Origin of the sequence: Candidatus Chlorohelix sp. (assembly GCF_037138995.1) — a bacterium.
Taxonomy (GTDB): domain Bacteria; phylum Chloroflexota; class Chloroflexia; order Chloroheliales; family Chloroheliaceae; genus Chlorohelix.
The window spans coordinates 1-57,671 of sequence record NZ_JBAXHI010000015.1 but is presented as its reverse complement, the minus strand read 5'-3'; the positions used below and the strand labels follow the sequence as shown (position 1 = coordinate 57,671).

The 57,671-nt window shown below is 46.0% G+C and carries 55 protein-coding genes (1 of these 55 running past the window's edge); 31 read left to right on the top strand and 24 right to left on the bottom strand.

Going from position 1 to position 57,671, the window contains the following annotated elements; genetic code table 11:
- The 3 genes from WCK19_RS08935 to corA form a co-directional block, all read left to right on the top strand.
- A protein-coding gene (locus WCK19_RS08935) for a CBS domain-containing protein (protein WP_342397036.1) crosses the window boundary here: on the top strand, positions 1-251 show its final stretch. Its footprint begins 1,066 nt before the window's first position; 251 of the gene's 1,317 nt are visible here — the last part of the coding sequence; its start codon lies beyond the left edge, outside the window; it ends in the stop codon at positions 249-251.
- Between the two features lie 12 nt (positions 252-263).
- Positions 264-1,628: an Nramp family divalent metal transporter gene (locus WCK19_RS08930; RefSeq protein ID WP_342397035.1), complete on the top strand. Its 1,365-nt coding sequence runs from the start codon at positions 264-266 to the stop codon at positions 1,626-1,628.
- A 67-nt stretch (positions 1,629-1,695) separates the two neighbouring features.
- Positions 1,696-2,673, top strand: a complete 978-nt coding sequence (gene corA, locus WCK19_RS08925; RefSeq protein WP_342397034.1) for a magnesium/cobalt transporter CorA — start codon at positions 1,696-1,698, stop codon at positions 2,671-2,673.
- 112 nt (positions 2,674-2,785) lie between these two features.
- Here the strand turns inward: corA and WCK19_RS08920 are convergent, their stop codons facing one another.
- The 3 genes from WCK19_RS08920 to WCK19_RS08910 all read right to left on the bottom strand — a co-directional run bounded on the left by WCK19_RS08920 (position 2,786) and on the right by WCK19_RS08910 (position 5,648).
- Positions 2,786-4,351, bottom strand: coding sequence for an MFS transporter (locus WCK19_RS08920; RefSeq protein ID WP_342397033.1), 1,566 nt, complete (start codon positions 4,349-4,351; stop codon positions 2,786-2,788).
- A gap of 156 nt (positions 4,352-4,507) precedes the next feature.
- The gene (bchF, locus tag WCK19_RS08915) at positions 4,508-5,002 is read right to left on the bottom strand and encodes a 2-vinyl bacteriochlorophyllide hydratase (RefSeq protein WP_342397032.1); all 495 of its coding nucleotides are present in this window, start codon (positions 5,000-5,002) and stop codon (positions 4,508-4,510) included.
- A 136-nt stretch (positions 5,003-5,138) separates the two neighbouring features.
- A complete protein-coding gene (locus WCK19_RS08910) occupies positions 5,139-5,648 on the bottom strand; it encodes a hypothetical protein (protein WP_342397031.1) in 510 nt (169 codons plus the stop codon).
- A gap of 363 nt (positions 5,649-6,011) precedes the next feature.
- Here WCK19_RS08910 and WCK19_RS08905 point away from each other — a divergent pair, with 363 nt between their 5' ends.
- Together WCK19_RS08905 and WCK19_RS08900 are read left to right on the top strand one after the other, a co-directional pair.
- Complete coding sequence (locus tag WCK19_RS08905) at positions 6,012-7,163, top strand: ArsA family ATPase (protein ID WP_342397030.1); 1,152 nt, start codon at positions 6,012-6,014, stop codon at positions 7,161-7,163.
- Positions 7,164-7,187: 24 nt separating this feature from the next.
- The gene (locus WCK19_RS08900) at positions 7,188-8,435 is read left to right on the top strand and encodes an ArsA family ATPase (protein WP_342397029.1); all 1,248 of its coding nucleotides are present in this window, start codon (positions 7,188-7,190) and stop codon (positions 8,433-8,435) included.
- A gap of 194 nt (positions 8,436-8,629) precedes the next feature.
- Here WCK19_RS08900 and WCK19_RS08895 read toward each other — a convergent pair whose 3' ends face one another.
- Both WCK19_RS08895 and WCK19_RS08890 read right to left on the bottom strand, forming a co-directional pair.
- Positions 8,630-9,271, bottom strand: a complete 642-nt coding sequence (locus WCK19_RS08895; protein WP_342397028.1) for a helix-turn-helix domain-containing protein — start codon at positions 9,269-9,271, stop codon at positions 8,630-8,632.
- Between the two features lie 4 nt (positions 9,272-9,275).
- Positions 9,276-9,962 (bottom strand): helix-turn-helix transcriptional regulator, encoded by a 687-nt coding sequence (locus tag WCK19_RS08890; protein ID WP_342397027.1) that lies wholly within the window; start codon positions 9,960-9,962, stop codon positions 9,276-9,278.
- Between the two features lie 472 nt (positions 9,963-10,434).
- On the opposite strand from WCK19_RS08890, the gene cobS reads away from it, so the two are divergent.
- The 4 genes from cobS to WCK19_RS08870 are packed head-to-tail and all read left to right on the top strand — an operon-like array spanning position 10,435 to position 13,670.
- Positions 10,435-11,199 (top strand): adenosylcobinamide-GDP ribazoletransferase, encoded by a 765-nt coding sequence (gene cobS, locus WCK19_RS08885; RefSeq protein WP_342397026.1) that lies wholly within the window; start codon positions 10,435-10,437, stop codon positions 11,197-11,199.
- A gap of 45 nt (positions 11,200-11,244) precedes the next feature.
- Complete coding sequence (locus WCK19_RS08880; RefSeq protein ID WP_342397025.1) at positions 11,245-11,886, top strand: histidine phosphatase family protein; 642 nt, start codon at positions 11,245-11,247, stop codon at positions 11,884-11,886.
- 42 nt (positions 11,887-11,928) lie between these two features.
- The gene (cobU, locus tag WCK19_RS08875; RefSeq protein WP_342397024.1) at positions 11,929-12,618 is read left to right on the top strand and encodes a bifunctional adenosylcobinamide kinase/adenosylcobinamide-phosphate guanylyltransferase; all 690 of its coding nucleotides are present in this window, start codon (positions 11,929-11,931) and stop codon (positions 12,616-12,618) included.
- A gap of 5 nt (positions 12,619-12,623) precedes the next feature.
- Positions 12,624-13,670 (top strand): YihY/virulence factor BrkB family protein, encoded by a 1,047-nt coding sequence (locus tag WCK19_RS08870; RefSeq protein WP_342397023.1) that lies wholly within the window; start codon positions 12,624-12,626, stop codon positions 13,668-13,670.
- A gap of 49 nt (positions 13,671-13,719) precedes the next feature.
- On the opposite strand, the gene WCK19_RS08865 is transcribed toward WCK19_RS08870, so the two are convergent.
- A complete protein-coding gene (locus WCK19_RS08865) occupies positions 13,720-14,730 on the bottom strand; it encodes a MerR family transcriptional regulator (protein WP_342397022.1) in 1,011 nt (336 codons plus the stop codon).
- A 274-nt stretch (positions 14,731-15,004) separates the two neighbouring features.
- Here WCK19_RS08865 and WCK19_RS08860 point away from each other — a divergent pair, with 274 nt between their 5' ends.
- The 8 genes from WCK19_RS08860 to WCK19_RS08825 all read left to right on the top strand — a co-directional run bounded on the left by WCK19_RS08860 (position 15,005) and on the right by WCK19_RS08825 (position 24,441).
- On the top strand, positions 15,005-15,694 hold the full coding sequence (locus WCK19_RS08860) for an SOS response-associated peptidase (protein WP_342397021.1): 690 nt from the start codon (positions 15,005-15,007) through the stop codon (positions 15,692-15,694).
- Positions 15,695-15,865: 171 nt separating this feature from the next.
- A complete protein-coding gene (locus WCK19_RS08855) occupies positions 15,866-16,930 on the top strand; it encodes a glucose-1-phosphate thymidylyltransferase (RefSeq protein WP_342397020.1) in 1,065 nt (354 codons plus the stop codon).
- 28 nt (positions 16,931-16,958) lie between these two features.
- The gene (rfbB, locus tag WCK19_RS08850; protein WP_342397019.1) at positions 16,959-17,966 is read left to right on the top strand and encodes a dTDP-glucose 4,6-dehydratase; all 1,008 of its coding nucleotides are present in this window, start codon (positions 16,959-16,961) and stop codon (positions 17,964-17,966) included.
- A gap of 125 nt (positions 17,967-18,091) precedes the next feature.
- Positions 18,092-18,856 carry a hypothetical protein gene (locus WCK19_RS08845; RefSeq protein ID WP_342397018.1) on the top strand — a complete coding sequence of 255 codons (765 nt, stop codon included), beginning with the start codon at positions 18,092-18,094 and terminating at the stop codon, positions 18,854-18,856.
- Between the two features lie 167 nt (positions 18,857-19,023).
- Positions 19,024-20,025, top strand: a complete 1,002-nt coding sequence (gene chlG, locus WCK19_RS08840) for a chlorophyll synthase ChlG (protein WP_342397017.1) — start codon at positions 19,024-19,026, stop codon at positions 20,023-20,025.
- Positions 20,026-20,302: 277 nt separating this feature from the next.
- On the top strand, positions 20,303-21,100 hold the full coding sequence (locus tag WCK19_RS08835; RefSeq protein WP_342397016.1) for a hypothetical protein: 798 nt from the start codon (positions 20,303-20,305) through the stop codon (positions 21,098-21,100).
- 10 nt (positions 21,101-21,110) lie between these two features.
- Entirely contained in the window at positions 21,111-22,025 is a 915-nt protein-coding gene (locus WCK19_RS08830) for a glucosaminidase domain-containing protein (protein ID WP_342397015.1), read from the top strand.
- Between the two features lie 37 nt (positions 22,026-22,062).
- Positions 22,063-24,441: a hypothetical protein gene (locus WCK19_RS08825; RefSeq protein WP_342397014.1), complete on the top strand. Its 2,379-nt coding sequence runs from the start codon at positions 22,063-22,065 to the stop codon at positions 24,439-24,441.
- Here the strand turns inward: WCK19_RS08825 and prmA are convergent.
- From prmA to WCK19_RS08785, 8 genes are all read right to left on the bottom strand, one after another.
- The gene (gene prmA, locus WCK19_RS08820) at positions 24,438-25,460 is read right to left on the bottom strand and encodes a 50S ribosomal protein L11 methyltransferase (RefSeq protein ID WP_342397013.1); all 1,023 of its coding nucleotides are present in this window, start codon (positions 25,458-25,460) and stop codon (positions 24,438-24,440) included. The genes WCK19_RS08825 and prmA overlap by 4 nt on opposite strands.
- On the bottom strand, positions 25,457-26,224 hold the full coding sequence (locus WCK19_RS08815; protein WP_342397012.1) for an alpha/beta fold hydrolase: 768 nt from the start codon (positions 26,222-26,224) through the stop codon (positions 25,457-25,459). The genes prmA and WCK19_RS08815 overlap by 4 nt, the downstream gene beginning before the upstream one ends.
- A gap of 12 nt (positions 26,225-26,236) precedes the next feature.
- Complete coding sequence (locus WCK19_RS08810) at positions 26,237-27,796, bottom strand: undecaprenyl-phosphate glucose phosphotransferase (protein ID WP_342397011.1); 1,560 nt, start codon at positions 27,794-27,796, stop codon at positions 26,237-26,239.
- 17 nt (positions 27,797-27,813) lie between these two features.
- Positions 27,814-28,839: a glycosyltransferase family 2 protein gene (locus WCK19_RS08805; protein ID WP_342397010.1), complete on the bottom strand. Its 1,026-nt coding sequence runs from the start codon at positions 28,837-28,839 to the stop codon at positions 27,814-27,816.
- A 163-nt stretch (positions 28,840-29,002) separates the two neighbouring features.
- Positions 29,003-30,172 carry an aminotransferase class I/II-fold pyridoxal phosphate-dependent enzyme gene (locus WCK19_RS08800; protein ID WP_342397009.1) on the bottom strand — a complete coding sequence of 390 codons (1,170 nt, stop codon included), beginning with the start codon at positions 30,170-30,172 and terminating at the stop codon, positions 29,003-29,005.
- Between the two features lie 99 nt (positions 30,173-30,271).
- Positions 30,272-31,492: an ABC transporter substrate-binding protein gene (locus WCK19_RS08795; RefSeq protein ID WP_342397008.1), complete on the bottom strand. Its 1,221-nt coding sequence runs from the start codon at positions 31,490-31,492 to the stop codon at positions 30,272-30,274.
- Positions 31,493-31,562: 70 nt separating this feature from the next.
- Positions 31,563-32,372 (bottom strand): ATP-binding cassette domain-containing protein, encoded by an 810-nt coding sequence (locus WCK19_RS08790; protein WP_342397007.1) that lies wholly within the window; start codon positions 32,370-32,372, stop codon positions 31,563-31,565.
- A gap of 18 nt (positions 32,373-32,390) precedes the next feature.
- Entirely contained in the window at positions 32,391-33,731 is a 1,341-nt protein-coding gene (locus WCK19_RS08785) for a hypothetical protein (protein WP_342397006.1), read from the bottom strand.
- A gap of 221 nt (positions 33,732-33,952) precedes the next feature.
- On the opposite strand from WCK19_RS08785, the gene WCK19_RS08780 reads away from it, so the two are divergent.
- Positions 33,953-34,504, top strand: a complete 552-nt coding sequence (locus tag WCK19_RS08780) for a macro domain-containing protein (protein WP_342397005.1) — start codon at positions 33,953-33,955, stop codon at positions 34,502-34,504.
- Positions 34,505-34,526: 22 nt separating this feature from the next.
- Here the strand turns inward: WCK19_RS08780 and WCK19_RS08775 are convergent, their stop codons facing one another.
- From WCK19_RS08775 to WCK19_RS08760, 4 genes are all read right to left on the bottom strand, one after another.
- Positions 34,527-35,186 carry an NUDIX domain-containing protein gene (locus WCK19_RS08775; RefSeq protein ID WP_342397004.1) on the bottom strand — a complete coding sequence of 220 codons (660 nt, stop codon included), beginning with the start codon at positions 35,184-35,186 and terminating at the stop codon, positions 34,527-34,529.
- Between the two features lie 12 nt (positions 35,187-35,198).
- Positions 35,199-35,615, bottom strand: a complete 417-nt coding sequence (locus WCK19_RS08770; protein WP_342397003.1) for a thioesterase family protein — start codon at positions 35,613-35,615, stop codon at positions 35,199-35,201.
- 88 nt (positions 35,616-35,703) lie between these two features.
- On the bottom strand, positions 35,704-36,858 hold the full coding sequence (locus WCK19_RS08765) for a pyridoxal phosphate-dependent aminotransferase (RefSeq protein ID WP_342397002.1): 1,155 nt from the start codon (positions 36,856-36,858) through the stop codon (positions 35,704-35,706).
- A 66-nt stretch (positions 36,859-36,924) separates the two neighbouring features.
- A complete protein-coding gene (locus WCK19_RS08760) occupies positions 36,925-38,313 on the bottom strand; it encodes an MFS transporter (RefSeq protein ID WP_342397001.1) in 1,389 nt (462 codons plus the stop codon).
- 287 nt (positions 38,314-38,600) lie between these two features.
- On the opposite strand from WCK19_RS08760, the gene WCK19_RS08755 reads away from it, so the two are divergent.
- Positions 38,601-39,371 carry a glycosyltransferase family 2 protein gene (locus WCK19_RS08755; protein WP_342397000.1) on the top strand — a complete coding sequence of 257 codons (771 nt, stop codon included), beginning with the start codon at positions 38,601-38,603 and terminating at the stop codon, positions 39,369-39,371.
- A 56-nt stretch (positions 39,372-39,427) separates the two neighbouring features.
- Positions 39,428-40,306 (top strand): hypothetical protein, encoded by an 879-nt coding sequence (locus WCK19_RS08750; protein ID WP_342396999.1) that lies wholly within the window; start codon positions 39,428-39,430, stop codon positions 40,304-40,306.
- 57 nt (positions 40,307-40,363) lie between these two features.
- Here the strand turns inward: WCK19_RS08750 and WCK19_RS08745 are convergent, their stop codons facing one another.
- The 6 genes from WCK19_RS08745 to WCK19_RS08720 form a co-directional block, all read right to left on the bottom strand.
- Positions 40,364-41,281 (bottom strand): DMT family transporter, encoded by a 918-nt coding sequence (locus WCK19_RS08745; protein ID WP_342396998.1) that lies wholly within the window; start codon positions 41,279-41,281, stop codon positions 40,364-40,366.
- A gap of 157 nt (positions 41,282-41,438) precedes the next feature.
- Positions 41,439-42,281: a 16S rRNA (cytidine(1402)-2'-O)-methyltransferase gene (gene rsmI, locus WCK19_RS08740; RefSeq protein ID WP_342396997.1), complete on the bottom strand. Its 843-nt coding sequence runs from the start codon at positions 42,279-42,281 to the stop codon at positions 41,439-41,441.
- On the bottom strand, positions 42,281-44,074 hold the full coding sequence (locus WCK19_RS08735; RefSeq protein WP_342396996.1) for an ATP-binding protein: 1,794 nt from the start codon (positions 44,072-44,074) through the stop codon (positions 42,281-42,283). The genes rsmI and WCK19_RS08735 overlap by 1 nt, the downstream gene beginning before the upstream one ends.
- A gap of 240 nt (positions 44,075-44,314) precedes the next feature.
- On the bottom strand, positions 44,315-45,322 hold the full coding sequence (locus tag WCK19_RS08730; protein WP_342396995.1) for an isocitrate/isopropylmalate dehydrogenase family protein: 1,008 nt from the start codon (positions 45,320-45,322) through the stop codon (positions 44,315-44,317).
- Between the two features lie 124 nt (positions 45,323-45,446).
- Positions 45,447-46,559, bottom strand: coding sequence for a 3-phosphoserine/phosphohydroxythreonine transaminase (gene serC, locus WCK19_RS08725; protein ID WP_342396994.1), 1,113 nt, complete (start codon positions 46,557-46,559; stop codon positions 45,447-45,449).
- 342 nt (positions 46,560-46,901) lie between these two features.
- Positions 46,902-47,735, bottom strand: a complete 834-nt coding sequence (locus WCK19_RS08720; protein WP_342396993.1) for an SDR family oxidoreductase — start codon at positions 47,733-47,735, stop codon at positions 46,902-46,904.
- A 107-nt stretch (positions 47,736-47,842) separates the two neighbouring features.
- Here WCK19_RS08720 and crtI point away from each other — a divergent pair, with 107 nt between their 5' ends.
- The 11 genes from crtI to tsaD form a co-directional block, all read left to right on the top strand.
- Complete coding sequence (gene crtI / locus WCK19_RS08715; protein WP_342396992.1) at positions 47,843-49,315, top strand: phytoene desaturase family protein; 1,473 nt, start codon at positions 47,843-47,845, stop codon at positions 49,313-49,315.
- A 76-nt stretch (positions 49,316-49,391) separates the two neighbouring features.
- A complete protein-coding gene (locus tag WCK19_RS08710; protein WP_342396991.1) occupies positions 49,392-49,760 on the top strand; it encodes a hypothetical protein in 369 nt (122 codons plus the stop codon).
- Between the two features lie 297 nt (positions 49,761-50,057).
- On the top strand, positions 50,058-50,972 hold the full coding sequence (pdxS, locus tag WCK19_RS08705; protein WP_341468488.1) for a pyridoxal 5'-phosphate synthase lyase subunit PdxS: 915 nt from the start codon (positions 50,058-50,060) through the stop codon (positions 50,970-50,972).
- Between the two features lie 70 nt (positions 50,973-51,042).
- A complete protein-coding gene (gene pdxT / locus WCK19_RS08700) occupies positions 51,043-51,660 on the top strand; it encodes a pyridoxal 5'-phosphate synthase glutaminase subunit PdxT (protein ID WP_342396990.1) in 618 nt (205 codons plus the stop codon).
- A gap of 38 nt (positions 51,661-51,698) precedes the next feature.
- Complete coding sequence (locus tag WCK19_RS08695; RefSeq protein WP_342396989.1) at positions 51,699-52,874, top strand: hypothetical protein; 1,176 nt, start codon at positions 51,699-51,701, stop codon at positions 52,872-52,874.
- Between the two features lie 16 nt (positions 52,875-52,890).
- Positions 52,891-54,660: a R3H domain-containing nucleic acid-binding protein gene (locus WCK19_RS08690; RefSeq protein WP_342396988.1), complete on the top strand. Its 1,770-nt coding sequence runs from the start codon at positions 52,891-52,893 to the stop codon at positions 54,658-54,660.
- Positions 54,661-54,673: 13 nt separating this feature from the next.
- A complete protein-coding gene (locus WCK19_RS08685) occupies positions 54,674-55,006 on the top strand; it encodes a cyclic-di-AMP receptor (RefSeq protein WP_342396987.1) in 333 nt (110 codons plus the stop codon).
- 18 nt (positions 55,007-55,024) lie between these two features.
- Complete coding sequence (locus WCK19_RS08680) at positions 55,025-55,783, top strand: zinc ribbon domain-containing protein (RefSeq protein ID WP_342396986.1); 759 nt, start codon at positions 55,025-55,027, stop codon at positions 55,781-55,783.
- Positions 55,784-55,786: 3 nt separating this feature from the next.
- Positions 55,787-56,089, top strand: a complete 303-nt coding sequence (locus WCK19_RS08675; RefSeq protein WP_342396985.1) for a DUF167 domain-containing protein — start codon at positions 55,787-55,789, stop codon at positions 56,087-56,089.
- A gap of 110 nt (positions 56,090-56,199) precedes the next feature.
- Entirely contained in the window at positions 56,200-56,952 is a 753-nt protein-coding gene (locus tag WCK19_RS08670; protein WP_342396984.1) for a dolichyl-phosphate beta-glucosyltransferase, read from the top strand.
- Positions 56,953-56,955: 3 nt separating this feature from the next.
- Positions 56,956-57,671 (top strand): tRNA (adenosine(37)-N6)-threonylcarbamoyltransferase complex transferase subunit TsaD (gene tsaD / locus WCK19_RS08665; RefSeq protein WP_342396983.1); only part of this gene is annotated, 716 nt, incomplete at its 3' end.

Here is a 57,671-nt window from a genome sequence, read left to right as displayed (position 1 = left end):
CCACCCTGCTTTCTGAATTAATTGTACGTGATTATATAAGCATGAAAACCGATTCAAAAGCGGAAGATGCCGCGGCGGTATTAGCAGATTACGGCTTTCGTGCCTTGCCAGTGCTTAATGAGGAGGGCGAAATCAAAGGTATAATTACGTTTGATGACGCGCTTGACCTAATTTTACCTGAAGATTTACGGCGACGCCTGCCGAATATTTTTAAGAACCATCGCGGTATGGTAAGTTTTGTCAAAAAATAAAAGAAGGGTGTCGTGGCAAAAGAAAATCAGGACAAGGTAGGAAATGTAATTACAACTCCCAATGAAACACCCGAAAAGAATGAGCCGCGTCCGGTAAGAAAAGGGCGGTTTTTCTTTTTTCTTGGTATGCTGGGTCCCGGATTAATCGCGGCAAACGCAGGGAATGATGCCGGAGGAATTGCTACCTATAGCCAAATGGGGGCGCAATACGGTTATAACCTCCTATGGGTGATGATTGTCATTACCTTTTCGCTGGGAGTAGTACAGGAAATGTGCGCCCGGTTGGGAGCTGCAACTGGTAAAGGCTTAAGTGCGTTGGTTCGTGAAAATTTCAGTATCCGTTGGACTACCTTCTTGATGTTGGCACTCCTGATTGCCAATGCCGGAACAACAATTTCGGACTTTATCGGTATCGCCGCCGCGATGGGTATCTTTGGTGTTCCCGCTTGGATTAGCGCTCCCGTTGCCGGGCTAACGCTCTGGTTTTTTATTGCACGCGGTTCTTACGGTAGAGCGGAAAAAATCTTCCTGTTTATGACCTTTGCCTTTTTTGCTTATGTATTCGCCGCAATTGTAGGGCATCCTAATTGGGGAGAAGTTATTACCCATTCCTTGACCCCGACCATAAAAAGTGATAGCGCATACATTCAGACCATTATGGCTGCAATAGGCACAACCATTACCCCATATATGCAATTGTTTTTGCAAAGCGCGGTAGTGGAAAAAGGGGTGACGATGCGAGATTATGGCTACCAAAGATTGGAAGTTTATCTGGGGTCTATCTTCTCAAATACAATCTCCGCCTTTATTATAATTGCTTGCGGCGCTACAATTTTTATGAGCAGCCCAATCGTGAATGGGGAGCATCAGGGCGTGGAAATTAATACCGCCAGTGATGCAGCCAAAGCACTTGAGCCGCTTTTGGGTAGCTACGCTACACAGGTGTTCGCGTTAGGATTATTAGGCGCATCGTTGCTTGCCAGTGGGGTGTTGCCGCTAGCTACTTCCTATTCCATTTGTGAAGCATTCGGTTTTGAAAACGGTATTTCATTCAAATGGAAAGAAGCCCCCGTTTTTTGGAGTATTTTTACCTTCTTGATAGTTGCCGGAGTCGGTGTCACTATTATTCCCGGAGTTTTAGATTATACAGTAACGATTTTGTTGGTAATCCAGATTGTCAACGGTATGATTTTGCCTTTAATACTGGTAGCTATTTTATTGCTCATCAACAAAAAATCCTTGATGGGCAAATATATCAACGGTAAAATTTACAACATAATAGCATGGACAACCGCGGTTGGGGTTGGGATTCTTTCAGTTATACTCCTGACCGTAACTATTCTCGGACTTTTCAATATAAACATATTGCCTTCATAACACAGTATAATTTGCCTTTTTTAGCGGTTAGCGATGGCTTTACCCTCAATCTAATGGATTAAAGCGTGTGATAAAAGCCCTTCACTGTAATTCTCAAACTCATATCTTTCACAATTTGCAAGATTTGGATGAGATTAGCGACCTGTTGAGCGATAGCAACAATTTCTTCTGGCTGGATCTCGCTTCCCCCACCGAAGAAGAATTAGGTATGGTGGCAAAGGAGTTCAACTTCCACCAATTAGCCATCGAAGATGTGACCCACCGTCTCCAGCGTCCCAAGATTGAAGAATACGAAAACTATTTTCTGGGAATCTTTTACTCTATCAGTTTGCAGGAAGAATTTAAGGAACTGGCTTTCCGGGAACTAGCTTTATTTATCGGCGCAAATTATTTTGTAACTGTTCATTATGAGCCAATCCCTGAATTGGCAGAAGCTGAGGCACGCTGGAAACGCAACAATTTGCAAGCAAGCAAAATGATAGGTCCAGTTGTCTATGCCTTATTGGATACGCTGGTAGATAACTATTTTCCGATTATGGATAAAATGGTTGATTATGCCGAAGAGTTAGAGGATGATATTTTTCAGGGCAATGGCATGCACACTAAAGTAACCGGCAAGTTGCTAGAGCTTAAAAAATTGTTTTTGCAAATGCGCCGAATAATAGCACCCGAACGCGATATTCTCAATGTGCTGACCAATCGCGATAACCGGATTTTTGGGGACGATGCCCTGTTTTACTTTCGGGATGTTTATGACCACCTCACCCGTGTCACCGATACCCTTGACCTGTACCGCGACCAAATCGGTAGCACGATGGAAGCAAATCTATCGGTTGCCTCAAACGATCTCAATAGCGTGATGCGTACTCTTACTGCTTTTTCCATTATCCTCATGACCAATGCGATGATAGCCGGTATCTACGGGATGAATTTCGAGAATATGCCAGAACTCAAGTTGAGTTTCGGCTACTATGGCGCGTTAGCTTTAATGTTGGGGATTACCACAGGACTTGTATTTTATTTCAAAAGGAAGAAATGGCTTTGAACATTTCCGCTATTTTTCAAGCGAGATGTAGAGAAGCACTTCTAAAAAACGCACCTTATTCATAATAAATAAACCCGCCCCATAAGTGGAGCGGGTATGAGCCAGAATTATTTCAAGCAAGACCACCTGCGCTAGTTCCCGAAGATACAGAGACAGCCTCTTCGCGATGGAGCGCCTCAGTAATTTCAGCTATTTCTTCCTGGAACTTGGGAACACTTATTCTAGTAAACAGAGCAAGCGCCAGAGCCGTACCAATTGCCTGAGTGAGAAATACGAAGCCATAGCCCACGCTCAGGTTGTTGGGGAAAGCATTGAAGGCGAAATCGCGCAAGGCACCTGCGCCCAGATTAGCCAAGCCAGTTCCGAATGCCTGAGCAATACCCCAAACTCCGATGTATAAAGCCGCGTTCGCTTTATCGGTAATGTCCATCATTGTACCGATTAGACCGGGTACGCTAGTTCCCAAACCAATACCCATAATTATCAGACCAATGGTAAATATAGATTTATCGCCGGCAATCGTGGCATCCCAAGTTTTACGCGCCGCCGCGTAAGCCTCTTCGCTGATAAGACCGGAGGCATGAGCATTGTTGGCAGCATCATAAGCCTGAATTGCCGCCTGATCTACTTTGAAGATGAAACCGGAAATAGCTTGAAGAAGCATTCCGATAACTGCCAGACCTAAACCGCCATAAATTGAGTAGCGTTTATTTACCCAGAGGGTAACTACCCCTGCGACAATCATCGCCACCAGAATCGGTCCATTGAGGGTTGCCTGAATTGCGCTACGTTCTGCTACGGTCATGCGATATACATTACCAGCATATGCGGGCGCAAGGAGGTCACGCATAAAGGTAAAAGCGCAATAAACAAATAGGAAGCTCAGAAAAACCCGCGCTTGCCGGATACTGATAACTACCTTGAAAGCCTCCCTGAAATTTACGTAAGTGCGTTTGTGGTCAATTGCGCCTTCACGGCGTGGCTCTATCAAGGAGGTGCCGAAAGCCGAAAGGAACGCTAGAATCAGCAATATTGCGGGGAAGAGAAAAAGAAAAATAGGGTATAGGGCATTGTAATCGAAGCTACGCCCTTCTTTCTCCGGCAAAATAACTCGCCCAACAATTGAACTGATGATAATACCGGCGATTAGCATAGTCCAGCCGATAGAAGCGATAAAACCGCGCACTCGCTCGGAGGTGGTATCCACCAAAACAGCCAGCGCCGCAGTACCCATTATGGAAATACCGGTTCCGTTTATCAGGAACACCAGAATAGCTACAATAACCCAGAAAAAATTACTTTGATAGTTTCCGGTATTGGCTACTTCTCCGGTAACGCGATGGAAATTCGGGTCGCGCAATTGCTGCACCACCAGCAAGATGAGCGGGTATGAGCCAGCTAGAATCATGCCGCCAATTGCTATAAAAGGCGCTCGGTGCATTTTGAAAATGGAATAGCGATCTGACAAAGAGCCGATATAACTTCTAATAGGTTCAATGAAGTAGTGACTGCCCAGCAAAACGCCAACGAGAATAGCAGGTACGCCCAGTTCGTTTATCATTACCGGGTCGAGGATACTACTTATAATTCCGGCGGAGAAACCGGAAGCCACCTGAAACATCAGAACTAGGAAAAAAACCAGCCCAACCAGAAACTTGTTTTTTCTCGCTATTACCATATTGCTCATCTCCCGAGACTTATCGCTAAAGGCACAAAACACACTTCCCAAACATTGGTTATTCTTAAATAAGGGGCAACCCCTTCTACCTTCTTAAGTAGAAAGGGTTGGAATGCAAGGAAATTCAATTTAACCGGATTACTCGATTTTTTGAGGCTAGATAGCCGATTTATCAAGCGTTTCCAAAGCAGCCATAGCGCCACTTTTCTTATGATGGCGACGATTCACAAGCCATTTCAAAACGTATTGAGCGGCATTAAGCAAGTAGCTTACATAGGCTATTATTACCAACAACAACAGGGTTTTATGATCACTGACACCTAATAGCAAAGCTACCAAATAGATTGAGTGTGCAACCATAACAATGGTAGTAATAAAATCTTCCCAGAAAAATTGGGGGGCAAAATACCAGTGGTCGAAAACATCTTTCTCCCAAAACATTCCGGTAATGCACATGAAATAGAGAAAAAGAATTTTGAAAATAATTGTAGCATTGGTAATATCGAAGAGGCTATCAGAGAAGAAAGTGCCGATTACAAATCCGAGGCTTATTAGGAAAACCAGAAATTGAAAGGGTGCGCCCCAGATTTGTACTTTTGTCCAAACGCTGTTAGCTCTACGCGCGTACTGCTCAGGTGTGTAGGTACTCATCTTTTACCTTTTTGGATTTGATGTGAAAAATTCAGGCTTCTATAAAAATCTTACTAATGAAAAGAGGTGTAGTATGTAGTGGCAACTACAAAAGCTACACCTCAACGCCTAACCTGAAATTTAGAATAATATTCTTTTACTTATTCGGGGTGTTAAGTTTGGAACCAAGCTTTCCAAGTATCGTGCCACGATCAACCGGCAAGTCAAACTGAGATATTTCATGTTCTTCTTGGTCTTCTTCGAAAAAGGAAAAAGGCGCGCCGGGGCTGGAAGGACTAAGCGAATGTGCTTGAAAATAATTAGCATGCCAGACTGCGTGTATTTCAGCGCCTTGTTGAATTTCTTCCTCAGTAGGAGCCGTCGCTATCTCGGCAAGCCCGGTATAAAGCTTAATGCGTTCTTCTTCGGTGAAAAGTTCCTGCGGTACTTCATGACGCAAGTATTCTTCCATACGTGTGTAGAAGAGCGCACGCTCAATTACCGGGAAAGAACCATTTATCAGGCGAAGATTACCCAAATAAGCAATAGTACGCTGGCGAGGCTCCCCCGCGGTATTTTTATAGCTTTGAACGAGATAAGCATCGTAAAAGGTAATTTTAGCTAGGTCTTCGTTCTTGTGCCGTCTGATTACCCACTTTACATACATATAATTCTATGTCCCCTAGACCGTTTGTTTATCCGGCTCGTGAGTTGCAAATTTTACTTCAACTTCATCCGAAGAGGTGTTCGGTTGCAGATAAAACCAGTATAGCAATGAGAATCGGGGGTTTTATGTAGTTGGGACTACCAAACTAGGGTTTAAAGCATGCCATCCGCAGATTTAATTAAAGCGTTGGAAGGTTAGCACCTCCCTAGAATCGTAGTTCAAGCTACAGACTGACTTTCTGTTTACCTATAAGCTATTGGTAATCAACTCGTATCGGCTGTTTGCCAGTTTTTACTGTTTTTTTGCTATCCTTATTTTTACCCATAAAGGGTACTGTGTTTTAGTATCCGGGGAGATGCCATTATGCGAGTCATTCTATATGTAGGTAAAGGTGGGGTAGGAAAAACCACTATATCAGCGGCTACGGCTGTACGCGCCGCCCAAATGGGTTATCGTACATTGGTAGTTAGCACGGATACGGCACACAGTTTAGCGGATGCCTTTGATTTAAACCTCAAATCAGTTCCCGATAAAATAGCAGATAACCTTTGGGCGCAAGAGATAAACGTGTTGGATGAAGTGCGCTCGAATTGGGGCAAATTGGAAAGCTATTTTGCTAACATTCTCAAGAAAAAAGGTGCTGATGACGTTATCGCTGAGGAATTGGCGCTGCTTCCGGGTATGGATGAATTAATCAGTTTGCTTCAAATCCTTCGGCATAGCCGAAGTGGTGAATTTGATGTTATTTTTATTGATGCTGCCCCTACCGGCGAAACTGTCCGGCTTTTGAGTATGCCTGATATGTTCACTTGGTATTCGGATAGGGTTGCAAGCTGGCATAATAGCACTATGAAACTGGCAGGGGCTTTAATCAAACCGTTAATGCCTCGCAACAATGTTTTCGATGCAATACCCGATATAACCCAGCAGGTTGAGTTGCTGCGTACCACGCTTACCAGCCCTAAACAAGCCTCTTATCGGATAGTAGTTAATCCTGAAAAGATGGTGGTTAAGGAAGGGCAACGAGCCGCTACCTATTTAAGCCTTTTTAATTATCCGGTAGATGCAATTGTCTCGAACCGCATTTTACCTGAAAATAGCTCTGATGCGTTTTTCTCAGGAATATGCGAAAGGCAAAGGGAATATCGGGATTTGATTTATAGCAGTTTTGCGCCACTCCCCATTCTGGAAGTACCTATGAAGGGACATGAGGTTACCGGGATTAAAGCACTTGGTGAACTAGGAATGGAGATATACGGGGAGCAAGACCCTACGGAGTCGTTGTATAGTGGCAAAACGCAAGAAATCGTCAAAATTGACGGGGAATATATTTTACAGCTTGCGCTTCCTAACCTTGAAGTGGACAAAGTGAATATGGTTAAGAAGGGTGACGAACTGTTCGTTGAAATTGGTAATTTCAAACGGGATTTATTGTTACCACATGCGTTAGCAGCGCGAAACGCCAAATCAGCGCGTTTCAAAGATGGAATACTGCACGTACACTTTTCTAATTAACTGGATAGAGAGGTTTTGCAAAAGATGGGTACCAGAGTCATAATTTATAGCGGTAAGGGTGGGACAGGCAAAACTACCATTAGCGCCGCAAGCGCCAGCCTAATTGCCAGCCGTGGGAAAAAAGTGCTGATTATGTCCAGCGACCCCGCACACTCTCTGTCCGATGTTATTGGGAAAGCGATAAGCCGAGATGAATTGACCGAACTTGCGCCCAACCTATACGGTCTGGAAGTAGATACAGTTTACGAGATGCGGAAAAGCATGGGCGGGTTTCAGAAATTTATGGCAAACGCCTATGAAGGACGCGGCGTGGATAGTAGTGTTGCTGCCGAACTCAGCAACCAGCCAGGTATGGACGAAATTCTTGCGCTAAATCGTTTGCTGATAGAATACAAGAGCAACAAGTGGGATTGTATAATTGTTGATACTGCCCCCACCGGCAATACTTTGCGTTTATTGGCTTATCCCGAAATGATTATTGGAGGGACTAGCGGCAAAAACTTCTTCAAAGTTTACCGTGGTTTCAGTAGTTTTGTGCGCCCTTTCCGACAACAAACTCCTAATGATGAGTTTTTCAAGGAAGTAAACAAACTAATGGAGATGATGAATGACCTAAGCGCCTTCATCGTAGCCGACGATGTCTCAGTTCGTTTGGTGTTAAATCCTGAAAAACTGCCGGTAATGGAAACAAAACGTGCTTACACCTTTTTAAGCCTCTATGGCATTAAGATGGACTCGGTTATAATCAACAAGATTTTACCCAAAGAAAAACAGCTTGGAGCCTACTTTGATTATTGGGTGGAGTTACAAGCAAAGTATATCAAAGAAATCGAAGATAGTTTTAACCCCATGCCCATCTTTGGCTCTATACTGGAAGATGAAGAACCGATAGGAGTTAAAAAACTAACGCCAGTTGCAGAAAAACTTTTTGGAGCATCTGACCCAATGCAAAAGTTGTACGACCATCCGCTTATTTGGCTAGAAGAAATGCCCACAAATCCGCGTGCGCCTAAAGAAACGCATCGAAGGCTTTGTGTGCGTTTGCCTTTCATTGATGAGCAGGACGAATTATACATCGAACATAACGGTACTGATGTAAATGTAACCGCAGGACGAATACAAAGAGCGGTTTCCCTACCAAGGGTTTTAGTACACAGCGATTTGGTTAGCTTTTATTACGAGGATGGTATTCTCAAAATGGAGTTTTCTGAAAAGCCTCCCGAAGAAATTGCGTGGACAGATGACCCTTTTTTCGTAGGAAGTAACAATTAAGTATGAAACAAAGAGCCAAGTTCTAGACCTGGCTCTTTTAGTTTATCCCTTATTTTTTTCCGGCTTCGCGTTCGACCTTACGACGATCACGTAATTTCTTGCCTTTGGCACGATGCTTTTGAATAGCTACCTTCTTGCGTTTATTCATTTTATCCTCCTGACTATATTTTGAAGTTTCTATTAATGTTCAGTTACTATTCATTCTCCGGTCTTGGTCGAAAAGGCGGTCTGGAACGATAATTGCCATCATTCCCACTATCGCCATTTCCATCACCGGACGGTCTCGGACGGTAGCCACCTTCATTACCGCTATCGGGTCTGGGACCTAATCCACCGTTAAAACCGGATGGTCTGCCCCCACCAGGTCTAGGAGGTCTGCTTCCCCCGCCGCCATTAAACGGTCGTCTTCCACCGCCACCGGGTCTTCGAGGCGCGGAGGGTTTAAGCGACCACCATTTCTTGATAGCATGCCGTTGCAGTATAGTTTTAATACCGCTATTCAATTCGACAATTTTTATTATGCTATTATCTGCGCCATCAACTGTACCTAATAGAGTTTCACCATTCATGAGCAAGAAACCCATTTGTGGGCGGCGTTCGTGCTTTAGTGTCTCTTGTAAGCGGGAACTGGTGCTACGTGCATAATCGCTAAATTCATCAACCGGAATGCCAAAATATTCAGCTAAGGAATTGCGAGAATTTGTATCTCCAGCATGTTTCTCCAATTCAATAGCGTGGATATAATGCTCAGGCAGACCTAATTCAATAGCTACCTCTCGCGGGGTAATTCCATCCTTCAGAGCGCGAAGATAAATTATATACGAACCGAGGCTCATAATTTTATTCGCCTCCCTTACCTTCGTTAGCCTCAGCAAAAGCATCTGCCTTACGGTAGAAAGCCATTGCCAATTTGCGTAGAATAACTTCCTGCTTGGTTGTCTGATCAATGATATGGACGGTAAAAGGAGTAAAATCTACCACCACGCCGGTAAACTCTTTGCCGTTCAAAAATGTAAAGGTTAGAGGCACTTTTAAATCGCGTTGCTTACGCAAATAAGCAGACTCAATGTCTCCCAACTGCTCGGCGGTATATTTCATTACCGGTTTAGATTGCTCACCGCTTTCCTTAGCATCTCCGTTGCTTTTCACTTCCGCCTTGCTAGTAGGGCGAGGAGCAGAAGGAGCAGGACGAGGCGCTGGAGTATTAGAAATCGCCGGACGTGGTGTAAAATTGCCGGGAGCAGCTTGGGTGGGTCGAGGAGCCGGATTATTATTCAGCCGTGGCGTAAGCTGACTAGGAGCCGACTGCGACGAATTTTGTGGAAAGAACTCATCAATGGGAAGGTTATAGTAGGCGGCAAATTTTTGGCGTTCAACATCGGTAGGTTCGCGTTCGCCTTCTTCTAATTGAATAATGCGATCACGACTGATTTTCAAGTCCGCGGTTAGATCTACGTAACCCTTTTTGTGTTGTTTTTTTAGTTCTTTGATCTTGCGACCAAAATTGAATGCCTCAGATGAAGACATCTGGCAGCGCCTCCATATAGAAGTCCTTCCTTGGAAAAGCTATTTCGCCTGCGCCATTTGCAAGATAGGAATAATAAAACCTACTAGCGGAGGATTCGGCGCAAAATTAAAAAAGAAAGACCCCTCTAAATTATTTAACCTGATCAACTGGTTTGTGAAAAAAGCCAATGGAATCACTGGCTTTCTCGCGACCGGATTAGCCACATGATAGCCTACCCTCAAATGCTTGTCAACCTAAGAGAATTTTATTGCTAAGAAGTATGCGTTTAGCTCAAACTTCTCGCAAAGAGATACAGCAAGTGTGCCAATTTAAAGTATTTCTAGATTCACCGTAGGGTCCTTAGAAAGGGCATCTATTTGAAACAAATTTTCCCTGCTGCTGGATTTTCCACAATTTGATATTTTAGACAATGCGCGTATAATGAGGCGATTATATCCGGCTTAATACGAATGACGGTTAGAAGTGCAAATAGTGCTTAGTTTTTTGGTGGCAGTTCAATTCCTCACGACTCTGCCCATACCCTTACGACGGCAGGCAAGTTCAGAAGATGTAGGCAGGGCAGTTCGCTATTTCCCGATTGTAGGGTTGTGGCTAGGAGTAATGTTAGCTAGTTTGAACTGGCTACTTACCTTTTTTTTGCCTGCAAATATCGTTGCTACCTTACTTGTAGCAACATTACTTGCCCTTACCGGGGCGCTTCACTTTGACGGTTTTCTAGATTCATGCGATGGTATGTTTGGCTACCGCACCCCAGAGAGGCGGCTCGAAATTATGCGAGACAGCCATGTTGGAAGTTTCGCGGTTGCCGGTGGTTGGGTTTTATTAACGCTTAAATATGTCGCGCTCCTCAATATTCCCTTCGACCTGATGACACCTGCCCTATTATTGGCTCCGGTATTGGGGCGGTGGGCGCTGGTCACAGCGGTGGTTATATTTCCATACGGGCGGGATAGCGGGTTGGGTGTTCTGTTCAAGCAGCACACCGGAAAGCTGGAAATGGCGCTGGCAGGGCTAGGAGTGCTGCTATTTTCCGTATTAACACTGCGACTATTTGGAGTGGCGCTGGTATTAGCCACTTTCGTTTTTGCTTATCTTTTTGGTAAGTATGTAATGAGCAAACTGCCTGCCGGTTTAACGGGCGATAGCTATGGGGCTGTAACCGAATCCAGCGAGACTCTCGTTTGGCTTATTATCGGGACTGCGGCAGGTGTGATAAAATCCATATGGTTTCTGTGACCAAATACTTCTCAAAACCGTCTATCTTTTATAGGTGATAAGAAAATGCCGAAGCTGATTCTGGTAAGGCACGGTCAAACCGATTATAACGCGCAACGCCGTTATCAAGGACAAACCGACATACCGCTTAATGAAATGGGTTTACGTCAATCTAGAGCTTTACAGAAACGTCTCTCTCATTTAAAACTCACTGCTGCCTATTGTAGCGATTTGAGCAGAGCGCGTATCACTGCCCAAATCGGGTTGGAATGGCATTCTCCCAAACTAGAAGCGGAAATATTGCCCGGTCTGCGTGAAGCGTCCGGCGGCAGAGCAGAAGGGCTAAATTATAATCAAATGCTGGAGCAATTCCCCGAAGAAACCAAGCTCTGGCAAAGCGACCGTTATAATTATAGTCCGCCCGGTGGTGAAAATCTTAAGACTGTGCTTGCACGGGTTAGCAAATCAATTGATTATATTACCGACAAACATCCCGGCGAGGATGAGGTGGTTCTGGTGGTAGCACATGGGGGAGTAATCGGCACACTGCTTTGCCATTATATGGGGATGGATCTAAACCGTATCTGGCAATGGCGGGTAGATAGTTGTTCGTTGTCCATCCTGCACCTTTACGATAATGCTTCAATCCTATCGCTGTTTAACGATACATCGCATATAGACACAATGGATTTAAATGAAGGTAAATAGGAATTTCTTGTCTTGTGGAAAGGTTTTTGAACAGTAGCAACAATGTCAAAACCATCGAAAGAGCGCCTAGTAAGCCTTGTTTTGGGTGGCGCACGTAGCGGCAAAAGTACCTTTGCCGAGAAACTGGCAAGTTCCCGCGCGGGCAACTTTGCGGTGTTATATGTAGCAACGCTCGAACCATATGACGCAGAAATGAAAGAGCGAGTAATCCGACACCGCGCCAGTCGCCCGGATACATGGCACACAGTCGAAGCTCCCTTGAGTCTAGCTCAAAAAGTACAGCAAGAATACAAGGGCGAGAAATTGGTGTTGTTGGATTGTCTCACGCTTTGGACTACCAACCGCTTGATGAGCATAACACCATTGGATAACGATGCTCAGGGATATGTTGCCCAAATACCGCCTGAAGATGACCTTGCGCTCGAATCTACCGCGCCAACTACTCCTGTTCAAGTCACATCCCCAGATTATTTTGCGGAAGAACGCGCTATGGCGCAGGAACTCGAATCAGTGGTGGCTTGGTTACGTGAGAAAAATTGCGGTCTAGTAATGGTCTCGAACGAAGTGGGAATGGGTTTAGTACCGCCATATCCATTGGGACGCGCTTATCGAGATGCGTTAGGACGCTTGAATCAGGTTGCCGCCAACCTCTCGGATGAGGTTTTTTTCTGCATTGCCGGTATTCCCGTTGATTTGAAAAAATTGCAATATGCTTTTGACGAGGATATATAAGGCACATGAAGGAGTTTTTCTCAATCCTGAAACGAGGGTTGAATAAATTTCGGGAAGATCAAGGCACAAGTTGGGCAGCGGCAATAGCTTATTATGCGTTGGTTTCTGTTTTTCCGCTTATTATCGGAGCAGTTGTAATCGCTACTTTAATTATTCAGGACGATAGTACCCGAAAGGATATAACTAAAAGCCTGATTGAAGCTTTCCCAAAAGCCGACCAAGCCGGAGTAAACATCAATGAAATCATTAGTAATTTCATTGACACCTTGAGTAAAGCTGCTCCCGTTCTGGCAATAGTATCGGTGATTGGCACACTATGGTCTGGTAGCGGCGTTTTCGATGGAATTATGACTGCAATAAATGTGGCATGGGATGTAAAAAAAGACCAGCGGAGCTTTATTAAGAAAACTAGCTTGCGTTTTGCGATGTTAATAGGGCTTGGTATCCTGTTTATTTTCTCTACAGGCATCGGATTTGCCATTCAGATAATTCGCGGGCTTGATATAGGAATCCTCGGTATTACCCTTAACAGTTTCAGTTTGCTCTGGGATACAATCATTTTCGTTGTACCCTACTTACTTAACGTGGCAATTTTTATGACCATTTACCGACTCGCCCCCGATCGTACTTTAGAAAAACGCATTCGCTGGAAACCAATACTATTGGGCGCGGTGGTGGCAGCATTTCTTTTTGAAGTCAGCAAATTATTTTTGAGCTTTTTCCTAACCGGATTTGGCGGAACGCAAAGCTATCAGCGCACCTACGGAGCTATAGCCGGAGTTATAATCTTTTTATTCTACGTATATGTCAGCGCTTGTATTTTGCTTATAGGGGCTGAAATAGCAGCAGTAGCTACGCGCAAGGCTGAAGTGGAAACAGGAGAATTGCGAGAACAAGACATAGAAAAAACTAAATCGAATATTTTTGCTCCTGTAGCTATCGAAAATACCAAGCCCAAAGATAACAAATCTGGCTTGTTACCTACTTTTTTCAGTCTAGCAATAGTAGGCTTGTTTGTAGTAGCAGGGCGCAAACGCAATAACCGTAAATAAAAAAGGCACAAGTTTTACCTACGCCCCGCGTTTTTGCTTTCAGAATTAGCTAATCTTTTGACAAGAGTTTTTGTACTAATGCCACGCTCTGTCGTCCTTCATCACCAAAATAAACCGCACTTTTGAAAAGTGCATGCAGATTCGAGTCTTCGGTGAAAGCACGACCGGCATAGGCAAAAATAAGACCGGGCAGCCAGTATTGCTTTACTCTTTCTATCACCGGTAATATTTCTTGATGCAGCGCAATAGCGGTTTCAGAACGACTTGCTGAAAATACTACCATAGAAGGCTTCAGACGGCGCAAATCTTTTTCTAGGTCAAGGGCAGGTACATTTTGCCCTAGATAAAGCACCCGCCAGCCATTTCTACGAAGAAAGAAGCTAGTCATCACTACCCCTACTTCATGAAATTCGTGAGGAGCGCAACCTGTCAGAATTAGAGGACCTGTTTCCTGAACCGGTAGCGAATTAATCATCGCGTTTAGACGAGTGCGGCAGATATTGCTGGCAAAATGTTCGGTAGCAACTGTTACTTCATTACGCATCCAGCGATCACCGATTTCATATAGTACCGCTTGCATTAAATCTACACAAACTTCTTCAGGTGAATAAAATCCGGCTGCTTCAGAAATAAGGTTATCAGCAGTCAGTTCATCAAACTGAAGGAAAGCATTCATCAATTCATTGCCAAGTACGCTCAAAGAACGTATTTCACTCAAACGAGCAATCTTCGGGTGGCTTCCTTTTCCGCTGGTTTTCGTAGAAGTGGCACGAGATTGGCGATTTTCATACTGCAACATATCCTGAACAGTTTCTTCCGGCTGTGCTTGTAAAAGAGCGCTGGCTTGGCTAATTGACATTCCTTCTTCAAGGCGATTACTCAGCCACATAACCCGATAAATATCTCGCTTGGTATAACGCCTATGCCCACTCTCAGTCCGCTGTGGAGTGAGAATTTTGTAGCGTTTCTCCCAAGCGCGTAGAGTAGGTTCGGTAATACCTGCCATATGTGCCACCGCTTTAATACTATAAATAGGCAGATCGAGGGTGTTTTCTAACATTTTGAAATGTTCCTTTGAAGGAAAGCTACCTGTTGCAGCTTCTCAGTTTATTTTGCCAGCCTTTTGCAATTATCGCTTTGAGAGTATTATGGAAGTAATTATAATTCTTTATACTAAAATAATATCACGCAGCATTACTCTGTCAAGATATTGTATAACATTTTTATCGGTACTGCTGTAGTTATTGATACTTTGTAGTCTTTGCTGTCCAATCTGTAGATTAATTATATGAGAGTTTTGCTTAAATACCTTATAGGCGAATGGAGAAAATTATATGTGTGGTCGATTTGCCCTGAAAGCCAGCATAGATTACATTGAAGAGCGGTTTACTGCTCAGGCTATGTTTAGTAATATTGATTTTGCGCCAAGTTTCAATATAGCGCCTAGCCAAACTTGCCCTGTTATAGTTGCGAGTGAAAAAGGCAGACAAATAAAGTTAATGAAATGGGGCTTGATACCAAGTTGGTCAAAAGAACCCAAAGCCAATTATTCAACAATTAACGCTAGGGTTGAAGGAATCGAAACCAAACCCGCTTTCCGTAAACCTTTTAGAACACAACATTGCCTTATACCAGCAAATGGCTTCTTTGAATGGAAAAAGCCAGAATTAGTTAAAGCCCCAAAAATCCCTTATTTTATCTACCTGCAAGGAAATGAGGCACCCCTCTTTGCAATGGCGGGTTTGTACGATATATGGAGAGATGAGCATGGGCAAGAACTATATAGTTTTACCATAATTACAACGGAAGCAAACGAGCTTATCAAGCCCTTGCATAATCGAATGGCAGTAATTCTACCGGAAGAATTTGAAAGTATCTGGCTAGATACCACCAACACCAACCCTGCAAAGGTTCTTTCTATACTCAAACCCTTCCCACCAAAACTAATGGTAGCGCATCTAGTCTCAAATCAGGTAAATTCTCCCTATAATAATACCCCCGAACTAATCGAACCTTTGCATTAAGCAAGGTGTAGTTGTTGTAATATAGCTGAATATATAAACTCACAGGATTTTAGTATGCCTTGCGTAAAATTGATTCGGTTAAGGGATAATTGCGTAGTATAATTATCCCTTAACCAGTATGCACAAATTTACGTTAATCTAATTGTCATCTTGAAAGGAGGACTCTCCAGCGTGAAGGGATTAATCCTCAGCGGCGGAAAAGGTACGCGGCTGCGCCCCCTAACCTATACCAGCGCCAAACAACTTGTGCCTGTAGCTAACAAGCCTGTATTGTTCTATACCATAGAAAACCTTGTGGAAGCTGGTATTTCCGAAATTGGGATTGTAGTTGGCGATACTGCTGCCGAGGTAAAAACTGCTGTTGGTAGCGGCGAAAAGTGGAACGCAAAAATAACCTATATTCAACAAGATGCGCCGTTAGGATTGGCGCACGCCGTAAAAATCTCACACGAATTTCTTGGAGATGATCAGTTTGTAATGTATTTGGGCGACAATATGCTTGAACAAAGTATTCGCCCCTTGGTTGAGGATTTTAAAACAGGCAAGTGCAACTGCCAGATTTTATTAAAGGAAGTTACTAACCCTCAAAGTTATGGTGTTGCAGTTTTAGCGGGGGATAGGGTGGTAAGCCTAATTGAAAAGCCAGCAGACCCACCGAGCAACCTAGCGTTGGTGGGCGTTTATATGTTCGACCACAATATATTCACAGCAGTTAACGAAATAAAACCAAGTTGGCGCGGCGAACTGGAAATCACCGATGCTATTCAATACCTAGTGACTAACGGTTATGATGTAAAGCCTTTTGTTTTGGATGGCTGGTGGGTGGATACAGGGAAACAAGCCGATATGCTAGAGGTAAATCGTCTCATTTTAGACCGGCTAGAACGCAACGTTTCCTGCTATGTAGATAAAGATAGCCGTGTTGAAGGCAAGGTGGTTATCGAACAATCAGCCGAAATCATTAATAGTGTGGTGCGTGGTCCGACAATTATCGGTAGGGGTTGCCGAATTATTAACAGTTACGTAGGACCATATACTTCGATTAATCATAACTGCACCATTAGCGATAGCGAAGTAGAGCATAGCATTATTCTTGAAAACAGCCAAATTCACGATATACCCAGCCGGATTGAGGATAGTCTTATAGGGCGAAACGTGGTAGTGGAAAAATCGCCCATCAAACCCAAAGCCTTAAAACTATTACTGGGCGATAACAGCCGGGTAGGAATTCTTTAATCTTTTACAGGAGAGTTAGATAAGCTTTATGAAGAAAGTTTTAATTACTGGCGGTGCGGGCTTTATAGGCTCGAATTATGTCCGCTATATGCTTGAAAAATACCCTGACTATCATGTGGTAGTGTTAGATAAATTGACATACGCTGGTAATTTGGCAAATCTGGCAGATATTGAACAAAATTATGGAGAGCGGTATACCTTTGTAAAAGGCGATATTGCCGACCCGGTGGCAGTTGATAAGGCAATGCAAGATTGCCAATATGTTTTGAATTTTGCCGCCGAAAGCCATGTTGACCGCTCAATTGAACAACCTGGTCAATTCATTATGACCGATGTGTACGGCACTTTCGTACTTCTGGAAGCCGCCAAAAAATATGCGGTAGAACGTTTTGTGCAAATTTCCACCGATGAGGTTTACGGACATATTCCGCAAGGTTCTTCTAAAGAAGGCGACCGCCTCGAAACACGCAGCCCCTATTCTGCCAGTAAAGCAGGCGGAGAGCTTATGGCACACGCTTACTATGTCACGTATGGCGTTCCTGTGCTGATTACACGCGGTAGCAACAATTATGGACCTTATCAGTATCCTGAAAAGCTTATCCCGCTTTTTATTACCAATGTAATTGATAATATTCAGGTTCCGGTTTACGGTGATGGGCAGCAGATTCGCGACTGGATTTACGTGTTGGATCATTGCAGTGGGATAGACCTAGTGCTACACAAGGGGCAACTCGGTGAGGCTTATAATGTGGGGGGTGGCAACGAACGCACCAACCTTGAAATAACTCATAAGGTTCTTGAATTAACCGGAAAACCGCTTGACCTTATCAAATACGTTAAAGACCGCCCCGGTCATGATCGCCGTTATTCGTTGGATACCACCAAAATTCGCCAATTGGGTTGGGAGCCACAATTCACTTTTGAAACGGCAATGCGTCAGACTGTCGAGTGGTTCTTGAAAAACGAGGAGTGGTGGCGACCGCTTAAATCAGGTGAGTTCCAAGAATACTACCAACGCCAGTATGTCAATCGCTAGGCATAATTAGAGATAGATTAATTTCAAGAGCAGTCGGTTGGCTGCTCTTTTGTTTTTCTTGAAATCTGAGCCACAAGAAGCTAAACTAAGCACTACAAATATGATACTTAAATATGGGGGTCAAATTGAAGAAAATCTATATTCTAATACTCTTGAGTTGTTGTATATTGCTTGTTGCTTGCAGTGAGGATAACCCAACAGCAGTAAAATCGCCTTCTCCTGCCCCTAATCGGACGGTAACAACCATAGCTACTGTTCAGGTAACATCAGGGGTTGCCCCTGTAACTACTATTGCTATTGCCAACACCGCAAGTAGCGCAGTTCCCTCAAATATCATAACTATTCCGGCATCCGGCAACTACAGCGGTAGTTTGGAAGTATTTAAGAAAGTGTTTGAAGCAACCGGAAAAGCTAATTCATATCGCTTCTCGGTGGTATCCACAGGAGTTAGTTTGAGCGGAGTATTTGTTAAGCCAGATCGCATTTCGGGAAATCTTGAAACCGGGGGTCAAAAAGCTCAGGTTGTGCTGATAGGCAAGGATTTTTACTTTAGTGTGGACGGCAAGACTTGGCAGAAAAACTCAGGCGACTCCTCCTTATCCGATATAACTGCACGCCTGAATGAAGTAATACCGTCTAATCTCGCCGGTAGCCTCTTTTACTCCCAAAACGATGAGAAGCTCGATGGCAAAGATGTGGGCGTTTTCGCCATAGAAACCGATAGCGCCTCCGCATTAAGCACAACGATTAATAAGACCCGCCTGACCTATAAGTATGATAAACAAACTTTTCAAGTAGCTCTGGTTCAGGTTAAAAGTGGAAGCAACGATGCCGAGATACGTTATAGCGACTACGATAACCCGACACATAAGGTGGAAGCTCCGGCCTAATCGCTGCGCCTGTATTACCTTAAATAAGGCTTAAAAAACAAGGTTCGCAGCCATCAAACTTATACGCCGTAGGTGTAGCCTCTACTACGGGAGTCTGATATTGCCTATGCTAACATGGCAATATCCTGAGTAAACTTGTCTTTTTGCCTTTAGAAAGCCATTATCCCATGAACAACGAGCGAAAAAAACACCCGCATCTGCAAATTATAAATCCTTCCGACACACCACCTGATAGTGATTACGAAGTCAATCAAAGCGCACAGGTGGTTGTGCGAAAAACGCAAGAAGTTAAACCTGCTGAAATAGCCAAACTGCGCTGGAGTATTTACATCAGCATAATGAAACCCATTACTTGGGTTCCGGTGGTTTGGTCGTTCCTGTGCGGTGCAGTAGGAACAGGCGGTTTGCGACTCGATTTGGAAATTCTTTTAAAGCTATTAGTTGGTTTAATTTTATCCGGACCGCTGTTGTGTGGAATGGGTCAGGCAATAAATGACTATTTCGACCGCGAAGTGGATGCGGTTAACGAGCCATCAAGAGCAATTCCAAGCCTACGTATCACCCTCATGGAAACCTACCGCATTATCGGATGCTTGGGCTTTTTAGGCTTATTATCGGCATACTATCTTGGCACAGTAGTGTTTTTTCTTTCACTGGCAGGAATAGGGTTAGCACACGCTTATAGCGCACCACCGCTACGGCTCAAGCGTTTTACGTGGCTCGGTCCACTCACCAGCGCAGTCTCTTATATTGCGTTCCCGTGGTTAGCCGCCGCCAGCATTTTTGGAGAAATCAGCCCACGAGTATTGATTATAATATCTATCTATTCGCTCGGCGCTACCGGCATAATGATTTCTAATGATTTTAAAAGCATCGTGGGAGATTACGCGCTCAAATTGCCAAGCGTCCCGGTGGTTTACGGCACGCGCATTGCTGCCAGAATAACATGCGCCCTAATAGATAGCGCACAATTGGCAGTAATTGCATATCTCATCTTAGCCGACCACCATTTTCTCGCGGCAGCCGTTGTTTTGCTGCTGATGTTGCCGCAATTATTTTACCAGAAGTCCTTTCTTGAAAAGCCCTTGGCAAAAGCCATCTGGTACAACTCTCACAGCCAGATATTCTTCGTAACAGGTATGCTGGTGGTGAGCGTACTGACATTTTAGCCTCATTATCACTCTAATCCGGTCTTCTTTCTTTGCCTCTAATTATAGAGGCATTTTCTATTAGCTTTTAAACCCCATAAGGAATTTAGAACGAATTTACGGAAAACCTCTTGACAAATCCGCATAATTGTTCTATATACATGGTAATTAGAACATTTGTATTTTAGGCTTTATGTTCTGTAAAATTAGGATAAAAACTAAAATTCGTCCTATACCTATGCTCACCTGCTATTGCTCACAAACCACAAGCAGGTCCTAACCTAAAAAGGAGTTAACGATGATGGCTAATCCGGCTCGCAATTACTCGCATTATGATGATTTTGAAGAAGATGAGAATCAACCCTTACCCCGACATGCCAATGTACCGGGAACGCCAAGAATGGCTATGCCTACTTACAGAGTTAATGTAATCGGGCAGGGTGAAAGTACAGCCGCTCGTGTGAATATGCCACGCCCACTGCCAAACGTAGCGCCACCAATGCATGCTCGTGCGAATGTACCGCCACGGGCTATGATGCCGCCCCAAGGTAGGGCTTTACCCGCGCCCCGTTATAATCGCCCTCAGCCTAAAACGATAAATAATCGTTTTGCTATTCTTGATAAACTTAGCTTATCTAATATTGCGCCTTATAAAATGTTGTTGTCGGTAATAGGGGGCTTGGTCGCAATAACTACAATGATTTTATTGATAACCACCGTAATCGGTTGGTGGAATACGTGGCAGGATGATATGACTTACGGCAGACCGCGCACTATGCAGCTTAGCGGCTGGGTAGGGCATAACGAGCAAACCGGACAAGCCACTAACTTTATTGCCCAAAACATCAATGGGGAAGTTAACATCTACGAAATCCCCGGTGGAGATACGGCAAAAATGACTGTTATCAAAGGACCTCGTCTTTTTGGGAAAAACGCTGACCTAACTCCGGTCAAAATCCGACTTGAAGATGTAAATGCTGACGGGCATGTTGACCTGATAGCAACTGTGGATGGTTCAGAATTGGTTTATATGAACGATAGCGGCAAATTCCGCCCGGCATCTGGCGATGAAGTTCGCCGGATTATGAAAAAGTAGGAGGCGCTCAGTGGGGCGAGAAGCTACAGCCAGAACATGGGATTACTGGGATGAGGAAGAGCAAGATTACAAACCTCGGCGCGTTGAGAGAAAAAGACCTCCCACAGCCCGTCCGGCAAGTATCAAAGTCATTTATCAACCGGAACCATTCAAAGTAGCTCCAAAAGGGAGCTACACTTATGAGGATACAATACATCAAGCACAACCCTATAACCGCCAATGGGCAAACTATGAAGTAAATGAGATGTTACATTCAACAGTTTTCCCCCAAAACAGCTTTTACGAGCTAAAGGCTCTTATGGTTAACCTGTACCAAAATTCGCCCTACCGAAAAGCGATAGGCTGGGTTTTTACAATAGGGCTGGGCTTATTTTTGGCAGTAATTTTCTTTGGTTGGATTCAGAACGCTACAGCGCAAGCGCCACGTTACACTACTTTTGGTCAAAGTAATGTTGGGCAGATTTCTAACCAAAACTTAACAGGCACCATTTTAGGCGCACCCAGCATCAGCCCTGAAAAGATTGACTCGGTTCTCAGCAGCTATAAATCTCCTGCAACCGGAATGGGACGAACTATGTATGATTTGGGTATCAAGTACGGTATCAATCCGGCATACGCGCTTGCTTTCTTCATCCACGAAAGTTCAGCCGGCACACAAGGAATAGCTACCGTAACCAAATCCATTGGCAATATTCGCGTCACACCCGGTTATGAGAATTATCAAGGCTTCCGTAAATATCCCGGTTGGGATGCAGGTATCGAGGACTGGTACAAACTTATCAAAAATCTATATGTGGACGGTTGGAAATTGAATACTGTTGAGAAAATTGTTCCCGTTTATGCGCCTGCTGCCGATAATAATAACCCAACCGCCTATATCAAACATGTTAATAATCTGGTGGCACAATGGCGTTCAGGGAATTAGCCGAAATAACCCGGCAACTTTATCAGAGTAACCAGTTATGATTTTTGCAAAGCCTCAACCAAAACGTGATTTGCCCATACATAGACCCGGATTTCTCAAGGTTCGCCCGGTTCTGAATCCGGTAGGCGTAGAGAGATTCGGGGTAATTGAGCTTGCTCAGGATTGTACCCCATTCGTTTTCTTTTCTGATAAGAAGAAGTCGAAAGGGGTAAAGATTCTTACCGGGGGATTGCGCTTGTCAGGTTCGCGCCTGAACTTAGGGCTGACTGATGAAAGAGAGGAGGCTGATTTTTGGCACAGGTTGACTGCCTCCTTACCTGAGGGTGTAGCGGCTCAGTATATTTTGCGCCGTAAGCCGGGCAGCCTCAAAAACTATTATGAGCATTTGCAAGAACAGGTATTACAACGCCTGAATGATGAAGAATCGGCTTATTTGTTTTTGGAAGATTATCTGGAAAATCTGATATATCCTGTTGAGGAAGCCGGCTTAACCGAACAGGAATTTTACCTACTTATCGGGGCGCACAGTGAAGAAGAAATGGCAGAGCAACTTGCTTTGCTCTTTACCAATTTGCCGTGTGACGCAACTCCACTTTGTGCTGTTGAGCTACAAAAACTTCTGGACGAATACGGCGTTAATCTTGAACCTGCCTGTGGTGAGGATTACGTGCAAACAACCGATACCCGCGCTTACTGGTCGCTAGTTGCCCCGCCACCTTCAGTGGAGGGAGGATGGACGCGCCCGATTCTGGAAAATGAGATGCTGGCAAATGCTCGCTTCGATATTGTGGGGCATATTACACCGGGCAAACCCGACCCTGCCTTGAGAACGGTACTGGAAAAAAGAAGCGCCACTTTATTGGAAATGCTGGAAAGCGCACAGAATGTTGGTACTAAAAATGCAAGCCGTGATTTGAGCGAACAACTAAACGAAGTGAATAAACGGCTTGCCACATTAGAGGAGCAAGGACAACGCTTTTACGAAGTCAGCCTATGCTTTTCCTTATATTCTGACCCAGAGCATTTCACCGAACAGGTCGAAACCTTTGAAATGGCTTTGCTGGAGGCACACCTAACCCCACGCCGAGTATGCGGGGAGAATGGATTGGAATTGGCGTGGCGAGATTGTGCGCCGATAAATCTATCACAATTGGCTCGCCCATTTGTAGTAGGCGAACATCCTGTTGCTTCACAGGTGCGTCAGAATGTAACTACCGCCGGTAAGTTGCTACAACTCGCCACTTCCGGTTCTAGCGTTGAATGTGCCACGCTGGCAGGTTACAGCCGAACAGGTGAAGCATTTTACCTGAAACCTGATTCTAGGTTAAGCATCTTTCTAATGGGTGAAAAAGATACCCGTTATTACGAGGCTGCCCGCAATATGACGCAATATTTAATGGCGATGCGTTTTCTACAAGGGCAGAAATTTTGCGTTTTTGACCCTTCTGGAAAATGGCTGGTTACTGCTCGACAATTGGGCGGCTTAAAGACGTGGCAACGCCCGCACCAATTTATAGATTTGCTATCCGCCAGCCCTTCAAACCTACAAACCCTCTCTCAAATCGAAAAATGGATTGAATATACCGGGCGTTTTTTGAGCGATTTGCTTGGACTAAAAGATGACGTTGGTCTGGAATCGCTATTACTCGGAGCGGTGGTAGCCCAACAATATGAGAATATTGCTCTAACTCCTGTATCGCTATGGGAACGCGCCATTGACGATAATAATGAGATTCTAGCAGAGGCGCTATCACGGCTGGTACTGGATGGGGATTTAGCATGGCTTTTTACAGTTCCCACCGATCAAATCCAGCCTAATGAACCATTGCTGGTGTTCGGCTTTGAACCGGATGAGATAAAGGTTCTCCCCGAAACTACGCGCCGCTCAATAATGACACGGGTTTTTACAGAAATGGCAGGACGGTTGCGCGACCATAATATTGTAGTGAGTGAAGCCGACTGGCTATTACAAGACAAAACCTTTGCCGGAAGTCTCTTTAAAACGATAAAATATGGACAAAAGATTTGGGCGATTACCGATAATTGTGAGGAACTGCTGGTAGGAGCAAACGGAGCAGGGCGTTGGTTACTCGAACAGGCGCAAATGCACGTATTTTTCAAGCAAGAAGGGTCAGGGCTTAACGGTATCGCCCGCCGCCTCAAACTGTCCGCTCGAAGCGTAAAAGCCATTCGTGAGTTGGCGGCGGGTGCCGCGATTGTGCGACATATTGAGAATGAACATGTTAACTTGAGCGCGTTTGAACCGCTACCCGGAGATTATATCGGGAGGCTTTCCGGCAAAAAGGCGATTCGCACTCCCGAAAAATTACCAGAGTTTATTCGCACCGAGCTTGAAAAGCTCTTTACCCCTAAAAAAGTTGCCCCGTTATTGCTTAAAGCCAGACTTGGAGCTTAAACGGGTTTTTCTGCCAGCAGCGCCACCCAATCGTTTTCGCTGCGTCGTTCCAGTATTTTCAGCCCTACCTGTTCAAATGCCTGAACTACTTCCGTTTCTTTCTCGGAAATAATGCCGCTTACAATCAGCTTTCCACCGGGCTTTAAAACCAACGCAAAAGCATTAGCCAGGGCCCCAAGCACCCGCGCAATAATATTTGCCAGCACAACATCGTAAGGCGCATGGGTTATCAAGGCTTCCGGTACACGCTGTGCATCCTCCGGGAAGCTGTAAAAGCCGCCGCTTGCAATGCTTTTCTCCACTGCCAGCGAACCTGCCGCCACTATTATGCGCTCTTCCAGACCGTTCCGGGAAACATTTTCAGCGGCAGATTGCACCGCTACCGGGTCAGTATCAACCCCTATGGTTAAACTTGCGCCTAATTTCGCGGCGGCAATAGCCAATATGCCGCTACCTGTCCCCACATCGAGGGATTTAATGCGCTCATTTTCCTTTTGCGCCAATAGCAAAGGGATTTGTTCTTCTGCCAGCAATAGGCAAAGACGAGTGGTAGGGTGCAAACCCGTTCCAAAAGCCATACCGGGGTCAATTTCCACCACTATATCATCAGGTTCGGAAACATAGGGCTGCCACGGTGGTTTGATTACGGTGCGCTTTCCCAACCGATGCACCTGATAGTATTGTTTCCAAGCATTAGCCCAATCTTCTTCGAGCTTTTCGGCTACTTGCAAATCCTCTATGTGCAACATTCGCCCCAAATACCATAAACCTTCTCTAAGTTTTTGAACCTGTGCCTGTTGCTCTTCGGAATTTTCAGGGTTGAGCGGCAGATAAGTGCGTACCGTCACCAAACCTTCGGGGTCAATCTCAGCGCCGCCATCGGCACCGGGTTTTATCGGTTCTTCGATAACCACCCCTTGATTGTAACCATAGCGTGTAAAAAGCTCGGTAATGGCTTCCACTGCTTCTGCTTCCGCCACTACCGCCAGTTCAAGCCAACTTGAGGCTGTATCGTTCATGCTTTTTGTTTTTGTCCTAACTCGTTTGCGGCACGGTCGTGCAATTTAGCCACAAATTTTTCAATTTCGTCCAGCGCTTCAGTTTTTTCGCCATCTCGCAGCATTTCATGACCGCTACGATAAAACCATTTCAAGGTTTTTTCTTTGCTACCAAGATTATCGTATAACCACTGCTGAATTTTGGGGTCAATGGTGCGGTCTCTCTGCGCAGCAATCACCAGCGTAGGGATTTTAATTTGCGCCATCAAATTGGGCTTGCGTATCCGCTGCTGATAGCGATAGAGTTGTAACGCCGCGTGGGTAGGAATCCATTTATAGTTCTGATTGGTCTTTAGCATATCGGGGTCACAGTAATCGGCGGGGTTGAATTGGAAAACTATCTTTTTCTGGAAACGCACCAGTAGCGGCAGCAGATTCGTGCGCGGGTCGGAATATTTTAACGCAGCAGCGATAGTCACCAAGCCCGCCAGTTGCTCCTGATAGGCAAGCGTTAGGTCAAGAGAGACAACACCCCCCATCGAAAGCCCTATAATTACAGCCTTATCCGCCACTTGTAAAAGCTCTTTTAAGGCTTTTTCCGCATCAGCGTACCAATCCTGCCAACTAACCCCTTGTAGGTCTTCTGGTTTAGACATATGCCCTCGCAGCGCCGGCATACGGTAAGGAATACCCAGTTTCTCTAAGCGGTCAACAACAGGGTCAATGCAATTTATATGTGAGCTTAAACCGTGCAGTAGCAAGCAGCCAAGCGACGCTTTTTGCATAATCTATTTCTCCTAATACGCATTCTTATCCGTAAAAATCACTATCAAAGTTTTTAGCATTATCTTAATGTCGAATAGAATTGACCAGTTTTCTACATAGTACAGGTCATAACGAATACGTTCTTCGATTGAGGTATCTCCTCGCAAACCGTTGACCTGCGCCCACCCAGTTATGCCCGCCTTTTCTTTGTGGCGACGACTATAACGCGGGTAGGTTTGGCTAAATTCTTCTACCTTGAAAACCTGCTCAGGGCGAGGACCAACGATGCTCATATCACCGATTAGCACATTTATAAACTGAGGCATTTCATCCAAACTAAAGCGGCGCATAAATGTGCCTATCTTGGTACGACGCGGGTCATTCTTGACAGTCCAACCGGGTCCGGTTTTTTCGGAAGTGGCACGCATTGAACGGAATTTCAATACGGTAAAAGGTATGCCGTCCAGACCCACCCGCTCCTGAGTATATAAAACGGGTCCTTTAGGGTCGGTTACTTTTATTAATAAAGCCTGCAATAGCAGCAAGGGTGAGGAAAAAATCAGGATTAAAGCACTGATTGCAACATCCATTGAACGTTTAATAAAGCGATTTACACCACGCAAAGAAGAATCTTTCACGCTCAAAAGCGGGAGACCGGTAAGCTCACCGATAGCATCGTCGTTAGTAGTAATCAATTGGAACGCATCGGGATATATCCAAATGTTTACCGGCAGGTCTTCGCATTTATCCACAAAGCCCAACAGAGTATCCTGAGAAGCTCCTCTTATAGCAATGATAACCTCATCAACATGATAACGAGGCACAACCTCACGCAACTCATTTAACTTGCCTACTATGGATAAGTTGTTAATGCTGTTTTCGAGCGGTTCATCCGACAGCACGCCCACTACCCGGTAACCCAAACCCGGAGATTCGGCTACTTTTCGAGCAATTCGTTCCACTACCTCCCCGCTACCAACTAGCAAAAGTCTTATTTGAGTTACACCCTTACGGCGCAGGAAGCCAAGAATTGCCCCGAAAATAAAACGCGCTAAGGTAGTAAATAATATTATCAAAACCAGCGAATAAATTAAAATCTGGCGCGAGTATTGAAAACTACCACCCAGAATCACTGAATTCAAAGCAATAGCCAGAATTATACCAAGAGTAACAGCAGCGCAAATACGGTAGAACTCATCTATACGGCTATAGCCACGTTTCAAGCTATAGAGCCGCCGATAATAGAAGCCAACCAAAACAGTGACTACGCTTATCGGCAAAATAACTGCATAATTTGTAGGGGAATAAGTTATTAGCGGACCACCAAAGGTTATTTTGGCGCGAAAGGCATAGGCTGTCACAAAACCTAGCGTAATCATCGCTATATCAAGTAAAACCAGCGTAATAAAAGTAAAAATCTGGGCAAAATCCCCGGCGCTCTTATGATATTTAGTAAGAGTAACCAAATCAGTGTCCATCAGCGAGGCATCGGCAGCCGCCGATAAACCTGTGAGCGGTGTATTTGCCGGGAGAACAGGTTGTTCATCTAAACCGGCAGGCGAATTATTTTTAGTTGGTTTTTGACTACTCAAGGTTCGCCACTGATATATCAGGATACACGGCGTTGTTCTTTAGGACGAAAGTAATTAATCGCTAGGGTAAGCCCGGCTTTGCCCCAAATGCCGCCATATATAAGCCAGTTAAGTAAAAAAAAGGTTTGCTTGGTGTAATGTTTGCGGTAAAAAACATCCATTGCATGGTAGAAATTAATGATTGCCCCGACAGAGCGCTGCTTACTGCTTTCGCCTTTCAGGTGCAGCACAGTAGTGGCGGGGTTATAGAAAATTTTCCAGCCCTTTTGCTTTATCCGCAAAGCCCAATCCAAATCCTCACCATACATAAAAAACTTCTCATCAAGATAGCCAACCTGCGCCAACGCTTCAGCCCTCACCAGCATAAATGCGCCACATACGCTATCCACTTCATATAACGTATCAGGGTCTAAAAAGGTAAGGTTATAACGCGCAAACAAACGATTCTTCGGAAATAGCTTGCTTAATCCGGTCATATGCCAGAAGGAGATTTCAGGAGTAGGAAAACTGCGGCGGCAAGCCAAATCTAGCTTTCCATTAGCCCGTACCAGTTTGGGACCTACCGCGCCTGCCTGCGGGGTAGCTTCCATAAAATCAAGCGTTATCTGCAAGGCTTCCGGCGATAATACTGTGTCAGGATTTAACAGTAAGATGTAACGCGCCTGTGGCAAGCAGCCTGAGCCGGGATTATAATTATCGAGGGTAACGCTATCAGGCAACGGGCAAGCCTGCCGCAAAGCTAGGTTGTTCCCGTAAGCGAAACCGCCGTTTTCAGTGCTGGCAATTAAATGCAGGTTAGGATATTTATTCTCAAACTCGCGCCTGACCATCTCCACGCTATCATCTTGCGAGCCGTTATCTACCACATAAACCCGGTAATCGAATTTACAATAGCTGCTAAAAATAGAGGTAAGGCAATCGCGCAGGAGGGTAGGAGTTTTATAATTAACGATAATAATATCAAGATCGGTTAGAAATTTCCCAGCTTCTCTATTTTCGGACGTGGCTACCCCCTGTGAAGTTCTTAGCTCTGATTCTTGCAATTTTCACCCTTCGTATCAGATTTATATTAGGCAGTCTATGTAGTCTTATTGATGGAATTATAGCAAAATCTGGGGTAGTTGGAAATAGCTGTATTAAGCCTGATTGAGGAGCTACTCAGTTAAACGCAATAACCGTAACTCCCCTGACAATCAGATGCAATTTTTAACGGGGTTGCAACTTGCTCAATAGCTCAGCGGCAAGGTCGAGCGTTTCGGGCTTCTTACAGAAAGTAAAGCGAACTTTGCTTTTGCCAAATTCCGGATGGCGGTAGAAACTGCTGCCCGGTACTGACCCCACCCCAATTTTATCCACCAGATAGCGGGCAAAAGTCATATCATCGGGGAAACCAAAACGGCTTATGTCGGTCATAATGTAATAAGCCCCGTTGGGCTTATAAACCTCGAAGCCCGCTTTTTCCAGAATACCAACCATTTTGTTGCGCTTTTCCAGATACATTTTTTGCAAATCATGGTAATAGCTATCGGGGAAAGCCAGCGCAGTGGCAGCGCCTTCTTGCAAGGGGGCAGCCGCGCCCACCGTCAAGAAGTCGTGAACCTTACGAATTGCAGCCGAGATATGAGGAGGGGCGATTAACCAGCCGATGCGCCATCCGGTTGCGCTATAGGTTTTGGAAAGCCCACTAATAGTAATAGTATGCTCGTACATACCGGGCAGGGTAGCAAGGCTGATGTGTTCGCCTTCGTACACCATGTGTTCGTAAATTTCATCGGTAATCGCCACCACGTTCCACTTCTGGCACAACGCGCCGATAAATTCCAGTTCGGCACGATTGAACACTTTTCCGGTTGGATTATTGGGCGTATTAATAATAATGGCGCGAGTTTTGTTGTTAAAAGCGGCACTCAGTTCAGCCTCATCGAAATGCCAATCCGGTTCATGCAAGGTGACGAAACGCGGTTGTGCGCCTGAGAGAATCGCATCCGGTCCATAGTTCTCATAGAAAGGCTCGAATACAATAACCTCGTCTCCGGGGTCAACCACTGCCAACATTGCTGCCATCATCGCTTCGGTTGCGCCACATGCCACCGTTATTTCGCGTTCTGGGTCGGGATAAAACCCGCTGAATTTTGCCACTTTCTCTGCAATCGCATTGCGTAGGGATTTAGAACCCCATGTGATAGCATACTGATTTATATCAGCGTGAATAGCGCGACTGGCAGCTTCTTTCATCGCGGCGGGCGCGGGGAAATCCGGGAAGCCCTGTGCCAAATTAACGCCGGGCTTATCGCCCCTTGCTAGAAAAATACGAGTCATCTCCCGAATAACCGACTCAGAAAACATCCCGGCTTTCTGCGAGATACGCACAGACATAATTTCTCCAGTTCCAGAATAACAGTTGAGAGTAAAAAGATAGGCATCAGGTGTGGTTTTTGCTTAACCCCCTTAACCTGATGCCTGCTAACTCTAAACCTATTTGTTAGGCGTAATCTTGTCGTATTTGACCGAAGCTTTGCTCAGAATAGCATCGGGCAATTTGACACCCATTAACTGTGCGCCCTCAAGATTTATTACCAGACCAAAATCCTTTTCCTTTTCAATATCCACTTTGCTGGCAGCCTCGCCGTTTAGAATGCGGGAAGCCAGTTTAGCGGAAGAAACGCCGTTGTTGTAGTAGTCAATGCCATAAGCCAACGCAACCCCACGTGGAGCTGAGGATGGGTCATTAGAAATAACGGGCTTCTTCTTGGCAATTGCCACCTGCACCAATGCTTCCAGTTGGTCAACCACCGATACGTCGGTAGTGCTGAAAAATACATCCACCTTATCGGCAATTGATTGGGCGGCTTGTTGCACTTCCTCGCGCTTGCTAATAGGCGCTTCAACAATGGTCAAACCAAGTCCCGGCGCTTCTTGCTTGGCAATATCGGTATTAACCGCGCTATTCTGCTCGCTAGTAGTCCAGACCAGACCAATATTCTTAGCATTTGGTGCTACTATTTTTGCATATTCAAGCGCTTCCTTAATCGGAGCAAGCGCCTGCACGCCCGTCACATTGCCATGGTCGGTAGGCGTTTTTACCACATCCTTCAATGCCACGTAAGGATTAGTAGTAGCATTGAAAACAATCGGAGTGTTTGGGTTGGTATTGTACATATTAACCAACGCCTGTGTACCAACCGCTATAATCAGGTCGGGTTTTTCATCGCGGAACTTGTCACCGATGGTTTTCAGGCTGGGAATATCGCCGTTAGCATCGCCCAAACTGTAGGTTACGTTCTTACCTTCAATAAAACCGCAAGTAGCCAAACCCTCTTTAGTACCTTTGATAGCGTTGGAAAGCGCGGGAATGGGTGCTTGCACCGCAATAGCTATTTTGTAAGTCTTGCCGTTGGTAGCAGCAGCAGTTGGCGCGGTACAAGCTACGCTCTTGGCAGCGCCACCTGCTCCGGTAGTAGCAGCAACAGCTGTAGTTGCGCTTGCAGTGGTGGCTACACTCGCAGTAGTAGCGGCGGCAGTGGTTGCGCCTGCGGTAGTTGCAGCGCCCGCTGTTGTAGCAGCAGCAGTAGTAGTAGTTGCGGGTACAGGTGTAGCAGTATTATCACCACAAGCCGCCAGAAAAGTGACCAGCGAAAGACTCAACACCAAGAATAAAGAAACTCGGCGTAGATTAAAACCAGCGAATTTTCTCAATTTCATCTCCTCCATAAATATCAGACGGGACAACCAACAATAGGTTTGGCATTAAAACCGGACGGGAAGGCTAACTTAAAAGCAATTCATCATCTACTATAGATTCATCCAGCTTGCCTTTCCCTCGTAGTTCCGTAAATTTATTAATCAGGTCAGTAACAGTAAGACGGGCGCGTTCCTCGCCTCTCAAATCTAAAATTATCTGCCCCTGATGCATCATCAGCGTGCGAGTCCCCATCGAAAGAGCTTGACTCATATTGTGAGTCACCATTAAAGTGGTTAAATGGTAGTCACGTACTAATTTGTTGGTTAGCTGAAGCACCTGTTCGGCAGTAGCAGGGTCAAGTGCGGCTATATGTTCATCCAGCAACAATACGCGGGGCTTGGTAAGAGTCGCCATCAAAAGGGTAAGTGATTGGCGTTGCCCACCTGAAAGCAAACCGACCTTGCTTTGCAAACGATCTTCTAAGCCCAAACCCAGCAATGCCAAATGTTCCCGAAAAACAGGGCGATCCTTGCGCCGTAGCCCTTGCCCCAACCCCCGTCGTTTGCCTCGCAGCAACGCAATCGCCATGTTCTGTTCTATGGACATTGAGGCGGCAGTGCCACGTAACGGGTCTTGAAATACCCGTCCGACCAAGCGGGCGCGGTGATGTTCTGCCCAACGGGTGACATCAGTATTATCTATATAAATCTTCCCCTCATCTGGTTGGAAAACACCCGCCACCGAATTTAGCAAGGTGGATTTACCCGCCCCATTGCTGCCAATAACGGTCACGAACTCGCCAACATCGAGAGTCAGGTCAATACCGCGAAGGGCTTTGATTTCGTTAACATCACCGGGGTTAAAAGTTTTGTGAATTGAGTTAAGTTCTAACATATTGTCCAGTAAAAACTATCAATGTGCCGTTAATGCTCGCAAACCTAGATTGCGCCTCAAACTAGGAATAACTAAGGCAATTAAAACCAGCAAAGCCAGCGCAATCTGTATATCACCCGCTTCCAGCTTCACAATCAGGTTCTTATCGAGTTCCCAGTTAAAGAGATAGATTGGGAGGTAATATAAGAGGCTGCTCAAAAACACTCCCACAAAAGCCCCAACAAAGATACTGGTAATGGTTATCCAGCGCGGTGTAAATTCATTCAAGGTGAGATAAGCAAGCCAGCTAACGAAAGCGACAGAAAGTAGTGTAACCAACAAGCGCAACCCAACCGCCTGAGTCAGAGCGAGATTGAATACGCCTGAGAAAATAAAGCGATAGACAATCGCGCCGATAACCGCGCCCGTCAAAGCAAATAAAGTTATACGGGGAGGCAGGAAGGTTTCTCCGATAATGACCGCCGCCACCCCTGTAACGATAATGCCTTGTCCGGCTGTAACACTGGCGCTACGCTGGTATTGCGCCACCAACGCCCCACATAGAGCTATCATAGCGTTAGAAAGCATCAGTACCATAATTTTGGTGTTATTGGTATTTACCCCCAATGCTCGGATCATATTTTCATTATCGCCGGTAGCACGCATAGCAAAACCGATTTCGGTATTAATTAACCAGTTGATAAACAGTACAATCACAAGCGCAATCGCCGCCATTACGCCCATCTGTACAAAATCGCCTTCCAGTGTGCCAAGCAACTTGCGTGGGTCTGGTTGCCCTAGCAGCGTGGTTGTTACCTGATCGAGAATCGTAGAAGGAGTAGAGGTTAGATTTGCAGCTAAAATACCCTGATTATTGATGGCGCGTAGGTTAATGCTGTATAAAGCCGCCGAAACCAGAATCCCGGCTAGAATCCCATTCACCTTGAAACGAGTGTGGATTATTCCGGTAGCCATACCCGCTAACGCCCCGCATAATGTCGCAACCAGCGTGGCTACCCAAGGGCTACCAAAAAAACCGCCTTCCTGAAACCGAATAAGCGCAATGGTAACGCATCCGCCTAGCGCATAACTACCCTCGATAGTTAGGTCGGGAAAGCTTAGAATCCGAAAAGTGAGATAAACGCCGATAGCCACTCCCACAAAAGCAAAACCAAAGGTGAAAGCTCCACGCCATTGGGAAATTTCGGTTTGGAGGGTCAAATAACCAGCAAGAGCGAGAGCGCAAACCCGCAGCGACCAAGTACTTAACATGCTTAACTGGTGACGTGATAAGTTAGGGTTTACACTGGCTTTATAAGGAATAAGCGAGCCATCAGATTTTTTTATGGGTGGTTCAGAGCGGGTGCGCCATGCTTTCACTTAGCAACTCTCTCCTTGTTTGCCAGAAACTCAAAATAATACACTTGTTCAACATTCAAGCGGATAGGATATATAGCGAGTCGAATTTCCGCATATTATAGCTTACGGCAAAATATCTAACAACCCGATTGCGAGCAAATTGCAGATTTAATTGATTGAATTCTTTTGCATCAACGCTTATTATAGACTTTGCTTAATAAAATTCAAATAGGAGAAAGCTTATGGCAGATGAATATATGGTTGGGAAAACAAAACTTAAAATCCAACACGGCGATATTGTACAGGCAGGCACAGATGCTATTGTCAACGCCGCTAATTCTTCGTTGGCAGGCGGGGGTGGCGTAGATGGCGCAATACATGATGCCGCCGGACGTGAGCTTTACGAATTGACGCGCCCTTTCGGCGGTTGCCCCACCGGCAGCGCGGTAATAACAACGGCAGGGCTTATCCCCTTACCCACCCGCTACATTATCCACGCGGTAGGTCCGATTTATGACGAATATAGTGGGGCTGAAAGCGAGCGTTTGTTGGCGAGCGCTTACCTAAAGTCGTTGGAATTGGCGGAGAAAAAACAGCTAAAGAGTGTCGCTTTTCCCTCCATTAGCACAGGCATTTATGGATACCCCATCCAACGTGCTGCGCCTCTCGTATTGCGAACTGTTAAAGAGTATCTTGAGAAAAAGGGGGATAGCGCTACGCTGGAACTGGTGCTATTTATGATGTATGGCGAAAGAGCTTTAGAAACCTATCGCAATGCGCTGGCAAAGCTTTGAAAGCAAAACGCTTTCGGGGGTTTCAAAGCGGATAACCGCAAGCATAATTGAGGGTGCGGCGCATCTGACGTGCATGGTTGATAAGGCTTTTCAGACGAAGGGCAGGCGGTGAAAGCATTTCATCAGTCTTGCCCACTTCAAAATAATTATCAAAGAAAGCCACTTCACTCACATCAAAATTGTTGCCACCGGACAACAAGGTGCCGCCTACAACCCGAACCAGATAAAAATGCAAGATACCATGTACAGGTTGCCCAGTAGGCATCACTATAAAATCGTCCCAAGAATCAACAAGGGGACCAAGCTCAACCTCAAGCCCGGTTTCTTCCATAAATTCCCGCTTGAGCGCGTCCGGTTGCATTTCACCACGACCCATAGCCCCGCCGGGGAAATTCCAGTAAAAACTAAGGGAGTTATTACGAACCAACAACACACGGTCATCACGGTCAAAGAGTAACCCATAAACAGCGGGTCGCCAAGCAAGGCTTTGGGGTGGAAGCCAACGCCCGCCCGGCACAAAAGGATTGGATTCCCGACAATATACGTACTTACTACGAGGAGTCACAAGTTTGCCGGGAAGCAGATTTTTAAATTCGTGCCATGCCTCAGTCTGTAAATGATGGCGGAATATTTGGTCTGAGGCACAGCGTTTGAGAACACGCCAGTAAAAAGCTAGAGCCACTTTACCTGCATCTTATTTTGCCTTGAGAAGTTTAGCCATTTCTTCAGGAATTGATACGGATTTAAGTTTACCGACATCATCGGGGTCTTCCATTTTTATCCAGATACGCAATTCATAACCGCTACCTACCAGTACACCCTCTTTGAAAAGATGGTGTTCCAATTTGAAAGTCTTTTCCTTAAGGTCAACTACTTCCGATTCAATGCGTACAATATCATCATAACGCAAAGGTCTTATGAAGTGGCAACCACATTCAACGACAGGTTGTGCCAGCCCATAATGTTCTAATAACTGGCTATGGGTAAGTCCAACTGCTCTCAATAATTCGTGAGTTGCCCGGTCAAACCAGCGGAAATAGTTGGGGTAAAACACTACTCCACGAGCATCCGTATCGCCGAGGTCAACCCTCAATTCAATCGTATTTTTCATCGCTGTTTTCCTTTCCTGAATAAGTCAGGTTCAGAACTGCCCAATTATCAACAGCGGGTTATTTTCATTAACCCGCCAATTAGCTTGATTAAAATCGATGCGAGTCGATGAAGTTGCAAATGCGGGTGACACCTTCTACCAGTGCGTCCTCAGCGGTAGCCAATGATACACGCAAGAAACCACCCGACTCGGGACCAAAAGTGGCGCCCGGCGCACACGAAACCTTATGCTCCGTAACCAATGTGCGGGCTACATCATAACTATCAAGCAAAGTTGTACTAATATCAATCATTACATAAAAAGCACCACTGGGCTTGTATTGGTACAACCCACGCTGCTTTAAAATATCACATACCAAGTCGCGGCGGCGGCGGTAGCTCTCGCGCATCTCCGCCACGCAATCCTGTGGACCTGTTAAAGCAGTTAGAGCCGCCATTTGGTTGGGTGCAGCCGTGCAACTTAGCATCGGCTCAAGGCTACGCGCCAGTAAACCAATAAAGGGTTGCGGCGCTACCACATAACCTACCCGCCAACCAGTCATGCTGTAAGTTTTGCTAAAGCTGTAAACCCCGATAACACGTTCCGGGTCAAACAGTGCTGCTGTAGTCGGCTCACCTTCAAAAATCAATTCTTCGTAAACCTCGTCCGAAATAACATAGAGGTCATGCTTGCGAGCAAGTTCCACGATTCCCTGCACTATCTGGCTGGAATAAACCGCCCCAGTTGGGTTGCTGGGATTACAAAGCACAATCGCTTTTGTCTTAGGTGTAATCACCGCTTCAAGTTCAGCCAGTTTCGGCACAAAGTCGTTTTCAGCGCGAGTGGGGTAAAAAGTAGGCTTGCCGCCCAATAGTGTTACCTGATTTGCATACATTGGCCAACCCGGGTCTGGCACTAATACTTCATCGCCCGGATTAATCAGCGTGGTAAAGATGCCCATCAGACCGGGGGTAGAACCGGGCGTTATCACCACATTATCAACTGTAATATTCTGGTAGTGATTGTACTTGATAGCTTTCTGCAAAACCGCTTCACGCAAAATAGGGTATCCGGCAGATTGGGTATATTTAGTGTGACCTTCAAGAGCGGCTTTATGGGCAGCTTCTATGATATGCTGCGGGGTAGGAAAATTCGGTTCGCCAATTTCAAGACGAATACAACCGGGCGTTTTAACCGCCATTTCCAAAATCTCACGGATACCGCTCCGCTTCATCAGTTGTGGTTTTGATGCCAGTTCTTTCATATCTCTTCCACTCTCTCCAAAAATTTCAGAGCCGCAATCGCGACAGTATTGCTAGATTGGGGCTATCTATGCAATTGTCGGGTCTTTTATCCCTCTCAAAAAGAAAATCCCCAATAAAAAGAAACATGTTCCCATAAAAAACAGCGCCGTGTACCCTAGGTGCGGCAAATTGAAAACATGTGTACCAAGTGCGTTAAACCCATCTCGCATTGTCCCCCCCAAAAGAGCAGCAAGAGCCTGAGAACCTGCGCCCGCCAGATTGGAAATGCCCATAAAACGCCCTGCCGATTCCTGCGGAATCAGGTCGGTTGCCAACGCCCAATCCAAGCTATTGAAGGAACCGGTAGCTATCCCAATCAAACTACCATATAACATCACCTGAGACATATCGGTTGCCGTTGCTAATAATACCATGCCTGTAGCGCCAATGCCGCAGGCAATAATAATCAACTTCTTGCGTCCTATCCGGTCGCCAAGCCAAACGGCAGGCATAATTGAAAGCAGGCTGCAAATGACTAGCACCACACCCAGCAGGGTATAAGATTCGGTCAAAGTACCTTCGCGTTTACCCATAACGTCCTGAAGGTAATAGAATGCAAAAATAGTGAGAGTTGACAAGGCAGTCAATACACACAAACGGGAAATAATAAATCTGATAAAATCAGGATACTTACGCACCTCATGGAGCATTTGCCTTATTATCCTGAAGGTACTGATAGACTCACGGGTTCTTCGCAAGGGTTCTTCGCGAATTGTAGTGAGTGTCGAAATCAGCGTCACGGTAACAACCAGTGCTATTAACAGCAAGGCAAGTTCAACTCTCCCCAAATCAATGAATAACGTTGCTACTGCCAACCCACCTACATTACCCAGAATTTGTGCAATTCCCATTGCGCCGCTGGCTCTACCACGCCGCGAAGGCGGCACACAATCTGGAATAATACCTTGGTAAGCGCCTTGTAGCACATTATCGGCAAATTGCAACAAAAGATAAAAGAGCAGTAACATCCACCAGTTGCCGAAAAAAACCACCATCGCTACCATAGTGATAAGTATCAACACTACTGAGATTCCACCAACCAGTATATAAGGGCGACGTCTGCCCCAAACATGCTGATTTACATCGCTCAAAGCACCAGCGACAGGTTGCACTACGATTGCCACCACCATACCTAGAGCGGTAATAATACCTAGCATTGTGCCTTTAATATTTTCATCTATATAACGGCTGTTAAGGTTTGGTAAGATAACGCTATTCACACCACCCCAGAGATAACAAATACCTAACCACATCAGGCTAATCCAAATGTAATCGAGAAATTTGAAATTTGCGCGGGTGCTACCTTTAAAATTATTTTTTGTGGTTTTAGGAGCAGCGGGTTTTATATTGGGAGCTTTTTCCAGAGCAGCAACCTGCGCTTTACCATGTTCGGGGCGTTTGAACAGTTTCGACATTAAGAAGAAAAGCCTTTACTATTTCCATCAATTCGGTTACTGATGCAGCTACATTATATTGATTCTTATGACTCTAAGTAAAGCACACAAGTAGTCAATATAGTGTATTCTGTAATATCGGCTTTGCCAGATTTGAGCTATTAGCGAAAATAAAGCGAGTTAGAATGAAACCCCTTTAATCAGGGCTAAACTATTTTGCACCGCTTGACAACAGCTTCTTTGAATGGCAAAATCAAGCTCATTATCTATATCAAAACCAGCAAATTAAATCAATAGTCTCGTACTATTTGGTCATTATTTCAAGGAGGTTCCCAATAACTAAGCCAATACCCCAAGAACAGGTTTTTCTCTCCGTCATAATACCGGTTTATAACGAGAAAGATACTATTGGCGAGATAGTAAAACGGGTTGAAGCAGTCTCAATTCGTAAGGAAATCATTATAACCGATGATTGCTCCACCGATGGTACACGAAATATCTTGAAAGAGATGGAGCGTGAATACACCGCTCACCATGAAGTTGACCCTAACAACCGGGTGCGCTTTTTGTACCACGATAAAAATATGGGGAAAGGCGCTGCGCTACGTACAGGTTTTAGCAATATTGCACCTGAATCTACCGTAGTCGTAGTGCAAGATGCTGACCTCGAATATGACCCCAATGATTACGAGGCACTTTTAAAACCCATTGCCGACGGTTATGCTGATGTTGTATATGGCTCGCGTTTCAAAGGACCCGGTAGAGCCTTTATGTTCTGGCACATGGTTGCCAATAAATTACTCACTCTGCTTACCAATATCCTGTACAATACAATCCTGACCGATATGGAAACTTGCTACAAGATGTTTCGCTCCGATGTAATTCGAGGAGTCAGATTAAGAGCAAATCGTTTTGATTTTGAGCCGGAAATTACCGCAAAGATTCTAAAACAAAAGCTTAAAGTATATGAAGTGCCTATTCATTATTATGGGCGCGATTATGATGAAGGTAAAAAAATCGGCTTGAAAGATGCCTTTGAAGCAGTTTTTGCTCTAATTAAATATCGATTCAAGGATTAGGGAGAGTTCCGGGCGAAACCGAGCTTCACAACTTTCCGTAGTTTATGGCTTAGAAAATGAGTGATTCGCCTGTCCCAGACTTTTACGTCAGAAAAGTCCAGAGCATAGAAGAATTTCGCGCCTGCCAACAGGTGCATCGCGAAACATGGGGACTCAACCCAGAAGACACGGTGTTACACCTGCCGCTGCTAATTGGTTTGCAAAAGAACGGTGGGCTGGTATTGGGCGCATTTTCTAATTCTGCCAACGGCGAAGAATTGGTGGGCTTTGCAGTAAGCTTTATCGGGCAAGACAGGGAATCACATCGCTTTTACCATTATTCCCAGATAACCGGAATCCTGCCTGAATGGCAAAGTCAAGGCGTAGGATTTGCCCTGAAAACCGCACAGAGAGAAGAAGTACGGGCGTTAGGTTTTGATTTAATTCGGTGGTCGTTCGACCCCCTTGAATCCCGCAACGCCTATTTTAACTTGACCCGTCTAGGCGGGCTAGGTCGTCAGTATATACCTGAAATGTACGGTAAGGGATGGGGCGGGTTATACGGGCAACTCGATACCGACCGCATGATAATTGACTGGGAATTGAATACTTCAAGAGTGATAAATAGGCTGGAAGCGGTGCAAAAGGGGGATACTTTACCCGATATTCCAGAAAGCGCAACTAACTTACTTGAGGTCGAATGTTATAACGATAAGTACCCCGTTATAAGCAGGGTTAATTTCAGTACCGCTACACCTTATCTAAAAATGGAAATCCCTTTTTCCTTCCGGGAATTACAAAAGGCTTACCCGGAAGAAGCGGGGCGGTGGCGCGCTCAAACCAGAGCGTTATTCCTGAATTATCTGGCGGTTGGCTATTGTGTAAACGGGTTTGCCACCGTAAAGGGCGAAAAAGGAATACGCGCTTTTTATTTGCTCACCAATACTATTCAATAATAACTGTTTGATAGAATAAACCCATCTACAGAGTGCTACCCAAAATTCAGCTAACCTTCACTTGCTACTCTCCCCGATTCCGCTAACTACCATCCCGGCGAAAATGAGCAAGCAGCCCAACATAGCGGGTAAACTCAAGGTTTCTCCTGCCAAAACGCCGAACAGCCCTGCCCATGCCGGTTCAAGCGCATAAATCAAGGTGGCGCGGGTGCTGCTGATAAATTGCTGCGCCCGATTCATTACCGACAAGGCAAAGGCGGTAGCTATTAGTCCCATAAAAAGCGCAGAACCCCACGCGGGAGCGGGAGCAATTACCCACGGTTCTCCTGAAATTAATACCGAAGCTAAACTTAACAGCGCGGTAACACCGATTTGCACGGTTGTTAGGTTTATCGCGTCGGCTTGGGGCGCAAACTTGCTCACAGTTACAATGTGTAAGGCACATGCCACAGCGCAGCCCAACACCAGCAACTCACCCATTCCGAAATCAAGGTTAAAGTTGTCGTTTATTGATAACAAACCCATACCGAGCGTTGAAAAGAAGACCCCAACCCAAATTAGGGGAGCGGGAAAGTGGCGTAGCAAAAATATTGCCATTACCGGAACCAGCGGCACATACAAGCCCGTGATAAAGCCCGCCTTGCTGGTAGTGGTAAATTGCAAGCCTACGGTTTGTAGAGCAAAAGCAGAAAATACAAATACTCCGATGATGCTACCTGTAACCAATTCCCGGCGAGTTATCCGAACAATGCGTTTGCGGAAAATTATCGCCAGCGCCAGCGTTGCGATAGTAAAGCGCATTGACAAAAAGCTGAAAGGCTCGACCAATTTGATGCTATTTTGAACCAGTAAAAAAGTGCTACCCCAAATTACAGTCAGAAAAACCAGCAACGCATCCCAACGGATTTTGCGCCAGAATCCTGCCAAGCCAGAAGTAGTTCCAATACTGTTCTCAAGCTCCAGTTCGATGGTCATAAGAGTATCCTATAAGATATAAGAAATTTGTATGTTAGCTAAGTCCAGAAATGATACTATTAAAAGGTTTTTTTAGGAATAGGCTACTATGCCGATTTTGGCATGCCGATTCTACTGAGGAATGTTACGTAGTACAGTTTGAAATAAGGGAAAAGGCTCAGAGCTTAAGCCACAAATCATAAACCTTGCGATGCGATAAACCCAGTTCTTGCGAAATTTGCTCAACTGCCGCTTTTGCCCGAAATCCGGTTGCTTTTAATGACCGTAACTTTTCCAGAATTTCTTCCTCACTTATAGCCTGTATAGGAATTGGCGCAATTTCCGGCTCGGCGAAAACCAGCGTAAATTCTCCGCGTGGGGCTGTTTCTCGGAAATGTGCAATAGTCAAGGATAGCTTTTCACGGCGCACTTCCTGATGCAATTTGGTTAATTCGCGGCAAGCTGCCACCGAACATTCTCCCCACACTTCAAGAGCAGTTTCCAAAAGAGCAAGTAAGCGATGAGGTGCTTCAAAACAAATGAGGGGGCGTTGCTGTAACTCCGGTTTGAAATGTACCAGCCATTCGCGCAATTCTCTTTTCTGGCGAGGCGGAAAGCCGGCATAGGTAAATTCACGAGGCGAAAACCCGCTCAAAACCAGCGACACTAGCGGAGCGGCGACACCCGGCGCAGCATCAACAGGTATGTTCCGTTCCAAACAGGCGCACACCAATTCCCAACCGGGGTCGCTCAGACAAGGAGTGCCAGCATCCGAAACCAACGCCACATCTTTGCCCTCGTTTAGTTTTTCAAGGACGCTATCTAGCCGAGTCAGTTTGTTATGTTCATGATAAGCGATAGCAGGGGTAGGAATCTGGAAATGGTTGAGCAGGTGGCGAGTATGTCGGGTATCTTCTGCCGCAATCAAAGCTACCTCACGCAAGAGACGTAAGGCGCGTAGGGTAATATCCTCAAGATTGCCAATCGGAGTGCTGACAACGTATAGTGTACCGGGAGGCATTAGGAATTTTTCTCTGAAAGTTTTTTCTGTGTTTCAAGACGCTCATTCAGGAAGCGTGTCGCTATTCTGACAGTTTCATCAGGGTTTGTGCCTTGAAAGTCCACGCCTAACTGAGCCGCTAAATCAGGCAGCTCGTTGAACAACCGCCCGCCCACCCCTATTATCATATTAGGGTAAGCCTTCCGCACTTCCTGTACTACGCGCTTTATTTCTACAAAGTGCTGCCGAAGCGAAATACTCAGTAACAGCAAATCAGGCTTGCTTTGCTCAATGGTGGTGATAAAAGCAGAAACAGGCACATTTGCGCCCAGATTGGTAATTAGCCACCCAGAACGAGTAAAGGCATTTGCCACCATTGTTAGCCCCACCATATGTTCTTCACCAGAAACCGTACCGACCACAACCCTTAATCCGCTAAAGGGAGAAGCGACGGTTTTAGCGCGTGCCAGAAAGTCGCGGATAACCCCGACCGCAAGATGCTCATCGCCAATCCCGATTTTGCCTTGATGCCACAGTTCGCCCACTTCGTAGAGGGTATCACGCAACACTTCATCAAGTTGGTTAGAGGGCAAGGTGCGTTGCAGGTAATCCAGATAAAGCTCGGCTTCAGTTATATCCTTACCCTGAACCAGCAAGGATTTGAGCAAAATGTCTTTGAAAACCTTGATTTCGCGATTGGGGAAGATGTGAACCGGCACAGTAAAGAAGAAGGTAGTGCCTACCCCTAGTTTGCTTTCCGCCCAAATACGCCCACCCATTAATTCGACCAGATTACGAGTAATAGCAAGACCTAGCCCGATGCCTTTAACCTCGCGGGTTGTGCCATTGCGAACCCGATAGTATTTCTCAAAAATATGAGTCTGGTCGCCTTCAGGAATACCTACGCCCTGATCGCTGATACTGATTTGAATAAGCTCAGAGTTGGTAGGGCTGACAATAACCCGAATGTTAATGTTGCCGCCTTTGGAGGAATATTTTATGGCATTGCCAATAATGTTGTTCAGTATTTGAATTAACTTGTCGCGGTCAGTACGGGCGAACGGAAGATTAGATTCAATTTCAATTTTGAAGGTATGACGACTGCTGCCGACCCGTAAAATCTCAACTACTTGACGAATGACCACTTCAAGGTCAACCCGTTCGAGTCGTAAATCAATGCGCCCGCTTTCGATATGAGCAAGGCTGAGCATATCCTCAATCAGACCGGATAGGCGCACACTTTCGCGATTTATCATTTCCAGCCACATGCGCTGACGTTCAGGAGGGGCATCCTGCGTGAGTAGCAATTCACTGAAACCTTGAATCGCGCTGAGTGGCGTACGCAACTCGTGTGAAACCACCTCCATAAACTCGTTTTTAACCTGTTCTGCCGGTGGTTCATAGCGACCATCTTGCAGTAATAAGCCGCGACCAAGCCATTTACTATCTTTATCAAGAACTGAAAACAGGATGAGGCGCACATGAGCATCTGCCGCTGGTTCAGCCCCAACCGAAGTTGGCGTTACCAATGATATATCAAGAATAACCGGTTGTTCTGGGCGGGTGTTAAGTAGCAGGGTATAAAGCTGTTTTGGTTCGCGGGCGCGTAATAATATTTCTTTGAGCGCATTCTGGAAAGATTGCCCGATTAATTGACTGGCAGAATGCGCCAGCATAGCGCAAGCCTTCAGATTGGCGAAAAGCACCTCATCAGCCTGATTTGCTACCAATAACCCATCCGGAAAAGACAGCGCCAGTGCTAATACCGCTTCAACATGTGGAGATTGCTCTGTCTTTTCATCGGTCTCGCGCATGCCAACCTACCCTCTTTCATAAGGTTTTTATCTATCATAAATCTAACCTTAGTATAACTGGTTTTTTTATATCTTAAAATAGATTTGTATTTTGAAATTCATCGAATTGCAACGATAATTTTATTATTATAATAAAAGGGCGTGTTTTTGCCAATTCACGCCCTTAAACTTTTGGGATTGTTCTTTGATTTTTGCCTAATGCTATTAAGACAGTATGTGACTACGCCACCGCTAAGATTTTTAGAGATTGGAAATAATCTGCTCCTTAACACGGGCAGTATTAGCAGTACCGCCTAGGTCAGGGGTTAACGTTCCCTGCCGGATAGTAGCCGCCACCGCAGCTTGGAGATGTTCAGCAGCAGCATTTTCACCTATATGTTGCAACATCATCACGGTTGCCAGCAAAGTGGCAAAAGGATTGGCTATCCCCTTACCCGCAATGTCAGGGGCGCTACCGTGAACCGGTTCAAAGATTGCGCCGTGTTCGCCGATGTTGCCGCTGGCAGCTACGCCCAACCCGCCTACCAGTTCCGCCGCTTCATCAGATAGAATATCCCCGAATAAGTTGGTGGTAACGATAACCTCAAAATTCTGCGGGTCTTTTATCAGACGCATCGCCATTGTATCCACCAGCAGTTCCTGAACCTCAATCCCATATTGTTCAGCATATTCTTTTGCCACTGCTAAGGCGGTTCGGCGGAAAAGCCCATCGGTCAGGCGCAAAATGTTTGCTTTATGCACTACAGTAACTTTGCGCTTACCTGTGCGCCGTGCCAATTCGTAAGCGTAACGAACAATGCGCTCACTGCCTTTCTTAGTAACAAGGCGTTTGGCAATAGCGTAATCTCCGAAATCTTCTTCCTGACCGATATATAAACCTTCGGTATTTTCTCGAACCACGTAAAAATCCAACCCCTCACGATAATGCCCACCCGTCAAACCAAGCGAGTGAACCGGACGCAAGTTGGCGTAAAGGTCGAGTTCGCGGCGGAGAGTTACCACCGCGCTACGATAGTTCGGAATGTCAGGGGGGGTAGTAACTGCGCCGAAAAGGGTAGCATCGGCAGCACGGGCAGCAGCAATAGTCGTCTGTGGGATAGGGTCGCCCACCTCCTGATAACAGGCATAGCCAGCCTTTGCCTCGCTAAAATTGAGGTCTAGCCCCATATGTTTCAAAATATCTACGGCGACATCAACTACTTCCGGTCCGATTCCATCGCCCTTGAGTATCAAAATGTTATGGCTCATTGGTGGTTAACACGCTCCAAATTTAATTTATGGCTCTCTATACCGCCTCCAGAGCAAACCTACCCGTCTGGAGTTCTTAGCGAAACAGGATTGCAGCAAAACGCAACCCCCGAATTAATTGGTTTTAGCCGTTTTTAGCCTGAAAATCCTTCATAAAGGCTATTAGCGCAGCAACTCCTTCTTTAGGGAAAGCGTTATAAATCGAGGCGCGTAACCCTCCCACCGAACGATGTCCTTTCAGACCATCTAACCCGATAGCAGTAGATTCCTTAACAAATTTCTTCTCAAGTTCTTCGCTAAGCAATCGGAAAGTGACGTTCATAAGTGAGCGGCTATCCGGTTGGGAATGACCTCGATAGAACCCGCCGCTGGTATCAATCGCAGCGTATAATAAAGCTGCTTTTTCCTTATTGCGACGCTCGATTTCCGGCAACCCGCCGATGCTCAACAGCCATTTCACCACCAAACCGTTCACGTACACCGCGAAAGCAGGAGGAGTATTAAATAGCGATTCTTTTTCTGCCATCAAGCGATAATCCAGCAGAGAAGGTAGGTTCTTTGGCACTCGCTCTAGTAAGTCTTCGCGCACAATCACGAGTGTCACCCCCGCGATACCAGCATTTTTCTGCGCCCCACCATAAAGCATGGCATATTTGGTTATATCAAGTGGGCGACTCAAAATATCCGAGGAAGCATCACACAGCAACGGAACATCACCTACTTCTGGTTCTACAAGGGATTGTGTTCCATAGATGGTATTATTTGAGGTGAAATGGGCATAAGCATCTTGGGGGTCAATCTGAATTTCGCTTTGGGTAGGCACACGAGTAAAATTCTCGGATTCTGTGCTGGCAGCAACTCGCGCTTTACCCAGCTTTAGAGCCTCTTTATAAGCGGTTTGCGCCCAAACGCCACTAATAATATAGGAGGCTTCTGCTCCGGTAGGCAAAAAATTCATAGGAATCATAGAGAATTGCAGACTGGCGCCACCTTGCAAATACAACACCTTATAGTTGGCAGGGATATTCAGTAAGGTTCTCAAATCTGCTTCGGCGGTATGAATGATTCCCTCGAAAGGGGCGCTACGATGGCTCATTTCCATTACGGACATACCCGCACCGGGGTAGGAAATCAAATCACGCTGAACTTGCTCCAACACTTCCAGCGGCAATACCGCAGGTCCTGCAGAAAAGTTATAGATGCGCTCAACTTTAGTTTCTTTTACGGTCTGTGTCATTTTTTTGACCTCATTTAGTAAAATAATAGCAAACTCCGGCTTTGCGCCATTATAACACAGCGTTGAGTATGGAATTTAGGGTAGCGTTAGTGTTTTGTGTTATTTTTTGCATAGTTTTTAACTGCAAGTTTTGCGCTTGCGCTACCGTTAATAGCCCTTCCCTGTAATTCAGTTTGTACAGGTTTTTTGTTTTATTTGAAATATACAAAATGTCAGTTCCCATCGAGGAATTTTATTTGAATGGGGCTACCGTCAGGCAAGTCGCTTCCAAATTCGAGCAGCTTTTGAAGATTATTTCCCATGTTGCGCCTCAATGAATAATGTTAGACTGCCCATTAAGAGTTAGGAATCCTCACCATAGCTCTCCCATGCAGTATGCTCAGGTATTACGTAACCTTGCAAGCGATAGAGCGAACCCGCGCCATCCACTTTTAAAGTCTCGCCGGAGATAAAAGCGGCAGCAGGTGAGAGCAGAAAAACAACAGCAGCAGCTACCTCGCGCTCGGTTCCCATTCGCTGAGCCGGAATATCGCGAGGCAACTGTGCAAGCATCGCCTGCACCTCTGGGGGGTATTTCGACAATCCACTAGAGTCTATCAGTCCGGGCGCAACCGCATTGATACGAATCGCATATTGCGCCCATTCCAACGCCAACGTTTGGGTTAGGTTCACCACACCTGCCCGCGCTGCGCCGCTATGTGCCATATTGGGGAAACCTCGCCATATATCCGCCACAATAGTAACAATTGCGCCCCCATGCTCTTTCATCCAGACTTGCTGCGCCGCCTTACACATGAAGAAAGCTCCGGTCAGGTTGGTTTCAATAACAGCGTTCCAGCCTTTAGCAGTAATAGCTTCGGCGGGGGAAAGAAATTGCCCACCCGCGTTGTTCACCAGCGCATCTATGCGCCCACACTTTTCCAGTATCTGCGCGAATAATTGCTTAACCTGCTCTTCATCACGAATATTGCACACTATAGAGTGAACCTTGCCACCCTCCGCTTCAATTTCCGCTTTCACCGCTTCCAGTTTTTCTAAGGTGCGTCCGCAAATTACCACCGTCGCGCCTAATACCGCCAGTTCGCGAGCAATGGCGCGTCCGATACCGCTACCCCCGCCCGATATCATTATTACATGACCATCGAAAAGCCTCTCGCGGAAAATTGAACGTAGCATCCTTGCTTTTTCTCCTTCTCAGAATACATTTGCCTTTGCAGTATAAGCTAATCCGACTTATTATATCCCCATAACGGGCTAAACGACACCACAGAACGGAGTAAAAATTGGCGACAGTTACGATAGTCGGCGGAGGAATGGGTGGTCTGGCAACTGCAATCAGATTAGCAGCAACCGGGCATAAGGTTCAAATCTTTGAGAAAAATGCTCAAGTGGGTGGCAAGCTCAACCTGATGGAAAAAGAAGGCTACCGCTGGGACACGGGTCCCTCACTGATTACTATGCCATTTGTATATGACGACCTGTTCAGAGTAGCCGGGCGTGATTTCAAAGACTATGTAGAACTTGTCCCGGTAGAGCCTATCACGCGCTATTTCTACCCTGATGGTGCGGTTTTTGATGCCAGCGATAGCCTCGCCTCCATGACCTTCGCCATCGAAAAACTCAGCCCGCCGGATGTAGCGAACTATTATAAGTATATGGCTTACAGTCGCCGCCTGTACGACCTAACAGCAGAGGTGTTCTTGTTCAACGGCTTTAATAACTTGAGCGACTTGCGCCAAATGAGACTGTCAAATACTTTCAAGATTGACCCCTTCCGCACGGTGCATCAAGCCAACACCGCCTTTTTCAAGGATAAGCGGTTAGTGCAGCTTTTCGATCGCTACGCCACTTACAACGGTTCTTCACCGTATCGCGCCCCTGCCACTCTGAACGTGATACCCTTCGTGGAATTGGGGTTGGGCGGTTGGTATGTACGAGATGGCTTGTACAAGTTGGCACAGGCATATCTGAAACTAGCGCAAGAGTTAGGGGTAGAAGTACGTACTGGGGTAAAAGTAGAACGCATTCTGACATGCAACGGCAAAGCTTCAGGGCTGCGCTTGGAAAGTGGCGAGGAAGTAGCGGCAGAAGTGGTTATCTCCAACGCGGATGTGAACTACACTAATCGTAATTTGTTAGGGCAAAAACGCGAAGGCTGGCGCAAATACACCGGAATAGAGCCAAGTTGCAGCGGTTTTGTGCTATTTCTGGGTTTGAAGCGACAGTACAAGCAATTGCGACACCACAATATTTTGTTCAGCCACGACTACCAAAAAGAGTTCGCCGATATTTTCGAGCGCAAAGTACCACCACAAGACCCTACTATTTACATCTGCTGGACGGGACGCACCGACCCAGCACATGCCCCGCCGGGTAGCAGCAACCTGTTCGTACTGACAAATGCCCCCTATTTATCAGAAAAATCTGATTGGACTCCTGCGCCTGTGAAAGCTTACCGCGACCTAATTATCGGGCGGCTGCAAGAGAGCGGATTGGAAGGGCTAGAAACAGCAATTGAGGTTGAGAGAGTAATGACCCCGCACGACCTAGAACAGAGCTACAACGCCACACACGGCGCAATCTACGGACTAAGCAGCAACAACCGTTTCAGCGCGTTCCTGCGCCCACCCAACCGCTCTTCAAAGATAAAGGGGTTATATTACGCTGGAGGTAGCACCCATCCCGGCGGCGGTGTGCCGTTGGTAACGTTATCAGCCAAAATCGTGGCAAAGCTGGTTGAACAAGACTTGAAGTGACAAAACTTGCTGGCAATATTATGAGTGGTACAAGAAAATATCTGCTGAATCTGGTCTCGGTAGGATTGGTTGCTACTTGCGTACTTACAATTGCCTTTATTTTAGTGCAGGGTTTTACCAGTTCTCTAGGCAACGTTTCTCTCATTATTACAATGCGGCAAAATCCCTGCGGGAAGGTTACAACCCTTATAATCAGGTCGCCAATCCTTCAAATGTGCCATTATGGGTGGCTATTCCCTATCTATGGCTTATAATCTGGCAATATAATACTGCATTAATTATCTGGACTGCCTTGAATGTTCCCTTTATGGTTGGAGTTGTATGGCTTGGAGCAAAGCTAACCGGACTGAAAACGGAATGGCGTTTCTGGCCAATGTTGTTTTTGGTAGGGTTAATTCTTAGGGTTATGCCTACTTTATTATTTCAAGGGTGGTTGGATATCTGAGTTCTTTTTGCTAAATATGATTTTCCTAGTTCTCACCCTTTGGCACTGCTATGAACATGTCCATCTGCCACCAAAAATCTTGGCAAAGCTGGTTGAGCAGGATTTGAGCTAAATGGCAACGAGCGTATAAGTGTTGTCTTTTATGTCTAAAAATTGTAAAATACAGAGGATAAAATGCTTAAAGGGGAATTTTATATACAACTTGTGCCTGTCTGTTATAATAGCCCGGCAATAGAAAGTTCAGTAAGCAAGTAACCTATATCAAGTATCTAAAGTGACGGAGGAAGTACACTTAAAATGGCAACAACCGTATCGGTTAACGGCGCAAATGTACAAAAATCCACCTGGGCTACCAAAGTTGGTCTAGCTCAAATGCTTAAAGGTGGCGTAATTATGGACGTAGTAACGCCGGATCAAGCTAAAATCGCCGAAGAAGCCGGCGCAGTAGCAGTAATGGCGCTGGAGCGTGTTCCAGCCGACATCCGCAAACAGGGCGGCGTTGCCCGAATGAGCGACCCAGACCTGATTAGCAAAATCAAAGAATCGGTCACTATTCCGGTAATGGCGAAAGCGCGTATCGGGCATTTCGTGGAAGCGCAAATTCTGGAAGCGCTTGGCATTGACTACATTGATGAAAGCGAAGTGCTAACTCCCGCTGATGAAGAATATCACATCAATAAGCACGATTTCAAAATCCCCTATGTATGCGGTTGCCGCAATTTGGGGGAAGCGCTCCGCCGCATCGGTGAAGGCGCTGCCATGATTCGCACCAAAGGGGAAGCTGGCACCGGAAACGTGGTAGAAGCGGTGCGCCATATGCGTGCGGTAACTAGCGAGATTCGCCGAATCAAGTCAATGGGTAGTGACGAGCTAATGGTAGTAGCGAAGAACCTGCAAGCACCCTATGAACTGATTGTACAAATCCACGAAACAGGCAAGCTCCCAGTAGTTAACTTCGCGGCTGGCGGCATAGCTACCCCTGCCGATGCTGCCCTGATGATGCAACTAGGCGCAGAAGGTGTATTCGTAGGCAGTGGCATCTTCAAAAGCGGTGACCCCGCGAAACGGGCGCGAGCTATTGTGCAGGCTACTACCCACTACAACAACCCGAAGATTATTGCGGAAGTCTCGCGAGACCTTGGAGAGGCGATGGTCGGCATTGAGATTTCGCAAATCCCGCGCGATCAGGTACTAGCAGAGCGCGGCTGGTAAAATTTAGAAGGAGCGGAATTACAGCAATACCCACTGTAATTCCATCACAATTTCAGGTGCTATTAGTCTGGTGAAAAAAAACTTAAAAATAGGGGTACTTGCCCTGCAAGGCGCATTTATAGAGCATGTTAAAATGTTGCAGGGCATAGGTGTCGAGGTTAGAGAAATTCGCCTCCCCGAAGACCTAGTGGAAGTTGACGGCTTGATAATTCCCGGTGGTGAAAGCACAGCTATAGGTAAGCTGATGATTCGCTGGAGTTTGATTGAGCCGATAAAAGAAATGGTAGCTCAGGGCAAACCCGTATGGGGAACCTGTGCCGGAATGATTCTACTGGCAAAAGATATCGGAGGGCTTGACCAACCTTTGCTGGGTTTGATGGACATCAAGGTAAAGAGAAACGCTTTTGGTTCTCAGCTTGATAGCTTTGAAACCAATCTGGAGATAAAAGGGTTAGGAGAAATCCCATTTCATGCGGTTTTTATCCGCGCCCCCTTTATCGAAACTGTAGATGAGAGCAAAGGCGTAGAAATACTCTCCACGCTACCCAATAGCAGGGCAGCAGGGCTTGATGAGGGTAAAGTAGCGATTGTGGTAGCGCGACAGGGAAACTTGTTGGCAACTGCGTTCCATCCTGAACTAACCAACGACCCGCGATTCCACCAGCTTTTCCTCAGCATGATGGAATAGCCCTATCACAGGTTTACTCACCAAGGCGGTGAACCGGTTTGATTAGAAACCTGCACTTTAGCGATTTTCTAAAGCTTGGACAGATGCATCAAGCAGAGGTAGGACTTAACCTGCCTAATGCTATTATGTCGCCGCCTTCGCCGCTTACTGCTGCATTGCTTCAGCAATTACCTGTACAACACCAGAGTTCTTCGGTTTACATCTACGAAGAAGGGCGCAAGCCGTCTGCTTTTCTACAAGCCCGCACGCGCCACCGCCGCGAAGAATGGGAAGTCATATCGCTTGGTACTATTGGGGCAGTATTCTCCAGCCTTGAATCCCCGCAAATTGAAGATGAAAAACTTGACAACGAGACTCCCGAAACAATTACCGAAGAAGCGGCTGAGGAAAAACAGGAACAACCCTTGGACTTGAATAACGCTTGGTTACAGCTAATTGAACATACGATTAGCGAAGCGGGCGAAAAGGGGGTACAGCGGATTTATGCGAGGCTCAGTACCGAATCAGCGGAACTGGGCTTATTCACCAGTAGCGGCTTTCACGCCTATACCCATGAATCGCTATACATGCTAGATTATCGCACCAAAGCGAAAAAACCTGCTGATTTGCATTTGAACCCGCAACGTAAACGCAATTTGTGGGATATTCAGCGATTATATGACGCGGTTACACCCAATCCTGTTATGCATGCCGAGCAACTCCGCAGCGATAGTTGGGACATTAGCCGCAACTATTTCCCCGGAGCCGGGCGGGAAACCGGCTGGGTTTTGAGTGAAGAACAAAGCGAACGAGCAGGCGCGTATATTCGCATTACCAGTTATCGCAATAAGCATTTGTTACGGATAATGAATGTGGATTTACCACGGGAACGCCTGCCCGAATTATTTCTTTATGCTCTTGCTTGCCTCAAGGCAGGTGAGGATACTCAGGTATTCTGTGCGGTTCGCGATTACGAAACTGAACAGGAAACTGTGCTGGAAGAACTAGGATTTAAATATTTTGCAAGGCAAGCAGTGTTGGTAAAACACACCGCTCACTTGATTAAGGTAAGCGAAAAAGCGGTGGCACATGTTCGTGACCGTAGAATCGAATTGCCGCAGACTACCGTGAGCGTAACCAAACATTCGCCAGCTTTGCAAAATACTAAGGGTTCCACCCAAACCCCGAAAAAGCCGAGTCAAGCAAATAATAGACACGGCAAATCTACTATTTGAGGTAAACCTGTAATTTATGATAGAAAAAACTTATATTCCCGAAAAGGAAGCTTTACTCCATGAGAAAGCTATCACCGATGATCTCGAACTACTCTTAGTGGCGTTGCCACCTCACATCCGGCGTCCCCTCGAAGAACAAAACCAACGCAGAGATGACTTGCTTGAAGTGATTATGGATTTGGGGCGCAAACCCGAAGCCCGTTATATCGGCGAAGAACATTTTCTAAGCGAGCATGAAGTCAGTGAAGAGGATCTACATTACGTAGTTTCTCACATTGGTAATTTTGGAAATGATAACCGGGCGGGTATAGAACGTACTTTGCACCGCATTTCATGTATCCGTAATCGAGCCGGAAAAGTGGTGGGGCTTACGATTCGTATCGGTAGGGCGGTTTACGGCACAATCAAAATAATACAGGATTTTATAGAGTCGGGACAAAGCATCTTACTGGTAGGTAAACCCGGCGTTGGTAAAACCACCTTGCTACGCGAAACTGCACGTGTGCTGGCAGACGAAGCCCGTAAGCGAGTGGTTATCGTTGATACCAGCAACGAAATCGGCGGAGACGGTGATATTCCGCATCCCGCTATCGGGCGTTCACGCCGCATGCAAGTGGCGCGTCCCGATTTGCAGCATAGCGTAATGATTGAAGCGGTAGAAAATCACATGCCGGAAGTAATAGTTATTGACGAAATCGGCACCGAACTAGAAGCGCAAGCGGCGCGTACTATTGCAGAACGCGGCGTGCAATTAATCGGCACCGCGCATGGTGTATCGCTTGAAAACCTAATGCTCAACCCCACGCTCTCCGATTTAATTGGCGGCATCCAGAGTGTAACTTTGGGCGATGAGGAAGCGCGAAGGCGAGGTACTCAGAAATCGGTGCTGGAGCGCAAAGCCCCGCCCACTTTTGATGTGATGGTTGAAATTCGCGACCGCTATAAAGTAGCAGTTCATCTCAATGTTGCCGATACGGTGGACGCAATTCTACGGGGTCAGCAATATTCCACTCAAGTTCGATACCGCAACGAAAGAGGCGAAATCGAAATATACGAGGAAGAATCCGAAAGCGAAACGAACCAACCAGAACGCAACACCACCCTCGATTTCGGAATGACCAATATTTTCGGTTATGGGAGTAACTTGAAACATAGCGCACCGGAACGGAGCGACACACCCCACCGGATACCCACACAAAGGGGTGAACCAACCCTGATGCAAATTAACGTTCCGCATATAAATTCTCGCAACGGGAAACCCGAAATCGTACCGGTTGGTAACGCCAAGCCTATGCGTATTTTCCCGCATGGCATCAATAAAAATCGTCTGGAACAGGCAATTAAAGAAATGGGTATTCCAGCCGATTTGGTGCGAGCGGTAGAAGACGCGGACATGTTAGTTACCCTGAAAAATAATTACCGTCAAAAACCGCTTTCGATTCGGCAAGCAGAAAGCAGAGGCGTACCTATCCATATTTTGAAAAGTAATACCCTACCCCATATTAAAAACCACCTTGCGGAAATGTTTGGACTTAGCCATTCAGATGAGGATAAGCCAAGGCGAGAAACGGACAATAGCCCGGTAATGCTTGACCCTGTGAAACGCGCTATGCTTGAAACAGAAGAAGCAATTTCGCACGTTATGGGGAAGGGTACGCCTATTGAACTACCACCACAAAACGCCTTTATTCGTCGCTTGCAACACCAAATGGCAGAGCGTTACAATTTGCTTTCAACCAGCAAAGGACGTGAGCCACTCCGCCGGGTACGGATTTACCCGCAGTAAGGTATATTAAACTATGAAAATGGTCGTAGCTGTAGTTCAAAGTAAAGATGCGGGTACATTGGTGGATAAACTGGTTGCCCGCCGTTACCGCGTAACTCGCATTACTACCAGCGGCGGCTTCCTCCGAGAAAGCAACGCCACCTTGCTTATCGGTGTAGAAGACGAACTGGTAAATGATGTGGTGGCGATTATTCGCGCGACCTGCCAGACCCGCAATCGTTATATCAGCCCACTCCCACCAATGACCGAGCCGGGCGGCGATATATATGTGCCAAATCCAATCGAGGTTCAGATGGGTGGCGCAACCATTTTCGTGGTAAATGTTGACCAATATCTGCGAATGTAACACGCAAAGGATGCTAAAATGCCCCAAGATTTAGTCAATCAGGTTCAAAGTATATTGAATAGCGTGGTGGCGGTTTTGCAAATTATCGCCACATTCCTGATTGCCTTTCTGGTGGTAATCTGGTTTACCCTTTGTTTCTGGACTTTTCGCGATATACAATCACGTACCCGCGATATTGTAGCTCAGATTTTTGCCACGCTACTGGTAGTTTTTTTCAACATACCGGGAGTATTAATTTACTTGCTGGTGCGTCCTAAGCACACTCTTGAACATGAATACGAACAAAAATTGCAAGAAGAATATATGTTGCAGGATTTGGAAGAGCGGGAAATTTGCCCCACATGCAGGGTTAAAACTCAGCCTGATTTCATGTTCTGCTATAGTTGCCGCACTCGGCTGCGTAAAGATTGCCCTAGTTGCGGGCAGGTAATCAAGCTGAAATGGCACAATTGCCCCTACTGCGGGATGGCGCAAAAACCGCCTAGCCGCGAAGAAACACTCAACCGTATGAGTTTGCGACCCGGCGCACCACAGCGACCTGCGGCTGCCGGTACTACAGCGTTGGCACATGATGATTCGGAAGATACTTCTCTTGCAAATGTACCGCAAACTTCCAGCCAACGGTTTAAAGCCCCTTCTCTACGCGCCGGCTATGCCGATAATTTTGAAGAGCCTGATAACCTGCCGCTAGATAGCAATAGTTACAATAATGACATTACCCGCCCGGATTATAGACGCTACAAACCTCCCACCGAACGCGACCTCCGGGAAGAATAACAAATGGCAGATTCAAATAGAATTCAACAAGATAAAGAGGGTGTAACCCTTTGGGTTAAGGTTGTACCGCGAAGCTCCAAGAACGGCGTTAGTGGAGTAATTGACGGTGCTGTAAAAATAAACCTGACTGCTCCTCCTGTTGATGGGGCTGCTAATGAAGCGTTACAGGAAACACTTGCCAAACTGTGCGGACTGCGTAAAAGTGAGGTGACTATTTTGAGCGGACATACAGCCCGTCAAAAACGGGTATTACTCCACGGCGCAAAGCTGGAGCAAGTCAAAAAAGCATTGGGTTTACCGGACTAACCAAAAGCAAATTTCAGAAAATAGGCGGGATATGCTAAAATTAGCAAGCTTAGACTTTAACTCGTCTATAGTTAAACAAAAATCTTAGAAAAAGGATAACCTTAGAAATTATGCCGGATAAAGACGCGCTGGTAGAAATAGTAATACCGGTTTATAACGAAGAAGTGATTCTTGAAAAGAGCGTAAACACCTTGCGCGATTACCTTAGCCAGCACTTCCCGTATCGCTGGAGGATAACCATCGCCAACAACGCCAGTAAAGACCGCACCCTTGAAATTGCGCGTCGTCTTGAAGCGACCTATCCCGATGTGCATGTGTGCCATCTTGACCAGAAAGGGCGAGGTCGTGCATTACGTACCGCATGGAGTCAGAGCGATGCTGATGTGGTCAGCTATATGGATGTGGATTTAAGCACCAACCTGCAAAGCTTCCTACCCTTGATTGCGCCGATAATTACTAGGCATAGCGACATGGCAATCGGCAGTCGCTTGGCAAAAGGCGCTCGCGTTACCCGGCAGTGGAAACGCGAAAGCATCTCTCGTATCTATAACCTAATCCTGAAACTTTTCTTTTGGAATAATTTCACCGATGCTCAGTGTGGCTTCAAAGCAGGGCGCACCAGCATCGTAAAAAAATTGCTGACCCAGATTGAAAACCAAGAGTGGTTTTTCGATTCTGAAATGCTTTTGCTGGCAGAAGAAAAAGGCATACGCATTTATGAAGTGCCGGTGGACTGGATAGAAGATTTGGACACCAGAGTTAATATTTCCAAAACTGCCTCGGAAGACCTAAAAGGCTGCATGCGGGTGTGGAAACAGCGTCGCGAGCGGCGTTTGCATGAGAAAAAATATGCCAAAGTTTAAAGCATGAACATTCTTGCTATAGAAACAAGTTGTGATGAAACCAGCGCCGCTATCGTGCGTGACGGGCGGCATGTGTTGGCAAACGTAATTGCCTCTCAGATTGATATTCACCAGAAATACGGCGGAGTGGTGCCGGAGGTTGCTTCTCGCCAACATATTCTGTATATCACCCCTGTTCTTAAAGAGGCTCTGGAAACCGCTAACCTGAGTTGGACTGAAATTGACGCAGTAGCAGTAACCAACGGACCCGGACTAGCAGGAGCATTGTTGGTTGGGGTAAACGTAGGCAAAGCAATTGCCTTTGCGCGACAAAAACCGCTCATTGGAGTAAATCATCTGGAATCTCACATCTATTCCAACTGGCTAATTCCGCCGGAAACGGGTGATAAAGCCCACCCTGCGCCCCAGTTTCCGCTAATATGCTTGGTAGTATCGGGCGGACATACTGAAATTGTGCTGATTAGCGGGCATGGACACTACAAATTACTCGGCAAAACTCAGGATGATGCCGCAGGTGAAGCCTTTGACAAAGTAGCGCGTTTGCTCGGTTTGGGTTATCCCGGTGGACCACTAGTAGAACAAGCGGCACAATCCGGCGACCCTACCCGTTTTCCTTTTACTCGTAGTTGGTTACGCGGTACTTACGACTTCAGTTTTAGCGGCTTGAAAACAGCCGTATTGCGAAAAGTCGAGGAATACCGACCCGCCCCTCCCAAACC

What these genes read in the sequence shown, in the direction of transcription:
- WCK19_RS08815 (WP_342397012.1), bottom strand. Translation starts at nt 26,224, where the DNA reads ATGCAAAAAGCGTCGCTTGGCTGCTTGCTACTGCACGGTTTAAGCTCA.
- rsmI (WP_342396997.1), bottom strand. Translation starts at nt 42,281, where the DNA reads ATGCCTCCCGGTACACTATACGTTGTCAGCACTCCGATTGGCAATCTT.
- rfbB (WP_342397019.1), top strand. Translation starts at nt 16,959, where the DNA reads ATGAAGAAAGTTTTAATTACTGGCGGTGCGGGCTTTATAGGCTCGAAT.
- WCK19_RS08825 (WP_342397014.1), top strand. Translation starts at nt 22,063, where the DNA reads ATGATTTTTGCAAAGCCTCAACCAAAACGTGATTTGCCCATACATAGA.
- WCK19_RS08890 (WP_342397027.1), bottom strand. Translation starts at nt 9,962, where the DNA reads ATGTCTTCATCTGAGGCATTCAATTTTGGTCGCAAGATCAAAGAACTA.
- WCK19_RS08760 (WP_342397001.1), bottom strand. Translation starts at nt 38,313, where the DNA reads ATGTCGAAACTGTTCAAACGCCCCGAACATGGTAAAGCGCAGGTTGCT.
- bchF (WP_342397032.1), bottom strand. Translation starts at nt 5,002, where the DNA reads ATGAGTACCTACACACCTGAGCAGTACGCGCGTAGAGCTAACAGCGTT.
- WCK19_RS08770 (WP_342397003.1), bottom strand. Translation starts at nt 35,615, where the DNA reads ATGAAAAATACGATTGAATTGAGGGTTGACCTCGGCGATACGGATGCT.
- WCK19_RS08685 (WP_342396987.1), top strand. Translation starts at nt 54,674, where the DNA reads ATGAAAATGGTCGTAGCTGTAGTTCAAAGTAAAGATGCGGGTACATTG.
- cobU (WP_342397024.1), top strand. Translation starts at nt 11,929, where the DNA reads ATGTCAAAACCATCGAAAGAGCGCCTAGTAAGCCTTGTTTTGGGTGGC.
- WCK19_RS08720 (WP_342396993.1), bottom strand. Translation starts at nt 47,735, where the DNA reads ATGCTACGTTCAATTTTCCGCGAGAGGCTTTTCGATGGTCATGTAATA.
- WCK19_RS08870 (WP_342397023.1), top strand. Translation starts at nt 12,624, where the DNA reads ATGAAGGAGTTTTTCTCAATCCTGAAACGAGGGTTGAATAAATTTCGG.
- pdxS (WP_341468488.1), top strand. Translation starts at nt 50,058, where the DNA reads ATGGCAACAACCGTATCGGTTAACGGCGCAAATGTACAAAAATCCACC.
- prmA (WP_342397013.1), bottom strand. Translation starts at nt 25,460, where the DNA reads ATGAACGATACAGCCTCAAGTTGGCTTGAACTGGCGGTAGTGGCGGAA.
- WCK19_RS08690 (WP_342396988.1), top strand. Translation starts at nt 52,891, where the DNA reads ATGATAGAAAAAACTTATATTCCCGAAAAGGAAGCTTTACTCCATGAG.
- WCK19_RS08895 (WP_342397028.1), bottom strand. Translation starts at nt 9,271, where the DNA reads ATGAGCCTCGGTTCGTATATAATTTATCTTCGCGCTCTGAAGGATGGA.
- serC (WP_342396994.1), bottom strand. Translation starts at nt 46,559, where the DNA reads ATGACACAGACCGTAAAAGAAACTAAAGTTGAGCGCATCTATAACTTT.
- WCK19_RS08800 (WP_342397009.1), bottom strand. Translation starts at nt 30,172, where the DNA reads ATGTCTGTGCGTATCTCGCAGAAAGCCGGGATGTTTTCTGAGTCGGTT.
- WCK19_RS08900 (WP_342397029.1), top strand. Translation starts at nt 7,188, where the DNA reads ATGGGTACCAGAGTCATAATTTATAGCGGTAAGGGTGGGACAGGCAAA.
- WCK19_RS08910 (WP_342397031.1), bottom strand. Translation starts at nt 5,648, where the DNA reads ATGTATGTAAAGTGGGTAATCAGACGGCACAAGAACGAAGACCTAGCT.
- WCK19_RS08735 (WP_342396996.1), bottom strand. Translation starts at nt 44,074, where the DNA reads ATGCGCGAGACCGATGAAAAGACAGAGCAATCTCCACATGTTGAAGCG.
- WCK19_RS08860 (WP_342397021.1), top strand. Translation starts at nt 15,005, where the DNA reads ATGTGTGGTCGATTTGCCCTGAAAGCCAGCATAGATTACATTGAAGAG.
- WCK19_RS08880 (WP_342397025.1), top strand. Translation starts at nt 11,245, where the DNA reads ATGCCGAAGCTGATTCTGGTAAGGCACGGTCAAACCGATTATAACGCG.
- WCK19_RS08765 (WP_342397002.1), bottom strand. Translation starts at nt 36,858, where the DNA reads ATGAAAGAACTGGCATCAAAACCACAACTGATGAAGCGGAGCGGTATC.
- WCK19_RS08920 (WP_342397033.1), bottom strand. Translation starts at nt 4,351, where the DNA reads ATGGTAATAGCGAGAAAAAACAAGTTTCTGGTTGGGCTGGTTTTTTTC.
- WCK19_RS08865 (WP_342397022.1), bottom strand. Translation starts at nt 14,730, where the DNA reads ATGTTAGAAAACACCCTCGATCTGCCTATTTATAGTATTAAAGCGGTG.
- WCK19_RS08675 (WP_342396985.1), top strand. Translation starts at nt 55,787, where the DNA reads ATGGCAGATTCAAATAGAATTCAACAAGATAAAGAGGGTGTAACCCTT.
- WCK19_RS08780 (WP_342397005.1), top strand. Translation starts at nt 33,953, where the DNA reads ATGGCAGATGAATATATGGTTGGGAAAACAAAACTTAAAATCCAACAC.
- WCK19_RS08745 (WP_342396998.1), bottom strand. Translation starts at nt 41,281, where the DNA reads ATGACCATCGAACTGGAGCTTGAGAACAGTATTGGAACTACTTCTGGC.
- WCK19_RS08750 (WP_342396999.1), top strand. Translation starts at nt 39,428, where the DNA reads ATGAGTGATTCGCCTGTCCCAGACTTTTACGTCAGAAAAGTCCAGAGC.
- WCK19_RS08730 (WP_342396995.1), bottom strand. Translation starts at nt 45,322, where the DNA reads ATGAGCCATAACATTTTGATACTCAAGGGCGATGGAATCGGACCGGAA.
- WCK19_RS08680 (WP_342396986.1), top strand. Translation starts at nt 55,025, where the DNA reads ATGCCCCAAGATTTAGTCAATCAGGTTCAAAGTATATTGAATAGCGTG.
- WCK19_RS08835 (WP_342397016.1), top strand. Translation starts at nt 20,303, where the DNA reads ATGATGGCTAATCCGGCTCGCAATTACTCGCATTATGATGATTTTGAA.
- chlG (WP_342397017.1), top strand. Translation starts at nt 19,024, where the DNA reads ATGAACAACGAGCGAAAAAAACACCCGCATCTGCAAATTATAAATCCT.
- WCK19_RS08790 (WP_342397007.1), bottom strand. Translation starts at nt 32,372, where the DNA reads ATGTTAGAACTTAACTCAATTCACAAAACTTTTAACCCCGGTGATGTT.
- WCK19_RS08905 (WP_342397030.1), top strand. Translation starts at nt 6,012, where the DNA reads ATGCGAGTCATTCTATATGTAGGTAAAGGTGGGGTAGGAAAAACCACT.
- WCK19_RS08670 (WP_342396984.1), top strand. Translation starts at nt 56,200, where the DNA reads ATGCCGGATAAAGACGCGCTGGTAGAAATAGTAATACCGGTTTATAAC.